55 protein-coding genes and 1 pseudogene (1 of these 56 cut by a window edge) are annotated in these 57,136 nt (G+C 64.9%); 29 read left to right on the forward strand and 27 right to left on the reverse strand.

Annotated elements, in window-relative coordinates:
• The 7 genes from WBG56_RS08540 to WBG56_RS08570 form a co-directional block, all read right to left on the reverse strand.
• Positions 1-562: class I SAM-dependent methyltransferase (locus tag WBG56_RS08540; protein WP_424267253.1), on the reverse strand; the 562-nt coding region annotated here is incomplete at its 3' end.
• The gene (locus tag WBG56_RS08545) at positions 559-1,125 is read right to left on the reverse strand and encodes a dTDP-4-dehydrorhamnose 3,5-epimerase family protein (RefSeq protein ID WP_424267255.1); all 567 of its coding nucleotides are present in this window, start codon (positions 1,123-1,125) and stop codon (positions 559-561) included. The genes WBG56_RS08540 and WBG56_RS08545, both read right to left, overlap by 4 nt.
• The gene (gene rfbG / locus WBG56_RS08550; RefSeq protein ID WP_424267257.1) at positions 1,122-2,225 is read right to left on the reverse strand and encodes a CDP-glucose 4,6-dehydratase; all 1,104 of its coding nucleotides are present in this window, start codon (positions 2,223-2,225) and stop codon (positions 1,122-1,124) included. Before rfbG ends, WBG56_RS08545 begins: the two co-directional genes overlap by 4 nt.
• Complete coding sequence (rfbF, locus tag WBG56_RS08555) at positions 2,207-2,980, reverse strand: glucose-1-phosphate cytidylyltransferase (protein WP_424267259.1); 774 nt, start codon at positions 2,978-2,980, stop codon at positions 2,207-2,209. Before rfbF ends, rfbG begins: the two co-directional genes overlap by 19 nt.
• Positions 2,977-4,785, reverse strand: a complete 1,809-nt coding sequence (locus WBG56_RS08560; protein ID WP_424267261.1) for an ABC transporter ATP-binding protein — start codon at positions 4,783-4,785, stop codon at positions 2,977-2,979. The genes rfbF and WBG56_RS08560 overlap by 4 nt, the downstream gene beginning before the upstream one ends.
• On the reverse strand, positions 4,782-5,114 hold the full coding sequence (locus WBG56_RS08565) for a MarR family EPS-associated transcriptional regulator (protein ID WP_424267263.1): 333 nt from the start codon (positions 5,112-5,114) through the stop codon (positions 4,782-4,784). Before WBG56_RS08565 ends, WBG56_RS08560 begins: the two co-directional genes overlap by 4 nt.
• A 195-nt stretch (positions 5,115-5,309) precedes the next feature.
• Positions 5,310-7,538, reverse strand: a complete 2,229-nt coding sequence (locus WBG56_RS08570) for an autotransporter domain-containing protein (RefSeq protein ID WP_424267265.1) — start codon at positions 7,536-7,538, stop codon at positions 5,310-5,312.
• Between the two features lie 254 nt (positions 7,539-7,792).
• Here WBG56_RS08570 and WBG56_RS08575 point away from each other — a divergent pair, with 254 nt between their 5' ends.
• Entirely contained in the window at positions 7,793-9,091 is a 1,299-nt protein-coding gene (locus WBG56_RS08575; RefSeq protein WP_424267267.1) for an O-antigen ligase family protein, read from the forward strand.
• A 168-nt stretch (positions 9,092-9,259) separates the two neighbouring features.
• On the opposite strand, the gene nusG is transcribed toward WBG56_RS08575, so the two are convergent.
• Positions 9,260-9,766 carry a transcription termination/antitermination protein NusG gene (gene nusG, locus WBG56_RS08580; protein ID WP_424267269.1) on the reverse strand — a complete coding sequence of 169 codons (507 nt, stop codon included), beginning with the start codon at positions 9,764-9,766 and terminating at the stop codon, positions 9,260-9,262.
• Positions 9,767-9,949: 183 nt separating this feature from the next.
• The gene (locus tag WBG56_RS08585) at positions 9,950-11,434 is read right to left on the reverse strand and encodes a nucleobase:cation symporter-2 family protein (protein WP_424267271.1); all 1,485 of its coding nucleotides are present in this window, start codon (positions 11,432-11,434) and stop codon (positions 9,950-9,952) included.
• A 276-nt stretch (positions 11,435-11,710) separates the two neighbouring features.
• Between WBG56_RS08585 and hutC the strand changes: the two genes are divergently transcribed.
• Positions 11,711-12,439, forward strand: coding sequence for a histidine utilization repressor (gene hutC / locus WBG56_RS08590; RefSeq protein ID WP_424267273.1), 729 nt, complete (start codon positions 11,711-11,713; stop codon positions 12,437-12,439).
• A gap of 18 nt (positions 12,440-12,457) precedes the next feature.
• Here the strand turns inward: hutC and hutG are convergent, their stop codons facing one another.
• Together hutG and WBG56_RS08600 are read right to left on the reverse strand one after the other, a co-directional pair.
• Positions 12,458-13,408, reverse strand: coding sequence for a formimidoylglutamase (hutG, locus tag WBG56_RS08595; protein WP_424267275.1), 951 nt, complete (start codon positions 13,406-13,408; stop codon positions 12,458-12,460).
• 89 nt (positions 13,409-13,497) lie between these two features.
• Entirely contained in the window at positions 13,498-14,409 is a 912-nt protein-coding gene (locus tag WBG56_RS08600; protein ID WP_424267277.1) for a LysR family transcriptional regulator, read from the reverse strand.
• 151 nt (positions 14,410-14,560) lie between these two features.
• Here WBG56_RS08600 and WBG56_RS08605 point away from each other — a divergent pair, with 151 nt between their 5' ends.
• Entirely contained in the window at positions 14,561-15,772 is a 1,212-nt protein-coding gene (locus tag WBG56_RS08605) for a CaiB/BaiF CoA transferase family protein (RefSeq protein WP_424267279.1), read from the forward strand.
• A gap of 28 nt (positions 15,773-15,800) precedes the next feature.
• Complete coding sequence (locus tag WBG56_RS08610) at positions 15,801-16,940, forward strand: acyl-CoA dehydrogenase family protein (RefSeq protein WP_424267281.1); 1,140 nt, start codon at positions 15,801-15,803, stop codon at positions 16,938-16,940.
• Positions 16,941-16,968: 28 nt separating this feature from the next.
• On the opposite strand, the gene WBG56_RS08615 is transcribed toward WBG56_RS08610, so the two are convergent.
• From WBG56_RS08615 to WBG56_RS08645, 7 genes are all read right to left on the reverse strand, one after another.
• Positions 16,969-17,538, reverse strand: a complete 570-nt coding sequence (locus WBG56_RS08615) for a TIGR02444 family protein (protein WP_424267283.1) — start codon at positions 17,536-17,538, stop codon at positions 16,969-16,971.
• A gap of 25 nt (positions 17,539-17,563) precedes the next feature.
• Complete coding sequence (locus tag WBG56_RS08620; RefSeq protein ID WP_424267285.1) at positions 17,564-18,358, reverse strand: IclR family transcriptional regulator; 795 nt, start codon at positions 18,356-18,358, stop codon at positions 17,564-17,566.
• Positions 18,348-19,100 (reverse strand): ABC transporter permease, encoded by a 753-nt coding sequence (locus WBG56_RS08625; RefSeq protein ID WP_424267287.1) that lies wholly within the window; start codon positions 19,098-19,100, stop codon positions 18,348-18,350. The genes WBG56_RS08620 and WBG56_RS08625 overlap by 11 nt, the downstream gene beginning before the upstream one ends.
• 12 nt (positions 19,101-19,112) lie before the next feature.
• Positions 19,113-19,871, reverse strand: coding sequence for an ABC transporter ATP-binding protein (locus tag WBG56_RS08630; RefSeq protein ID WP_424267289.1), 759 nt, complete (start codon positions 19,869-19,871; stop codon positions 19,113-19,115).
• 9 nt (positions 19,872-19,880) lie between these two features.
• Positions 19,881-20,888, reverse strand: a complete 1,008-nt coding sequence (locus WBG56_RS08635) for an ABC transporter substrate-binding protein (protein ID WP_424267291.1) — start codon at positions 20,886-20,888, stop codon at positions 19,881-19,883.
• A gap of 54 nt (positions 20,889-20,942) precedes the next feature.
• Positions 20,943-22,271, reverse strand: coding sequence for a UbiD family decarboxylase (locus tag WBG56_RS08640; RefSeq protein WP_424267840.1), 1,329 nt, complete (start codon positions 22,269-22,271; stop codon positions 20,943-20,945).
• 68 nt (positions 22,272-22,339) lie between these two features.
• Entirely contained in the window at positions 22,340-22,918 is a 579-nt protein-coding gene (locus WBG56_RS08645) for a UbiX family flavin prenyltransferase (protein WP_424267293.1), read from the reverse strand.
• Positions 22,919-23,295: 377 nt separating this feature from the next.
• Here WBG56_RS08645 and WBG56_RS08650 point away from each other — a divergent pair, with 377 nt between their 5' ends.
• The 8 genes from WBG56_RS08650 to hutH all read left to right on the forward strand — a co-directional run bounded on the left by WBG56_RS08650 (position 23,296) and on the right by hutH (position 32,585).
• Positions 23,296-24,126, forward strand: coding sequence for a transporter substrate-binding domain-containing protein (locus WBG56_RS08650; protein WP_424267295.1), 831 nt, complete (start codon positions 23,296-23,298; stop codon positions 24,124-24,126).
• An 89-nt stretch (positions 24,127-24,215) separates the two neighbouring features.
• Positions 24,216-24,866, forward strand: a complete 651-nt coding sequence (locus WBG56_RS08655) for an amino acid ABC transporter permease (RefSeq protein ID WP_424267297.1) — start codon at positions 24,216-24,218, stop codon at positions 24,864-24,866.
• On the forward strand, positions 24,863-25,528 hold the full coding sequence (locus WBG56_RS08660; RefSeq protein ID WP_424267842.1) for an amino acid ABC transporter permease: 666 nt from the start codon (positions 24,863-24,865) through the stop codon (positions 25,526-25,528). The genes WBG56_RS08655 and WBG56_RS08660 overlap by 4 nt, the downstream gene beginning before the upstream one ends.
• Before the next feature lie 15 nt (positions 25,529-25,543).
• A complete protein-coding gene (locus WBG56_RS08665) occupies positions 25,544-26,362 on the forward strand; it encodes an amino acid ABC transporter ATP-binding protein (protein WP_424267299.1) in 819 nt (272 codons plus the stop codon).
• Between the two features lie 41 nt (positions 26,363-26,403).
• Positions 26,404-27,621, forward strand: a complete 1,218-nt coding sequence (locus WBG56_RS08670; RefSeq protein WP_424267301.1) for an aromatic amino acid transaminase — start codon at positions 26,404-26,406, stop codon at positions 27,619-27,621.
• Positions 27,618-29,123 (forward strand): FAD-binding oxidoreductase, encoded by a 1,506-nt coding sequence (locus tag WBG56_RS08675; RefSeq protein WP_424267303.1) that lies wholly within the window; start codon positions 27,618-27,620, stop codon positions 29,121-29,123. The genes WBG56_RS08670 and WBG56_RS08675 overlap by 4 nt, the downstream gene beginning before the upstream one ends.
• A gap of 206 nt (positions 29,124-29,329) precedes the next feature.
• On the forward strand, positions 29,330-31,045 hold the full coding sequence (gene hutU, locus WBG56_RS08680) for a urocanate hydratase (protein ID WP_424267305.1): 1,716 nt from the start codon (positions 29,330-29,332) through the stop codon (positions 31,043-31,045).
• 1 nt (position 31,046) lies between these two features.
• Positions 31,047-32,585, forward strand: coding sequence for a histidine ammonia-lyase (hutH, locus tag WBG56_RS08685; protein ID WP_424267307.1), 1,539 nt, complete (start codon positions 31,047-31,049; stop codon positions 32,583-32,585).
• A gap of 16 nt (positions 32,586-32,601) precedes the next feature.
• On the opposite strand, the gene WBG56_RS08690 is transcribed toward hutH, so the two are convergent.
• The 3 genes and pseudogenes from WBG56_RS08690 to hutI all read right to left on the reverse strand — a co-directional run bounded on the left by WBG56_RS08690 (position 32,602) and on the right by hutI (position 34,651).
• On the reverse strand, positions 32,602-32,937 hold the full coding sequence (locus WBG56_RS08690; RefSeq protein WP_424267309.1) for a helix-turn-helix domain-containing protein: 336 nt from the start codon (positions 32,935-32,937) through the stop codon (positions 32,602-32,604).
• Positions 32,934-33,270: pseudogene (locus WBG56_RS08695) on the reverse strand (type II toxin-antitoxin system RelE/ParE family toxin). The gene WBG56_RS08690 and the pseudogene WBG56_RS08695 overlap by 4 nt, the downstream one beginning before the upstream one ends.
• 130 nt (positions 33,271-33,400) lie before the next feature.
• Positions 33,401-34,651, reverse strand: coding sequence for an imidazolonepropionase (hutI, locus tag WBG56_RS08700; RefSeq protein WP_424267311.1), 1,251 nt, complete (start codon positions 34,649-34,651; stop codon positions 33,401-33,403).
• 187 nt (positions 34,652-34,838) lie between these two features.
• On the opposite strand from hutI, the gene WBG56_RS08705 reads away from it, so the two are divergent.
• Together WBG56_RS08705 and WBG56_RS08710 are read left to right on the forward strand one after the other, a co-directional pair.
• The gene (locus tag WBG56_RS08705; RefSeq protein ID WP_424267313.1) at positions 34,839-35,198 is read left to right on the forward strand and encodes a BrnT family toxin; all 360 of its coding nucleotides are present in this window, start codon (positions 34,839-34,841) and stop codon (positions 35,196-35,198) included.
• Positions 35,185-35,463, forward strand: coding sequence for a BrnA antitoxin family protein (locus WBG56_RS08710; RefSeq protein ID WP_424267315.1), 279 nt, complete (start codon positions 35,185-35,187; stop codon positions 35,461-35,463). Before WBG56_RS08705 ends, WBG56_RS08710 begins: the two co-directional genes overlap by 14 nt.
• Positions 35,464-35,477: 14 nt before the next feature.
• Here WBG56_RS08710 and WBG56_RS08715 read toward each other — a convergent pair whose 3' ends face one another.
• The 5 genes from WBG56_RS08715 to WBG56_RS08735 form a co-directional block, all read right to left on the reverse strand.
• Positions 35,478-38,723, reverse strand: coding sequence for an error-prone DNA polymerase (locus tag WBG56_RS08715; protein ID WP_424267317.1), 3,246 nt, complete (start codon positions 38,721-38,723; stop codon positions 35,478-35,480).
• A 2-nt stretch (positions 38,724-38,725) separates the two neighbouring features.
• Positions 38,726-40,162 (reverse strand): Y-family DNA polymerase, encoded by a 1,437-nt coding sequence (locus tag WBG56_RS08720; protein ID WP_424267319.1) that lies wholly within the window; start codon positions 40,160-40,162, stop codon positions 38,726-38,728.
• The gene (locus tag WBG56_RS08725) at positions 40,083-40,916 is read right to left on the reverse strand and encodes a translesion DNA synthesis-associated protein ImuA (protein WP_424267844.1); all 834 of its coding nucleotides are present in this window, start codon (positions 40,914-40,916) and stop codon (positions 40,083-40,085) included. Before WBG56_RS08725 ends, WBG56_RS08720 begins: the two co-directional genes overlap by 80 nt.
• A 97-nt stretch (positions 40,917-41,013) precedes the next feature.
• Complete coding sequence (locus tag WBG56_RS08730) at positions 41,014-41,931, reverse strand: EamA family transporter (RefSeq protein WP_424267321.1); 918 nt, start codon at positions 41,929-41,931, stop codon at positions 41,014-41,016.
• Complete coding sequence (locus tag WBG56_RS08735; protein WP_424267323.1) at positions 41,924-42,883, reverse strand: LysR family transcriptional regulator; 960 nt, start codon at positions 42,881-42,883, stop codon at positions 41,924-41,926. Before WBG56_RS08735 ends, WBG56_RS08730 begins: the two co-directional genes overlap by 8 nt.
• Before the next feature lie 217 nt (positions 42,884-43,100).
• Here WBG56_RS08735 and WBG56_RS08740 point away from each other — a divergent pair, with 217 nt between their 5' ends.
• The 13 genes from WBG56_RS08740 (at position 43,101) to WBG56_RS08800 (ending at position 54,277) form a co-directional block, all read left to right on the forward strand.
• Entirely contained in the window at positions 43,101-44,318 is a 1,218-nt protein-coding gene (locus tag WBG56_RS08740) for a CaiB/BaiF CoA transferase family protein (RefSeq protein ID WP_424267325.1), read from the forward strand.
• The gene (locus WBG56_RS08745) at positions 44,315-45,535 is read left to right on the forward strand and encodes a CaiB/BaiF CoA transferase family protein (protein ID WP_424267327.1); all 1,221 of its coding nucleotides are present in this window, start codon (positions 44,315-44,317) and stop codon (positions 45,533-45,535) included. The genes WBG56_RS08740 and WBG56_RS08745 overlap by 4 nt, the downstream gene beginning before the upstream one ends.
• Before the next feature lie 37 nt (positions 45,536-45,572).
• The gene (locus WBG56_RS08750; RefSeq protein ID WP_424267329.1) at positions 45,573-46,739 is read left to right on the forward strand and encodes an acyl-CoA dehydrogenase family protein; all 1,167 of its coding nucleotides are present in this window, start codon (positions 45,573-45,575) and stop codon (positions 46,737-46,739) included.
• Positions 46,740-46,777: 38 nt separating this feature from the next.
• Complete coding sequence (locus tag WBG56_RS08755) at positions 46,778-47,188, forward strand: hypothetical protein (RefSeq protein ID WP_424267331.1); 411 nt, start codon at positions 46,778-46,780, stop codon at positions 47,186-47,188.
• 5 nt (positions 47,189-47,193) lie between these two features.
• The gene (locus WBG56_RS08760; protein ID WP_424267333.1) at positions 47,194-47,634 is read left to right on the forward strand and encodes a MaoC family dehydratase; all 441 of its coding nucleotides are present in this window, start codon (positions 47,194-47,196) and stop codon (positions 47,632-47,634) included.
• Between the two features lie 58 nt (positions 47,635-47,692).
• Positions 47,693-47,989 (forward strand): hypothetical protein, encoded by a 297-nt coding sequence (locus tag WBG56_RS08765; RefSeq protein WP_424267335.1) that lies wholly within the window; start codon positions 47,693-47,695, stop codon positions 47,987-47,989.
• A 63-nt stretch (positions 47,990-48,052) separates the two neighbouring features.
• On the forward strand, positions 48,053-48,856 hold the full coding sequence (locus tag WBG56_RS08770) for an enoyl-CoA hydratase/isomerase family protein (RefSeq protein WP_424267337.1): 804 nt from the start codon (positions 48,053-48,055) through the stop codon (positions 48,854-48,856).
• Between the two features lie 100 nt (positions 48,857-48,956).
• Complete coding sequence (locus WBG56_RS08775; protein ID WP_424267339.1) at positions 48,957-49,454, forward strand: TRAP transporter small permease; 498 nt, start codon at positions 48,957-48,959, stop codon at positions 49,452-49,454.
• A gap of 13 nt (positions 49,455-49,467) precedes the next feature.
• Positions 49,468-50,757: a TRAP transporter large permease gene (locus WBG56_RS08780; protein WP_424267341.1), complete on the forward strand. Its 1,290-nt coding sequence runs from the start codon at positions 49,468-49,470 to the stop codon at positions 50,755-50,757.
• A 67-nt stretch (positions 50,758-50,824) separates the two neighbouring features.
• Entirely contained in the window at positions 50,825-51,817 is a 993-nt protein-coding gene (locus WBG56_RS08785) for a TRAP transporter substrate-binding protein (protein WP_424267343.1), read from the forward strand.
• Between the two features lie 30 nt (positions 51,818-51,847).
• Positions 51,848-52,300 (forward strand): MaoC family dehydratase, encoded by a 453-nt coding sequence (locus WBG56_RS08790; protein WP_424267345.1) that lies wholly within the window; start codon positions 51,848-51,850, stop codon positions 52,298-52,300.
• Between the two features lie 100 nt (positions 52,301-52,400).
• Positions 52,401-53,318, forward strand: coding sequence for a dihydrodipicolinate synthase family protein (locus WBG56_RS08795; protein ID WP_424267347.1), 918 nt, complete (start codon positions 52,401-52,403; stop codon positions 53,316-53,318).
• A 14-nt stretch (positions 53,319-53,332) separates the two neighbouring features.
• On the forward strand, positions 53,333-54,277 hold the full coding sequence (locus WBG56_RS08800) for a dihydrodipicolinate synthase family protein (RefSeq protein WP_424267349.1): 945 nt from the start codon (positions 53,333-53,335) through the stop codon (positions 54,275-54,277).
• Between the two features lie 159 nt (positions 54,278-54,436).
• Here the strand turns inward: WBG56_RS08800 and ssb are convergent, their stop codons facing one another.
• Entirely contained in the window at positions 54,437-54,922 is a 486-nt protein-coding gene (ssb, locus tag WBG56_RS08805; protein WP_424267351.1) for a single-stranded DNA-binding protein, read from the reverse strand.
• A 340-nt stretch (positions 54,923-55,262) separates the two neighbouring features.
• Between ssb and WBG56_RS08810 the strand changes: the two genes are divergently transcribed.
• Together WBG56_RS08810 and dppB are read left to right on the forward strand one after the other, a co-directional pair.
• Complete coding sequence (locus tag WBG56_RS08810) at positions 55,263-56,858, forward strand: ABC transporter substrate-binding protein (protein ID WP_424267353.1); 1,596 nt, start codon at positions 55,263-55,265, stop codon at positions 56,856-56,858.
• 145 nt (positions 56,859-57,003) lie between these two features.
• On the forward strand, positions 57,004-57,136 hold the start of the coding sequence (gene dppB, locus WBG56_RS08815) for a dipeptide ABC transporter permease DppB (protein WP_424267356.1). 896 nt of this gene lie beyond the right edge of the window; 133 of the gene's 1,029 nt are visible here — the first part of the coding sequence; its start codon is at positions 57,004-57,006; its stop codon lies beyond the right edge, outside the window.

The raw sequence follows: 57,136 nt of genomic DNA on the forward strand, positions 1-57,136 counted from the left end.
AGGCCGCCGCCAGGCCGCGCGTGAAGTCATTGATGTCGGGCACGTGCGCATAGACGTTGTTGCCCGCGATCAGATCGGCCTGCCGGCCCTCGCCGGCCAACCGGCGGCCCAGCGCCTCGCCAAAGAACTCGCGCAGCACCGGCACGCCGATTGCTTCGGCCGCAGTCGCCGTGCTGGCCGTGGGCTCGATGCCCAGGCACGGGATGCCATCAGCGATGAAATTCTTCAGCAAATAGCCATCGTTAGAGGCAGCCTCAATCACGAAACTCTCGCTGCCTAGACCCAGGCGCTGCGTCATCGCCTGCGCGTAGCGTTGCGCATGGGCTAGCCACCCGCTGGAGGTGCTGGAAAAGTACGCATAGTCCGGGCTGAATAATTCATCGGCCTGGGCGTAGTCTTCGGTCTGCACCAGCCAGCACTGGTCGCAGACACGGATCTTCAGCGGGAAGTAGGTTTCGGGCCGATTGAGATCGCCGGCCTTCAGGTAAGCGTTCGACGGCGGCGCAAAACCCAGGTCCAGAAACGTATGGCGCAACGCGGCGCCGCAGTGACGGCAATTCATGAATTCAAATCCAGTCCAACAAAATCCGGGGCCAGTCCGGGATGGCGCAGATCGCGCTCGGATTGCAACGCAATGGGTAAAGGCCAATCGACTGCCAACAGCGGGTCGGTGGCCAGCAGGCCATCCTCGGCCTGAGCCGCATAAGGCGCGGTGTGCAGGTACAGCAGCTCGCAATCATCGGTCAGCGCCTGAAAGCCGTGCGCGAAGCCCTCCGGGAGCAGCAGGGCACGGCCATTATCGGCGGAGAGCTCCGCGGCGCGCCATTGCAAAAAGGTAGGCGATCCAGCCCGCAGATCCAAGCCCACATCCCACACCGTGCCGCGCAGGCAGGTGACCAGTTTCATCTCGGCATGCGGCGGACGCTGGAAATGCATGCCTCGCACCGTGCCCCGAGTCCGAGTCCAGGTGTGGTTGATCTGGGCGATGGGCTTGTGCCAGCCGACGGGCGCCAGTTCCTCGGCGCAGAACAGCCGCGACAGGAATCCTCGCTCATCGCCCAGGCGCTGGCGCTGGACAATACGCAAGCCCTCGATACCGGTTTCGGTGACTTTGAAGCGGCTCATGATTCCACTCCCACCGACTCGAAAGCCTGGATGTCGGCTTCGCACAGCGCGCGAGCGTCCGCACCGTCATGCTGATGACGATACCAATCCATCGTCCGTGTGACGGATTCCCGCAAAGCCCAGCGCGGCTGCACGCCCAACGTAGTGCGCGCCCGGGCAATCTCCAACGCCAACCAGCCGGCCTCGTGAGGCCCCTCGGTGCCGTCGCCCCATTGGATATCGCCACAGCCATAGGCCTGGCGCGCTTGCTCGACCACTTGGCGCACGGTGGCCGCCTCATGCGTCTGGGGGCCGAAGTTATAGGCGCCGGCCAGGGCTGGCTTGGCGCACAGACTTTCAGCCAGGCGCAGATACGCACTAAGCGGCTCCAACACATGCTGCCAAGGACGGATCGACTGAGGGCGGCGGATCGGTAATCTGTCGCCCGCCTGCCAGCAGCGCACAGCATCGGGGATCAGGCGGTCAATAGCCCAGTCTCCCCCTCCAATCACATTGCCCGCGCGCGCCGAGGCCACCGCCACGCCCTGCTCCGCCAGAAAAGCATCGCGGTAGCTGGCAATCACCAGCTCGCTGGCCGCCTTGCTGGCGCTGTAGGGGTCGTGCCCACCCAGCGCATCGTCCTCGCGGTAGGGATAAGGCTGTTCCAGATTGCGATAAACCTTGTCGGTTGTCACCATCACGGCGGCCCGCACGCTGTCCAGGCCGCGCAACGCATCGAGTACGTACGCCGTGCCCATGACATTGGTGGCGTAGGTCGCCAGCGGATCCTCGTAGCCCGCGCGCACCAAGGCTTGCGCTGCTAAGTGGAAAACGATTTCTGGCTCGGCCTGACGAATCTGATCGCTCACAGCCCCTGCGTCGCGGATATCGACGAACCGCGAATCGCATATTTCACCCACCCCCGCCAACGTATACAGGTTGGATTCGCCAGACGGAGGCAAGGCGATGCCTGTCACCCGTGCCCCTAGCCGATGCAGCCACAGGGCCAGCCAACTGCCTTTGAACCCAGTATGCCCGGTCAGCACCACCCGCCGCCCCCGCCAGAAGGCAGGATCAGGGGTATTTGTCGCCATGGTGCGCACTATGCCCAGGTCTTCCATGGCGCCTTGCCAGAATCCCAGAGATCTTCCAGCAGATTCTTTTCCCGCAGAGTATCCATGGGCTGCCAAAAGCCATTGTGCTCAAAAGCCATCAACTGGTCGTCACGCGCCAGAGACGTCAGAGGTTCGCCTTCCCAACTGATCTGATCACCCTGGATGCGATCCAGGCATTTGGGTGACAGCACGAAAAAACCGCCATTGATCAGCCCGCCGTCACCGCGAGGTTTTTCCGTAAAACCTGCCACCCGATCACCTTCAAGCTTGAGCGCACCATAGCGCCCGGGTGGCTGCACCGCCGTGACCGTCGCCAAACGGCCATGCTGATGGTGAAAACGGACCGACGCTCCGATATCCACATCGCTGACCCCATCCCCATAAGTAAAGCAGAAGGCGTCTTCCTCCTTTACGTAGTCACGCACTCGCTTCAAGCGCCCGCCCGTCAGTGTGCTCTCCCCCGTGTCCACCAAGGTTACCCTCCAGGGTTCGGCATGCTGCTGATGCACTTCCATACGGTTGGTGCTCATATCGAAGGTCACGTCCGACATATGTAGGAAGTAGTTAGCGAAATACTCCTTGATCACGTAGCCCTTATAACCACAGCAGATCACGAAGTCGTGAATGCCATGATGCGAGTACATCTTCAGGATGTGCCACAGGATAGGCTTGCCGCCGATCTCCACCATCGGTTTGGGCTTCAGATGCGTTTCTTCGGAAATCCGGGTGCCCAGCCCCCCAGCCAGGATGACTGCTTTCACGTGTTTGGTTCCTGTTGATTGATTGGCGATTGCGTGGGATGGATTGTATTACCGACCATCTCGTCATAAGTCCCTGCACGGATAACACGCCCATGACTCAACTCGACGATCCAGTCGGATCGCTGTAACGTGGACAACCGATGCGCAATCATCAGGATCGTCAGATCCTTTCCCAAGTCATCGATAGCATCCATCACAGCGCGTTCGGTCTCATTATCCAATGCGCTAGTAGCCTCATCCAAGATGATGGTCTCAGCTTGTTTATATAGTGCTCGAGCAATACCGATACGCTGGCGCTGCCCGCCAGATAGCCGCACACCCCGTTCGCCAACGTGGGAGTCATAGCCGTCCGCCAAGGATTCGATATAGTCCGCAATTTGCGCCCGTTGCGCAGCCTGCCGCACTCGATCCCTATCGATCCGATCAGGGGCCAAGCCAAAGGCAATATTCTCCGCAATAGAAGCATCGGCCAGATAGATAGACTGCGGCACATGGGCGATACGGCGCTGCCAGGCACGCTGCGTAGTCGGCCCTAAGGGGGTGTCATCGATCAACAAGTGCCCAGTTGTGGGGTTGAGCAGTCCCATCATGATATCCAATAGGGTGCTCTTGCCACTGCCGGTGGTACCGATAAAGCCGACTCGGCTACCACGCGAGATGGTCAAATTCAGATCATGCAAGACCATAGGGGATTGCGAACTGTAGCGGAATCCCAGATTTTCCAACCGGATGCTGCGGACGAATGGCAATTCACAAACGGCTTGGTCATGGACCTGTGCATCGATTGATTGATTCAATAGGCCCAGCGCATCCTGTAGAGAATGACGACCACTGCGTAGCTGGACGATGGACAAGTACCCCTGCTGCAAGACCGGCAACAACCGCTGAGCGCCCAGGGCCAAAATACCCAATAGAGTGATGGTACCGGTAATGCCACCATCTCGGCTGGCCATGGCATAGGCCAGAATAGCGATGAAAACCATCCCCATGGCTTCGGCCGCAAAGCGGGGGGATCCCCCTATGATGGTACTGCTAGCCTGAGCACGACGAAGTGGAATATCCGCCAATCGATACTGGCGACAATAGGTCTCCTGGGTGCCATCCAGCAAGACATCACGAATTCCACCGAGGCCTTCCTGCAAGACCTTGACCACTTGGTTGGATTCCAGAGAGATTTGCTGGCTACAAACAGCCAAGCGCCTACGAGTTAGCAGAATCACAATACCGTAGATTGAGCCAAACCCCAGGAAGGCTACCAAAGACATCAATGGATTCACTGCCAAAAGTGCAACTAAGATCGCAACAAGAATCACTGCGCTACTGATCAAGGTCAGGAGGGGCATCAAGAAATAATTGATGATCATGATGACCTTGGTTGTCACCCCACTAATCACTTCGCTACTATTGCGGGACACATGCACGGCATACGGCTGATACAGTGTTCTCCGATAGATCTGATAGCTGAAATCCGACCCGATCGCATAAGACAGTTTGGTTTGTACATACAGCAGCAGCAGACGCATGCCGCCAGCCAACAGCGCTGCAACGCTGAAACCCAGCGTGATCGGCAACAACAAGGCCTGCGCAGTATCGATACCCAGCCACCGCAGTGCCGACTGGATCGCGGAATAGGCAAAGACTTTCTCAGGCTGAGTCAGCACGCTCAGGAAGGGCAGCACGGCTCCCAGACTAAGCACCTCGGCAAGAGAAGCCAGGACCATCAGTGCCAATAAAACAGCCAGTTGGCGCTTACGACGTGTCGTCAGATGCGCCCAGAATCCACGGCTTAGTTCCAAAAAAGTCATAGCTCTTTGGTTTCCTGGCGCAGTTGATCGATTTCCTGCTTCAGGATTTCATATTCCCGCATTTTGATTTTCAGGAAATTTTTGGTTAATTCAGCTTTCGCAACCATACCCGCTGGTGTCAGCAGATAGGCGTACCCCAGCTTGCTGTCGCTGTTGCGAAAATTCTGCATCTTGATCAGCCCCTTGTCCAACAAGGCACGCATACAGTAGTTGGTCTTGCCCAGGCTAATTCCCAAGGCCTGCGATAGATCGCGCTGGCTAAGTGCAGGATTGGCTTCCAATAGCCGCAGCACTTTCAAGTGGCTTTCTTCGTAGATGCCGTCAATCATTTTTGCAGAGAAAACAACTATAAGAAGAGACCCTCAGACACGCTACCGCCGTGCTGTAATACGGTCAGCAAGCGCTTTTTAGTCGTTCAAGACATGAACGCGATAATACACCACGCTCAGTGCACCAGGGAAGACCAGGCCACGCCGTCTGTCACCCGGCGCAGCGCGGATTACACTAAGGTGCCTGCGACCCGCTTAGTACCGCCTCGCTGATTTCCCGCCCAGGGTGATGCTCACCCCCAGCCACACCCCATGCTGCATCTGCCCACCGCCATGCTGGCCGGTATAGGCCAGGGTGACGGCGGCCTGACGGCTGATGGGCGCATGCACGCCGAGATCCAGTTGCAGGGTATGACGGGCTATGGGCAGACCCGCGGCATCGAAGGACGCGCCAGGGTCGGCCCGATAGGCCTGCGGGCTGTGCAGGGCGCGGCCGCCCCACAGGCTGCGCACGCCAGCCTGGGCGAACAGCCGGGCCTCACCCTGCGGGGCGGGCCAGCGGCGCTCGGCCAGGATACCCAGGCGGGTCAGCCAACGCTGGTCGGTTTGCGCATCCAGGGCGACGGCGGCCATTCCGCCGTTTTCCCGGGTGGCGGGCCGATGCAGGCGCAGCCATGCGGCGCGGGCCCAAGGGGTGATGCCCCAGTCCCCCACGGGCAGGGGCTGCGCGGGCCGGATGTCCGCCCACAATTGGGTCAGGACGGCGCGAGCGCGGCTGGACAGGGCCGATTCCGCCGGGTCGGCCTGGCGGCTGATCCGCGCGCGGTGATGCGACTGGGCGGCGCCCAGGGCCAGCGTGGCGAACGGACCGCGATACTGGGCGCCCAGACCCAGGTGCGCGGCGCGGTCGCGCAGATGGTAGGCGCTGTGCTCATCCGCCGATCCCGCAGCCTGACTGGACTGCGACCGCTGGCGACTGTCCTGCCAGCCGGCAAAGGCGGCCACGTGCCAATCCCGCCCCACAGGCCGGCTGACTCCCAGTTGCAGGCCGCCGGTGTCGCGGTCATCCCCCGGCAAGCTGTGTTGGCCGCGCCGTTCGGTATTGGCGGCCCAGGTCTGCGCCCAGGCCCGGCCGCCGCCGGTGTGGGCCAGGGCCGAGTCCCGCAGGAAACGGCTGTCGTCCAGCAAGGCGCTGCGCCAGCTGGGGTCGGCGGTGTTCACGCCTCGGGCGTTATAGCGCAGGGTCAAGCCGACGGACTGCGGGCTGTAGTCCAGGACAGGGTCCAGGTAGCGCACGGGGCTGTGCACCCGGGAAAACCGCCCGGCGCCGCTGCTGATCCCCACCGGGGTCACCGCGACGGGATCGGAGGCGGCGATGGTGGTGTAATCCAGGCCGCCATCCGCCTGCACGATGCCGTAGCGGGTGTTGGGCGCCCATTGGCCGGGGATGGGATCCAGCCACAGTTCGCCTGCCAGGCGGATGGAACCCAGGGATTGCAAAGCGGGCTCGCCCAGGCCGACGGGCAGGCGAGTCTGGGCGCTGTCGGCCAGTTGCAGGCGGTTGCCGAACCACAGAGAGCCGGCGGCGCCGGGCGATCCCGGCCGCAGATGGCCGGCGACCAGGGCGTCCAGAACCAGGCCGGTGCCTGACAGGACCGTGTCCGGGCGGGCATGGATGGCGCCGAACCAGAACTGGTTCATGTCGATGCCGCCCTGCCCCACCTGCACGCCACCCTGGCGCAAGTCCAGAGCATGGTCCGGAGCGAAACCGGATCCCAACAGACGCAAGGTGCCGGCGCCATCCTTGATCAGCGGAACGTAAGCGGTGATGCGGCCCTGCCAGGTGGCCGTGCCCTGCTCCACCCGCAGTGTGGCAGCCGGGTCGCCGGACGCCGATAGCGCGACGCCCCAGCCCCCAGGCACCAGGGGCGCGATGGCGGCCAGGGGTTGAGCCTGCAGGTTCTGGTCGAGGGTAATGCCATCGGCCAGATCCAGGCGGGCGCCGCCAGCCATGTCCAGGGTGTTGGCGATGTGCCCCAGGGCCTGGCTGGACCGCAGCCCCAGGCTGCCTTGCAGCAGCAAGGTATTGCCGCGATAGCTGTTGGCGCCGGACAGGGCCAGATGGCCATCGCCCAGTTTCAGCAGCAGGGCCGGAGGCATGGCCGCGGGGGCGTCAGGGCTCAGGCAAGCATCCAGCCCCGGGCCGCTGCCCGAGGGTGCGCAGAGGGCGCCCTGGATATCCAGAGTCTGCCCGCCCTCCACGAGAAAGCCGCTGTTCTGTTCCAGCAGCAGCGGGCGGGTGACGGTCCGGTGGTCGGACGCTTGGACGAGATCCCCCTGCAAAGAAAAAGGCACCGGGGACGCATCCCACAGTGCCTGTGACGGGGCGGACAATGACTGCGCCGGCGGCGGCAGATCCTGCGCGGTGGCGGGCGGCGGCAGGCCCAGGCAGGCGAAGATAATGGCGGTATGCCGAATTGACATGCATGTCTCCTGTAAGAGCTGACAGTCACAAAATGTGACTTCGCTCTTTTGCCAGGGGCTCGCAATTGTTTCAATTAGCAATGTCCTGGGTCACGCGAGGGCAGCCCGGACGCCTCGGCCGTCCAGGTCGCGGGTCTTCAGCATCGGCAAACGAAACGCCCGCCGGCATGCCGGACGGCGTGCGACTGGAATCCAGCACAGGGGCTGGCGGATCGGTAAAATGGCGCGTCACTCTCTGTCACGTTTATTGATCTATGCCCCCCACTCCGGCCTCACGGCTGTCGGTCTGGATGTCCGCCAGCGCCGCGCTGTTTTTCCTGCTGACGCTGTCAGTGCCCAATGGCTATTCCTGGGGCGGCGGCCTGTTGCTGCTGGGCGGGCTGGCGGCGGCGTGGTCCTGTCGCGGATCGTCGCGGTCGCGGGCAGGCAGCCCGGACGACCGCCAGGCGGCACCCGGGTCCTGCCCGCCGTGGACCTTCCAGGACCGGACCTTGTGCGTCCTGCTGTTGGCCGTGTGCGCGATCAACGCGCTGGCGGTGGTCTGGCATGGCGATTCCGGCAAGTACCTGGACCAGGGCGTGCGCTATCTGCTGGCCATCCCGGTCCTGTGGGGGCTGCGACAGGTGCGGCTGCGACTGGATTGGATCTGGGCCGGGCTGGTGCTGGGCTGCCTGGGCACGGCCGCAGTAGCCTGGTGGCAGGTGCACGTGGTGGGCTACAACCGGGCCGAAGGCTTTGTCACCAGCGCGATCCCTTTCGGGGATATCGCGCTGATGATGGCATTCTGGTGCGTGCTGGGGGCGGCATTGTCCGCCATCCGGCATCGCATGGCATGGGCGGGGTTTTTGTTGATTGGAGCCCTGGCAGGCACCTATGCATTTATTGCTGCGGCAACACGCGGCGGGCTGGTGGCCGTTCCGGTGCTGCTCGTGCTGGCCGCCCTGGCGCTGGCGCGTCGCGGACACGGCCGCCGGCTACTGGCGGGCGCGGCGCTGCTGGCGGTGGCCGTGACGCTGGCGGTGACGCTGCTGTCCGCCGGCAAGATCACGGAACGCCGGTTCGACGAGGCTTTTGCCGAATGGCAGGCCTACAGCCAAGGGGGCGACGCGACCAATAACGTCGGGTCGCGCCTGGAAGCCTGGAGAGCCGCCCTGATCAGCATCCCCGACCGGCCGCTGCTGGGCTGGGGACACCCGGAATACAACGCGCACCTGGGCGAGCTGATCCAGGCAGGCCGCGCCAACCGCTTTGTGGCAACACTTTCCAACACCCACAACCAATTCATCGAAATCTGGCTGCACCAGGGCACGCTGGGCCTGGTGGCGTTCCTGGCGCTGCTGATCGCCAGTTTCTGGTATTTCGCCCAGCGCCTGCGCCATGCGGATGCGGCGACCCGCATCCTGGCCTGCTGCGGCGCCAGCCTGCCGGCCGCGTTCGCGGCATTCGGCCTGACACAGGTGATCCTGGGGCGCAATAACGGGGTGATGTTCTTTCTGGTGTCGCTGGCGGTGTGGTGGGCGCTGATGCGGGAAGCGGAAAGCAAGGCGGGCTAGGGCTTGTGCACCGGCAGCGTCGACCGGCGGGCAAACCCATGGCTCACCCTGCAGCCGGGTTGCCACTGCCAAGCGGCGTCACTGCCAGCGCCAGAAGACGACCGGACATGTGACAGATCTGGCACTAGCGGGGGACGCTCAGGCGGATCCAATAGAGCCGCTTCAGAATCACAGCGGCGCGATCTGCCCGAATTCGACCTGGACGGTCTGGGGGCGGCCCAGGATATCCAGCAGCAGGGTGACGCGGTCTTTGGAGACGGCCTGGACCAGGGCCTGGATGCCGGCCAGGGGGGAATCCTGGATCTGCACCGGCATGCCGGGCTGGAAGGGGCTGATCTGGTCCATCTGAGCGGATTCGCGCAGGGTTTCGGCCTGGCGGACCGCCTGCACGGCGGCATCGGCCAAGGTCGCGGGCTGGGGGCCGAACATCACCAGGCGGCTGACCCCGACGGTGGACCGGACAACCGACAGCGACTGCGTAGGCCGCGTGGGCCGCAGGAACAGGTAGCGGGGGAACATGGGTTCGTGGGCGGTCGCGCGCGGCTTCTTGAAGACCTTGAACAGCGGCAGGTAGACCTCGAAATCCTGGCGCAGCAGCTGTTCGCGCGCCATCGATTCCTGGCGCGGTTTGGTGTGGGCGACGTACCAGACGGTGGTGAGGGAAGCTGCGGGCATGGAAGAGCCACCGGGTTCAGGGAATCCAGATATTGTAGGCAAGTCCGCTCACGATTCCAGGCGCGTCCCGCCCGGCGACGAGATCCCGGCTGAAAGGACATCGGCCCGAGCGAATGCCGGGCCGATGCGATCGGGCGTTTCAGGACGGGGCCAGCCCAATGCGGGCGCAGCCCCGCCGCCGGATCAAGCCTCTGCGTGCTTGGCGGCCTCGACAGCGCCTTTGGTGTCGTGCGGGGCGCCATTGAAGAACACGTTCAGCAGCACGGCCGACAGGGATGTCAGCAGGATGCCGGATTCGATCAGGGGATGGATGGCGTGCGGCATCCACTGGCGGAAGTTCGGGGCGACCACGGGGATCATGCCCATGCCGATGGAAATGGCCACGATCATGGCATTGTGGCGGTTCTTGATGAAATCCACGCCGCCCAGGATGCGGATGCCGGTGGCCGTGACCATGCCGAACATGACGATGCCGGCGCCGCCCAGCACGACGGTGGGCAGGGATTCGACCAGCGCCGCCAGCTTCGGCAGCAGGCCCAGGATCAGCAGGATGACGCCGCTGGCCACGCAGACGAAGCGGCTGCGCACGCCGGTGACGGCCACCAGTCCGACGTTCTGCGAAAAGCTGGAATACGGGAAGGTATTGAAAATACCGCCGATCAGGGTGCCCAGACCATCGGTGCGCAGGCCGCGCGCCAGGTCTTTCTGGTCGATCTTCTTGCCGGTCATGTCGGACAGGGCCAGGAACATGCCGGTGGATTCGATCAGGATGACGATCATGACCAGGGTCATGGTCAGGATCATCCAGAAATCGAACTTGGGCATGCCGAAGTGAAAGGGCATGACGACGTCCACCCAAGCGGCCTTGGCGACCTTGTCGAAATTCATGATGCCCATGGCCGTGGCGATGATCGCCCCCACCACGATGCCCAGCAGCACGGCGATATTGCCCAGGAAGCCCTTGCAGAACTTGGCGATCAGCAGGATGGAGGCCAGCACGATGGCGGCCACGCCCACGCCCGTCAGGTCGGCATATTTGGGATTGGGCACGGTAGGCAGGATGGACAGGCCCTGCGGGACCGCGGCCAGCGGCGAGCCGGGCGCGGACGCCGCGACCTGGGCGCTTTTCAGCCAGGCGGCGTAGTTGGGATCGACCACGGACGGCGCAGTGGGGCCGAAGGGATTGCCGAAGATCCAGTTGATGCCCACGCGCATCAAAGTGATGCCGATGATGGCGATGATGGTGCCGGTGACGACCGGCGGGAAGAAGCGCAGCAGGCGGCTGATCCACGGGGCGATGATGATGGTGATGATCCCCGCCGCGATGATGGTGCCGAACAGCAACTGGGCGCCCTCGTGCCCGGGATTGCTGGCGGCGATGTGGATCATGGGGCCCACCGGGGCGAAGCTGACGCCCATGATGACGGGCAGCTTGATGCCGAACCACTGGGTGGCGCCCAGCGACTGGATGATGGTGGCCAGGCCGCAGGCGAACAGGTCGGCGGCGATCAGCAGGGATACCTCGTGGGCATCCAGGTTCAGGGCGCGACCGATGATCAGCGGCACGGCGACCGCGCCGGCATACATGACCAGCACGTGCTGCAGGCCCAGCGCGGTCAATTTGCCCATCGGCAGAATTTCATCGACCGGGGCGACGGAATTGCTCATGGTTGTCTCCAGATTTTGATAGACCCGCCGCATCCGGCATTCCCATGACCTTCGCGCGGATCAGGCGGTTTCAAGCAATGTACTGGACACCCATTCAGGTCGCTATAAGAAAAGCGCCATAAGGCGCTTTAAGATTGACGCATAATTCCGGGATAACCCTGGGGCTTTGTGTTCCAAACGCGGGCCGGCGCCCGCCAGGTCGGGAAAACACCTATTCGTGAACCCACGACACGGTCTCGCATAGAATAGCCCTATCCGACGAACAGGAAACACGACATGCGCCGCCAGGCCCAGACCGAGACCGCCGCGCGGGCAACGCCCGCCTATCAGCGCATCAAGGACTACGTCCTGCAACAGATTCGCGGCGGCACCTGGACGGAAGGCGAACTGATCCCCACCGAACTGGCGCTATGCAAACAATTCAGCGTGTCGCGCATGACGGTGCATCGCGCCCTGCGCGAACTGACGGCCGACCAGGTGCTGTTGCGCTACCAGGGTTCGGGCACCTATGTGGCGCCCGCGAAAATCCCGTCCACCCTGATCGAGATCCGCAGCATCGCCCAGGACATCCGCGACCGGGGGCACCAGCATTCCTGCCACGTCCTGCTGCTGGAAAAAGGCCAGGTATCCACGACGCAGTCGCAGCGCTTTCACCTGCCGGTGGGGGCGCCGCTGTTTCATTCGATCATCGTGCATTACGAAAACGCGGAACCGATCCAACTGGAAGACCGCGTGGTCGACGCCCGGCGCCTGCCCGATTACCTGCAGCAGGACTGGTCGCGGACGACCCCCAACGAATACCTGATGCACGCCGCCCCCGCGCCCACCGGGCGCTACACGATCGAGGTCAAGCTGCCGCCGCGCAACGTGGCGGAGCCGCTGGACATTGCGCTGGAACAGCCCTGCCTGGTGCTGGACCGCACGACGTTTTCGGGCGGTGCGTTCGCCTCGCAGGCAGTGATGTGGTACCCCGGCAACCGCTACAAACTGGCGGGGCAGACCTAAGGATTCAACGGCGGCGCGCTAGGGTTGCAACAGCACCCAGGCCAGCCGGGCCGCCACCCGGGCGGTATGGTTGTCGATGTCGAATGCCGGATTGAATTCGGCCATGTCGGCCAGGCGCAGCTTGCCGGATGCCTTGACCCGCCGGGCGCAGGCCTCGACCACCGACAATGGCACCCCCAACGGCGCGGGGGCGGACACCCCGGGGGCGACGGCGGCCGGCAGCACGTCCAGATCGATGGTCAGGTAAACGTGGTCGGCGCCGGCCAGCAGGCTGTCCAATTCAGCCATGCGCCGGTCCAGGTGGCGTTCCTGCATCCGGCGATCTTCCACATAATGCACGCCCAGCTCCCGGGCATGGTCATACAGGCCGGCGGTATTGCCCAAGGGCGAAATGCCCAGCACGGCGTAGCGCACCGGCAGGCCGCGCCTGCGGCTGTCTTCCAGGATCTGGTCGAACGGTGTGCCGGAGCTGCCGGGACGGCTGCTGCGCAGGTCGAAATGGGCGTCCAGGTTCAGGATCAACAGCGACCCGCCGGGGCCTTGCGGGCCATACAGATGATCGCGCAGCCCCTGGAAATCGCCCCAGGCGATTTCATGCCCGCCGCCGACGACCACCAGGCGCGCCCCGGCATTCAGGATGGCGGCGACCCGCGCGCCCAGCGCCGCCTGGGCGGGTTCCAGGTCGTCGCCCTCGCAGGCGATGTCGCCCGCATCCCACAGCGCCGTCAGGGCGTGGGCCGGCAAGCCGGCCAGCAGGCGGCGCACCTGCGGCGGGCCGCCCGCCGCCCCGGGCCGCCCGTGATTGCGCCGCACCCCGGCATCGCTGGCAAAGCCCAGCAGCACGCCATCGCCGCTCCGCCAGGCATCGTCGTGGCGCACGACCTGGAACAGGCGCCGGGTGTCGCCCTGCTCGGCGGAATCATCGCGGCCCTGCCAGATGGGATGCGGTTCGGTGTGCTGTGGAGTCATGTCTGCCCTGGAAGGTGCGCGAAATGAAGGGGTTGCGGGATGGATACGGCCATCCGGGAAAAGTATAGACTTTTGCACGGCATCAGGCACTAGCCGCCATGCATGCCCTGGCCGGCCAGATACGCGCGCGCCAGGTCCAGGAAGGCCTGCGCGATGGCCCCCAGCGGCAGATCGGCCGCGCTGGCCAGGACGATTTTCTGGGGCGTCGGCGCATCCCGCAAAGGCAGGCACACCAAGGGGCTGCCATCGTAGGCCAGATCGCCCGCCGGACGGGTCACCAGGATCGACACCCCGTGCCCGTTGGCCACCAGGGCGCGGACCATTTCGAAGGAGCCGACTTCCGCCACGACATGCGGCCGCACCCCGGCATGGCTGAACAAGGAAAGAAAATATTCGCGGCTATGGGGCGGGTTGATCAGGATGAAGGGATACCGCGCCAGATCCGCCACCGACACATCGGTGCGCAGGGCCAGAGGGTGCCCCGCCGGCAGCACGGCATAGGGCAGGCTGGCGCCGATGTCGTGCAGCCGGATCCGGTCGCCCGCCAGGCTGGTGTCGTAGACCAGGGCCAATTCCATCGCGCCGTCGGCCACCTGGCTCAGCAAGTCGGCGATATGCCCCTCGTGGGGCCGCAGCCGCACGTCCGGGTAATGCTGCTGGAACGTTCTCATCAGGGCTGGAAACACCAAAGGCCCCAGCGTCTCGAAGCAGCCCACGGTCAGGTCCCCGCGAATGTTCTTTTCGCCCTGCTGCGCCAGGGAGTCGGCCTCGCGCAGCAGACGCAGGGTCTGGCGGAAGCGCTGTTCGCCTTCCGCGGTCAGTTGCAGGCCGCGCGCATGCTGGCGCACGAACAGCGAGACCCCCCAACTGGCTTCCAGCCCGCGGATGGCATGGGAGATCGACGGTTGCGACACGCTCAGGGCGCGCGCGGCCTGCAGCGTGCCGCCGTGCCTGGCGACCGCGACGAAGTATTCCAGCTGCCGGATGGAGAATTGAATCATTAAATCCTATTCAATCAATTCATTTTTAATGTTTTAAATTATACAAAGACGCTCTTACCATAGCTCCGAAGCCAAGCGACAGAGATCGCCGCCCGATGACCGCCGCCCGGCGGCCCGGACATGCGGCGCATCATCACGACGGAGACACGACATGGCGCAACACACCGATTCCGGCGCAGGCCCCCTGGCCGGCCTGCGCGTGCTGGATTTCACGCGGGTGCTGTCCGGCCCGTTCTGCACCGCGCTGCTGGGCGACCTGGGCGCGCACATCATCAAAGTGGAACCCCCCCAGGGCGACGACTACCGCGCGATCGGCCCGATGCGCGACGGGCACAGCGCCTTGTTCAGCGTCGTCAACCGCAACAAGCAAAGCCTAGTGCTGGACTTGAAGCAGCCCGACGCAGTGGCGCTGGTGCACCGGCTGGCGGCGGAAGTCGACATCGTGGTCGAGAACTTCCGGCCCGGGGTGGCGGACAAGCTGGGCATCGGCTATAGCCAGTTGAGCGCGCTGAACCCCAGACTGGTCTACACCAGCATTTCCGGCTTCGGGCAAAACGGCCCCGCCGCGCGCCGCCCCGCCTACGACATCGTCATCCAGGCCATGAGCGGCATCATGGAATCCACAGGCTTCCCGGATGGCCCGCCGACGCTGGTCGGGGAAGCCATCACCGACGTGCTCAGCGGCCTGTTCGCGTCCTGGGGCACCCTGGCGGCGCTGATCGGCCGGGATCGCAGCGGCCGCGGCACCCATGTGGACGCGGCCATGTTCGATGCCACGCTGTCGTTCACCGTCACCGCCGTCGCCCGCCACCTGTTCACCGGCCTGGATGCCCGGCGGGTGGGCAACCGGCACCCGCTGTCGGCCCCCTTTGGCGCCTACCAGGCCAGGGACGGCCACTTCGTCCTGGCGATCCTGAACAACAAACTGTTTGCGCAATTCGCCCAGGTCATCGGCCGCGAGGATCTGGCGCAAGATCCCCGTTTCGCCAGCGACGAACAGCGCTCGCTGCACGAGCCGCTGCTGCGCGAGGCCATCGAATCCTGGGCCGCTGCGCTGACCGTGGCCGACGTGGTCGGGCGATTCGAGGCGGGCGCCATCCCCGCCGCGCCGATCTGGACGGTGCGCCAGGCGCTGGACAGCGATCAGGCGCGGCACCGCAAGCTGCTGCAGGATATGGACGATCCACGCCTGCCGGGCCTGCGGCTGCCCCATCAGCCCATCCAATTTTCCGCCTGGAACACCCGGCCGACACGTCCGGCCCCGGACCTGGGCGCCGATACCGACACGATCCTGCACAGCCTGCTGGGCCTGAGCCTGGACAAGATCGCCGCGCTGCGCGATCTGGGCGTCTTCGGACACTGAATCCATCTTGAACACACAGGAGACCACGATGAATCCGCGTTTGGGCGTCAGTGAAGACGATCTGGAGATCGCCGCCGCCATTGGCCGCTATGCGGCCGCCGAACTCGCCCCCCGGGCCGCCGAGCTGGACGAGCAGGCCCGATCGGCCACCTGCCACGTACCGGGGCTGTCGGCCCTGGGCGTCATGGGCATGAATCTGCCGGAACGCTGGGACGGCCCCGGCGTCAGCCCCACCGCGCTGGTGCTGGCGCTGGCCGAGATATCCCGCCACTGCGCCGCGACCTCGTCCATGATCGGCGCCCATTATCTGGCCACCGACTCGATCCTGATCGGAGCGGACGACACCGTGCGCGCGCAGTATCTGCCCCGGGCCGCCCGGGGAGAGATCCTGGGAGCCTTCGCGCTGACCGAACCCCGCGCCGGGTCCAACCCCGCGGACATGAGCACCCGGGCGCAACGCGACGGCGACCAGTACCACCTGAGCGGGGTCAAGCACTTCATCTCGAACGCCGGCGAGGCCGACTTCATCGTGGTCTACGCCAAGACCGACCCGCAAGCGGGCAGCCGGGGCATCAGCGCTTTCGTCGTCGATAAAGACACCCCCGGCCTGCAGATTTCCCAACCCGAGAAGCTGATGGGCATCCGCGGCGGCCATGCCTTCGAGGTGGCGCTGGACTGCCGGGTGCCGGCAAGCCGGCGCCTGGGCGAGGAAGGCAGCGGCTTTCGCACCGCCATGAAGGTGCTGGACAACAGCCGCCTGGACGTGGCCGCCACCAGCCTGGGCATTTCGGAAGCGGCGCTGGCGGCCGCCGTGTCCTGGGCGCAGGAACGCCTGATCGGCGGCCGGCCGCTGGCCGACAAACAGGGCATTCAATGGATGCTGGCCGATATGAAACTGCGCCTGGAAGCGGCCTGGGCGCTGACGCTGCAAGCCACCCACAAGCGCGGACTGGGGGAACGGTTTTCCATGGAGTCCGCCATGGCAAAGCTCTATGCCTCGGAGGCCGTCGGCTTCATCACCGACTGCGCCCTGCAGATCCACGGCGGCTACGGCTACACCCGCGACATGCCGCTGGAACGCTACGTGCGCGATGCCAGGATCCTGCGCATCTACGAGGGGTCTTCGGAAATCCAGCGCACCATCATCGCGCGCACGTTGCTGGGATAGGACTGCCGGAGCAGCCCTGGCAGGCCCGCTATCCGCCGCGCGGATCGGTCAGGCATGCGTCGCGGAAACCGGCGCATGCGCGGGCTACGACGCACGCCCAGCCCCGCAGTTCAGCCTCGGCGTCGCATGCCGGCGCCCGGGCCAGGTAAAGCTCGACCACCCGATCCGCCGTGTCCAGGCAATCCTCGACGCGCGCGATCCGCTGCCCGATGGCGGGCGCCAGGGCGTCGATCCAGGCGGCCAGCGCCTGCTGCTCGATCCGCTCGGCCCGCAGTTCGGCCGCCTTGACCTCGTTGCGCAGCGCATCGGTATGCGGATCGGGCGCAGGCGGCGGCCCGGACTTGAGACGACTGCGAACCGCGCGCAAAGGCGCGACCACATCCCGGCGCCATGCCTGCACGCGCGCGTCAGCCTGCTCGATCTCGTCGCGAAGGATAGGTCGCCGATGCCACCTTGCCGCCAGCAGCGACATCAGAAGCACGTTGACGTCCAGGCCAACCTCCGCCTGCAGCGCCAGGCAGCTCCGCGCCACACCCTCGTCCCGATAGACGGCCAGGGAAAATCGCCAGTACAGATCCTCGTCCAGTACGGATTCCAAGCCTCTCGCCCTCCGCCAGCGATCGCTACATCGCGCTGAGTTGCTTGCTCAGGAACTCGGCCATCGTCGTGAGCGGTTTCTGCAGAAACAGGATTTTTTCCTCGGTGAATCGGTACATCGGCACAGTGATGCCGACTGCGCCGATGAGTCGGTCGCCCTTGCCCCTGACCGCCGACGCTACTGCGCCGACATCGGGGTAGAACTCGCCCCGATTGACCGCAAAATTCAGCGTCCGCACGGTCCGCAGCTCGGCTCGAATGGCGTCGATGTCGGTCAGCGTCGCCTCGGTGTACTTGACCAGCGGCGCAGCCACGACCCGCTCCATGACCTTGTCCGGCGCAAATGCCAGCAACACCTTGCCGGTGGCGGTGCACCAGGCCGGCTTGGTCAAGCCCAGCGGCGCGTAATGCGAGACCGGATGCGAGCCGCGCACGTGCTCGATCGACACTGCGGCCTCGCCATCCCAGATATTGAAACTGCAGGTCTCCTGGGTCGTCGCAGCCAGCTCCTGCAGGCCGTTGCGCACCAGCTCGGACAAGCCGAAATTTTCCATCACCGGCGCGGCCAACGCGACCAGGCCGCCCCCCAGCCTGATCATGCCGCTGGCAGGATCGCGCTCGACGAATTGCGCTTCCTCGAGCGTGGCCACGATCCGCGAGACGGAGCTCTTGTGCAGGCCGACCCGACGCGCCAGTTCGGTGACGCTCAGCAGCGGCTCGGCGCCGGAGAAGCAGCCCAGCACCATGAGGGCCTTCTTGACGGCGCCGACCCCGCCGGGCGGGTCGGCGCGCTCTACTGGTTTTTCTGTACTATCGGACACGTCGCGAAGGCTGCCATTTCAGAAAGATGTTTTCAAAGATGCCGATGGCCGAGATTCCCAGCGTCGTGAACAGGGTGATGGACAGGAGCGCTGCGAATACCAGGGGAATGTCCATATTGAACTGCCCCGTCAGCACCAGGTATCCGATTCCCATGTTACCCCCGATGAACTCGCCGACGATGGATCCGACCAGCGCCAGGGGGAAAGCCACCTTCAGGGCATCGGCAATATAAGGCAAAGCGTGCATCAGGCGCACCTTGATGAAGATCCTGAGCGCGTTGCCCCCGGCAAGCATCGAGAGATCGATGATGTCGCTTTCTATTTCGCCCAGGCCGGTCAGCGAATTCACGAAAATCGGGAACAAGGCCAGCATGAACGCCAGCAATATCTTCGATTCCGCGCCAAGCCCGAACCAGACGACGAGCAGTGGCGCGATCGCGATCTTCGGGATGCTGTTGAAGGCAGCCAGAAACGGCAGGACGATGGACTTGAGGCTCTCGACGTAGACGACGAGCAGGGCGAGCACGATGCCCACCACAGTACCCAGCGCCAGGCCGGCCACCGTCGTCCCTGCGGTGACGGCCAGGTGATAGACCTGGAGATCGAAGGTCCCCAGGAATCGCTGCCATATCGTCGTCGGCAGGGGCAATATGTAGTCGGGGACGCCTGTGAGCGGCACGCCGAACTGCCAAAGCAGGATGAGGATCACCACCGCCAACGAGGTCTTGGATGCATTTAACATTTCTGGGTTCTCCTAGCCTTCCCACTGAGTGCCGATGCTTTCCCGGACATAGGCGGACAGTTCAAGAAACCGCGGTGTCCGGAGCGTCTCCGGCGTTCTGGGGCGAGGCAGGTCGACCTCGACGATGTCCTGGATGCGCCCCGGTCTGGCCGTCATGACAATGATCGTGTCCGACAGCAGCACCGCTTCGGTAATGCTGTGCGTGACGAAAACCACGGTATTCTTGCTGGCGCTCCATATTCCCTGCAGCTCGAAACCCAGGCGCTCGCGAGTCATGACGTCCAGCGCCCCGAACGGCTCGTCCATCAGGATCAGCGAAGGATTCAGCAGCAGCGCCCGGCAAATCGACGCGCGCTGCTGCATCCCGCCCGACAACTGGTGCGGATAGCTGTTCTCGAAGCCCTTGAGGCCGGCCAGCTCGATCAGCGCCAGCGCGCGGGCCCGGTGCTCCCTGGGGTTTTTGCCGCCGATCTCGGCGACGAACAGGATGTTCTCCAGCACGGTGCGCCATTGAAGCAGCACCGGCCCCTGGAACACCATGCTCACATCCGATATCGGCCCATTGACCGTTTTGCCGCCCACCGCGATCCGGCCGCTGGTCGCCGACACCAGCCCCGAGATGATGCGCAGCAGGGTCGATTTTCCGCAACCGCTGGGCCCGACGATGGAGACAAAAGAATTTGCCTTGATCTCGCAGGAGACCCCGTCGATCGCAGTGACGTTCGCGCCGAATTTCTTGCTGACATTCGCGACTGTGACTGTTGTAGACATCGGCGCGACCTATGGTTTGCCCACGACGTGCTGGAACACGTCGCCCGGCCCGATGCCGTCGGTATTGAGCTTCAGCGCTTCGCCGATGATGCTGATGGTGTTCGCCAGGCGGTCATCGGTCGCCGCGCCATAGCCGTTCTTCTTCGTATAGTCGGTGTCGATGGCCTTCACCGACTGCCCCCACTGGCTGAGCACGGTGTCATAGTCCAGGGTGGTGTTGTGCTTGACCATGATGCGCGCCGTCTCCTCGGGATGCTCGATCGAGTACCGTACGGCCTTGCGGGTCGCATCGGCGAACCGGCTCACCTCGGCGGGATCGTCCTTGAGCTTGGCCCGGCTGGCGATCATCCAGTATCCGTAGACGTCATAACCCCAGTCGGCGAACGAGGAGAAGTAGACGCTCTTGCCGCGCGGCGCGGCCAGCTTCTGCAGGGCCGGCACGTCGCCGTCGATCGACGCGGTGAAAAGATCGACGCGTCCGCTCAGGAGCAGGGACGAATACACGCCCGAATCGGCAGTCTGCCAGTCGACGGGCATGTCGGCCAGGTTGTTCCTGCCAAGAATGATGGGAAATATCACGCGGGCGCTGTCGGCCTGAGACGCAGCGACTTTCTTGCCCCTGATCGAAGCGGGGTCGGGATAGGGCTCGAGCGAAGCGAAGCCCATGGTCGTCTTGTCCATGAAGACGAAAAAGCCCTTCACCTTGGCGCCCTTGGCCACGGCCTGGACCACCGGCCCCGCATCGGCCATGCCGTAGTCCGCCTTGCCGCTTTCGATGGCGGAGATGACGAAGCCGCTGCCCGCCGCCGGCAGGATCTTGATATCGAAACCGGCGTCGCGATAGAAGCCCTTTTCAAGCCCCACGAAAAAGGGGGAATGCCTTCCGTGGAAGGTGTAGTTGGTCAGAACCGTGATTTCCTTGAGCTTGGCGTCCTGTGCGGCGGCGGGCGCCGACAGGGCGCCAAAGCCCAGGGTCGCGGAAACCAGTAAAGCAGATAGGAATTGCAGTTTTTTCATGTCGTCCTCGGCCCAATCGATTGGTGCTCGTTGATGGAATGTATTGCTGCTCGTTCAAGATCGTGAAAAGTACTCCCCAAGATTGACCCGGTCGGCGCCGGGCACCTTCTTGCGCTCGAATTCGGCCCTGCGATGAAACGGCACGGTCGCATCGATACCCATCCGTCCCCAGTGATCCTTTTCCTCATCCCGGTAGAAGGAGGGGGTCTCGGGGATGATCATGACGTCCTTGTCGGGGCGCGAGCGCGTCAGCGTCGCCCAGGTGACGTCATCCATGTCGTAGATGTCCACATCCTCGTCGACCACGGTGCACATCTTCGCCCAGGTCGGCTCGGCGCCGAACACCGCGAGAAGGACCTGACGGGCATGGCCCTCGTATTGCTGCCGGATCTTGACCACGGTGTGAAGCACGAACGGGTGGCACGTCACATCGACGATCCCGGGCAGCACAGCGCTGATCCGTTGGTAGATGTTCGCGGCAACGGAAAGCTCCAGCGTCAGGACCTCTTCGGAAGAACCGCAGAGAATGCTGTGGAAGATCGCGTCGCTGCGGCGCGTGACCCCCAGGACCTCGAAGACCGCATTATTGCCTTCGGGCGTGTAATAGCCCATGAATTCTCCGAATGGGCCCTCGGGACGGCGGATGTTGGGCAGAAAACGGCCCTCGATGACGATCTCGGTGCTTGCCGGAACCATCAGATCGATATGCTTGCAGGGACGCATCTCGATCGACTCGCCCGACAACTGCGCCGCCACCAGAAGCTCGTCCGAATCGTAAGGAAGGGGCGCCGCGGCCGTCAGGAAGCTGGCGGGCGGCGGACCGATCAGCATGGCGGCCTCGAGCGGCTGGCCCGCCTTTTCGGCCTTTTCGTGATAGATCGTCAAGTGGTGCTTCGGCGCAAGACGGCAACGCAATTCCTGGTCGCTGACGTACATCGAACGGTGAAACGATAAGTTCCTCACACCGGTCTCGGGGTCCTTGGCCAGGAACATGGCGGATGTGAAGTACGGCCCGACATCCTTTTCGGAATAGGTGATCAGCGGCAGGTCGCTGAGCTTGCAGTCGACCAGGGCGGGTGTCTCGTCCGGTTTCGACGGAATGAGTTCGCTTTCCCTCGTGCTGGCGATATTGGCGAGTTCGTTCCATTCCTTGCAGAAATTCTCGGGGCTGATCCCCAGGATATCGGCGAGGCGCTGGCGCGACCCGTAGATGTTCGTCAGCACCGGCAGCGTCGTGCCTTTGACCTTGTGGAACAGGATCGGCTTGCCCCACGCTTTGTGGGCCGCCGAAGTGACCGCCGCCAGTTCATGCCGCGGGTCGACCTCCCGGTGCACCTCCATCAATTCATTCTTGTCGCGAAGACGATTCATATAACTGCGCATGACGATCCTATGTGTTTGCAAGCTGAATTGACACGCGGACGGCTCGGCGTCCGCCCCTTTTACCCGGTTTACCGGCCGCCGCCCCAACGCTTGACGAGTCCGGCGTCGATATCGAACAGATCCAGCGCCCGGCCTACGGTGTGGTCGACCATGTCCTCGATCGTCCCGGGCCGCGCATAGAACGCGGGCACGGGCGGCATCACGATGGCCCCGGCCTCGGTCACCTGCGTCAGACTGCGCAGGTGGCCCAGGTGAAGCGGCGTCTCGCGCACCAGCAGCACCAGGCGGCGACGCTCTTTCAGGACGACGTCGGCGGCGCGCGTCAAGAGATTCGACGTCACGCCCGTGGCGATTTCCGACAGGCTGCGGATCGAGCAGGGCGCCACGACCATCCCTGCCGTCTTGAACGATCCGCTTGAGATGGACGCGCCGATGTCCTCGATCGGATGGACATGGTCGGCCAGACTTTCTATGTCGGCGACTTTGAGCGCAAGTTCGTGCGCAAGCGTGACTTTGGCCGAACGCGTCATGACCAGATGAGTCTCTACCGCGCATTCGCGCAGCGCACGCAACATGCGCACCCCCAGCACGATGCCCGACGCGCCGCTAATGCCGACGATCAACCTGCGTGTGCCTGTGCCGCTCATGGGAAGGTCTCCGTTGACTGGTTCTGGTCCAGTTCAGTTGTTGCGTATTACGCAACTAAGTTTCTTATAATGCAACTGCGGCAAGTCTACGGGCTGCCTCGAAATCTTGTCAAGAAGAAATTCGGACGGCGCATGCATTTCAAGATGCCGCGCCGCGACGTCGTTCGAAGCAGTGCGGCGTAGCCGTCGCCAGCCTGGGATTTACCCTTAATCAAGCGATCATGCGGGCGCGCGCGCCACTCTGGAATTGACAGTTCATTGTCAATGTATATACTTTTCCAAAGGGCCGGAACGAGCCAGGATGCGGTGCAGATCCACTATGATTTCCCGCATCGGGGGCACCTCCGCGATGTCCCGCCAACCAAGGAGACAACACCATGCGCATCACCCCGACGTTCAAATGGCTGCTGGCCAGCAGTTGCCTGGCCGCCGCATCGTTCACGCTGCCCGCCCAGGCCGACCAACTGGCCGATGTGCACAAAGCCGGCGAACTGGTCATCGGCACTGAAATGCAGTTCGCGCCGTTCGACTTCCTGAAAGACGGCAAGCAGGAAGGCTTCAACAAGGAATTCTTCGCTGAAGTCGGCAAAGCCCTGGGCGTGAAGATCCGCTTCATCGATCTGCCCTGGGCCAGCGTGCTGCCGGGCCTGGACGCGAAGAAATTCGACATGGTGGGCGGCCCGCTGAACGTCACCAAGGCGCGCAAGGAACGCTACCACTTCACCCTGCCCATCGCCGACGGCACGGTCGCGTTCCTGAAGAGCGCCAAGAACAAGGACTTCACCAAACCCGAACAGGTGGCGGGCAAGATCATCGGCAGCCAGCGCGGCTCGTCGCAGTTGGCGCAGACCAAGGCCTATGCCGAAACCCTGAAGCCGGTGCCCGAAATCCGTGAATACGTGGACTTCAACCAGGCCTACGCGGACCTGGCCAATGGCCGCATCATGGCAGTCGGTCATTCGATCACCAATATCGCCGTGGCTGCGAAGGAACGCCCCGACACGTTCGCGGTGGTCCAGCCCAGCATCGGGAAGAAAGTCTATTTCGCCTTCATGGGCCATAAGGGCGCCGACAGCGATTCGCTGATCGCCGCTGTCGATAAGGTCATCCTGGACATGCACAAGGACGGCCGCCTGAAGGCGCTGCAGATGAAATGGTTCGGCATGGAAATGCCGGTGCCTACCGAAGACTTCGTCCCGAACGTCTGACCGCTCTGCCCGGCGGGTTCGCGCATGAACCCGCCTGCCGCCCGCCCACGACGGCGGGGCCACGCCCAGTCTTTTCCCGAAGCGCGACCATGTTCGATGCCAGCACCTTCACGCAAGCCCTGCCCCTGATCCTGAAGGCCTCGCAGATGACGATCTTCGTCTCTGTGATCGGGCTGATGCTGGGCTTCGTCATTGCCATCCTGGTCGTCACCGCCTGCCTGTCGCCATCGGCATGGGTCAGGCGCTGCGGCAATTTCTACACCTTTCTGTTTCGCGGGGTGCCGCTGCTGGTGCAGCTGATGCTGGCCTATTATTTCCTGCCCACCCTGGGCATCAACGTATCGCCGCTGACGGCGGCCATCGCCGCCATTTCATTGTGCGAGGGCGCCTACCTGGGCGAAATCCTGCGCGGCGGTTTCCTGGGCATCCCGCGCGGCCAGATCGAGGCCGCGCAGATGGTGGGGCTGTCGTCCACGCACACGCTGATCCGCATCGAGATCCCGCAGGCGCTGAAACTGACCACCCCATCGCTGATCAATGAAATGATCCTGCTGATCAAGGCGTCCGCCCTGATTTCGGTGGTGGGGGTCGCGGAAATCACCCGCACCGCGCAAAACGTCGCGGCCAGCACGTTCCGGCCGCTGGAGGCCTACCTGATCGCCGGCCTGGCCTACATGCTGATCAACGGGGTGCTGTCGGTGCTGGGTCACTACGCGGAACAACGCTTCGGGAGAGCCTGATGTCGGTGGACTTTTCCCTGATTTCGCAATATGGCAGCCAGATCCTGGACGGATTCGGCATCACGATCATCAGCTGGATCGGCGCCGTGGCCCTGGGCATGGCGGTGGGTTTCGTCATCGCCGTTCTGCAATTGTTCACGGGCCGCTGGATCCGGGCGGTGCTGCGGGTCTACATCGAAGTCTTGCGCACCACGCCATTCCTGGTGCAACTGTTCATCCTGTATTACGGCGGGCCGAATTTCGGCGTATCGCTGTCGGCGATGGATGCGGGCGTCGTGTCGCTGGCGCTATACGGCAGCGCCTATTTCGCCGAGATCTTCCGCTCGGGCTTTCTGTCGGTGCCCCAGGGCCAGCTCGAAGCCGCCGACTGCCTGGGCCTGTCGCGCCTCAACACCATCTGGCGCGTGCAGCTGCCGCAGATGCTGGTGATCATCACCCCGGCCCTGATCAACATGATCATCATCCTCAGCAAGGAAACGTCCGTGCTGTCGATCATCACGGTGCCCGAACTGACGGCCGTGCTGACGCAGATCGGATCGGAACAATTCATCTACGTCGAAACCACCCTGGTGCTGTGCGTGTGCTACCTGATCCTGGTCGCCATCACCCAGAAACTGGGGGGCTGGGCCGAACTGAAGGCCAGCCGTTACCTGCAGCGCTGATTGACGGAATCCCGCATGACGACACCCCACACGAATCCCCCGGCCGGCAGCGACCTGCTGATCGAGACCCGCGACATCACCAAACACTATGGCGACAACCAGGTGCTCAATGGCATTTCCCTGGGGGTGCGCAAATCCGAAGTCATCTGCATCATCGGGCCGTCGGGGTCCGGCAAGAGCACGCTGCTGCGCTCGCTGGCCTTTCTGGAACAGTACGATTCCGGCGACGTCCTGATCGAAGGCCGGCTGCTGGGCTATGTGGACCAGGATTCGGGCCGGCGCAAGGCGACGTCCGCCGAGATCAAGGATGTGCGCCGCCACGTGGGCATGGTGTTCCAGCACTTCAACCTGTGGCCGCACATGACGGCCCTGGGCAATGTGGCCGAGGCCCTGATCCGCGTGAAGAAGCTGCCGCGCAGCCAGGCGCGCGACAAGGCCCGCGCCATGCTGACCAAGGTCGGCCTGGCGGACAAGGCCGACAGCTATCCGATCCGGCTGTCCGGAGGCCAGCAGCAGCGCGTGGCCATTGCCCGCGCCCTGGCGATGGAACCGCACATCATGCTGTTCGACGAGCCGACGTCCGCCCTGGACCCCGAACTGGTGGGCGAAGTGCTGCAGGTGATGAAAGACCTGGCGCGCGACGGCATGACCATGGTGGTCGTGACCCACGAAATGGGGTTTGCCGCCCAGGTGGCCGACCGGGTGCTGTTCATCGACCAGGGCAAGATCGCCGCCAGCGGGCCGCCCAAGGAACTGTTCCGCCACGTGCAGCACGAACGGCTGAAGCAATTCCTGCAGAATTACCTGGACCGCAATGCGTTCTGGGAACAATAGGCCGTCAGCGCGGCCCGCCGATCACACAGGACACCGATCCCATGTTTGCCCATATCCCCCCATTCGCCGGCGACCCGATCTTTGAATTGGGCAACGCCTGCCGCCGCGACCCCCGCGCCGACAAGGTCAACCTGACGGTCGGCCTGTACTACGACGAGGACGGCCGCATCCCAGTGCTGCAGTGTGTGCAGCAGGCCGAAGCCCGGCTCGCGCAGCAGGCGCGGCCGCGCACCTATCTGCCCATCGAGGGCCTGGAACCCTACCGCCTGGCCGTGCAGCGGCTGGTGTTCGGCGCCGACAGCCCCGCCTTGCGCGACCAGCGGGTCGCAACGATCCAGAGCGTGGGCGGCACGGGGGCGCTGAAGGTCGGCGCGGATTTCCTGCACGCCGCCTATCCCGACAGCGCGGTCTGGATCAGCGACCCGGCCTGGGACAATCATTTCGCCATTTTTTCCGGCGCGGGCATCGCCACGCACCGCTATCCCTACTACGATCCCGCCACCCACGGCGTGCGCTTCGACGCGATGATGGACACGCTGGCGGCGCTGCCGGCCCGCAGCATCGTGCTGCTGCACCCCTGCTGCCACAACCCCAGCGGGGCCGACCTGACGGCCGATCAGTGGCGCGATTTGATCGCGCTGATGCAGCGCCAGAACCTGATTCCCTTTCTAGATCTGGCCTACCAGGGCTTCGGCAGCGGACTGGACGAAGACGCGCTGGCAGTGCGCCTGCTGGCGGAATCGGGCATGGCGTACCTGACGGCCAATTCCTTTTCCAAGAATTTTTCCTTTTATGGCGAACGCTGCGGCGGGCTGTCGGTGGTGTGCGAACAGGCGGCTCACGTGCCGTCCGTGCTGGGCCAGTTGGTCGCCATCGTGCGGCGCATCTATTCCAACCCGCCCGTGCATGGCGCCCAGGTGATCGCGCAGGTGCTGGGCGACCCTGCGTTGAACCGCTTATGGCAGGACGAAGTCACCGCCATGCGCGCCCGCATCCAGTCCATGCGCAGCCAGGCGGTGGAGCAATTGGCGCGCAAGGCGCCCGATTACCCCGCCCGCTATCTGCTGGCGCACCAGGGCATGTTCAGCCTGACGGGCCTGCGGCCCGAACAGATCCTGATGCTGCGCGAGCGCCATGCCGTCTATCTGCTGGATTCCGGACGCATCTGCCTGCCGGGCTTGAACACCCGGAACGTGGGGCTGTTCACTGACGCGCTGGCCGACGTGCTGGCGCGGACCGCATCGGCGGCCCACGCATGAGCGATACCCCCATGGATCCCCGCCCCTGCGCCCGACCCGCCGCGGCCGAAGCGCCGGACACGCCCGCTACGCTGGAGGCGCTGATGCGCACCCTGTCGTGCCTGCGGCCGGGCGCCGACGACATCGCCCGCTATCTGCAGGACGACAGCGGTCTGCAAGCCGACGCCCCGCCCTACTGCATCCTGCGTCCACGCAGCACGGACGAGGTCGCCGCCATCGTGCGGGCCTGCCTGCGCGAGCGCCGCGCCCTGACGATCCAGGGCGGGCGCACCGGACTGGCGGGCGGCGCCGTGCCGGATGCGGGCGACGTCGTGCTGTCGCTGGAACTGATGGACCAGATCGAGCATCTGGATGCCGTCAGCGGCACGGTGACGGTGCAGGCCGGCGCCGTGCTGGAAAACCTGTGCGCCGCCGTGGAGGCCCGGGGCTGGTATTTCCCCATGGATTGCGGGGCGCGGGCGTCCTGCCAGATCGGCGGCAACGTCGCCACCAATGTGGGCGGCAATCGGGTGCTGCGCTACGGCACGATGCGCGAACTGGTGCTGGGGCTGGAAGTCGTGCTGGCCGACGGGACGGTGCTGACCATGATGAATCAGGGCCTGAAGAACAATACCGGCCTGGACCTGAAGCACCTGTTCATCGGCACGGAAGGCACGCTGGGCATCGTCACTCGGGCGGTGCTGCGCCTGTTCCCCAAACCCGAACGGCGCCACAGCGCCTTGGTGGGGCTGGCGGATTTCGATCAGTTGACGGCGCTGCTGAAAGCCGCGCGCGGGCAGCTGGCGACCCTCTCATCGTTTGAGGTGATGTGGCGCGAATATCTGCAGGCGGCGGCCACGGTCACGCAGCGAACCGAGCCCTTTGACGGGGCCTATCCGATCTGCGTGCTGCTGGAAGTGGAATCGTTCGCGGGCGACGCGGCGGCCGCGGACGATTCGCGTCCCGGCACCGCCCGGACACCGGACAGCGCCGAAGCGGCCGGGGATCGCGCCCAGGCCGACCTGCACCGCTTTCTGGAAACCTGCCTGGACCAGGGCCTGGCGCTGGACGCCATCCTGCCGCACAGCCAGGAACAGGCCGCCCAGTTGTGGCGGCTGCGCGACGCGATCGGCGAGATCCTGCACACGATGGCCCCCTACGTGGCCTTCGACATCGGCATCCCGCTGGCGCTGCTGCCGGACTTCATCGCCCGCGCGCAGCAGGCCCTGGCGGCCCGCTGGCCGACAGCGCGACGGCTGTTGTTCGGCCACCTGGGCGACGGCAATCTGCACCTGTCCACCGGCCCCTACGCGCCCGACGATCTGGCGGCGGTCGAATCCCTGGTCTACCAGGAAGTCGAACGGGTCGGCGGCAGCATTTCGGCCGAACACGGGATCGGGCGCATCAAGAAGCCTTTTCTGCACCACAGCCGCAGTGCGCCGGAACGCGAACTGATGGTCGAGATCCGGCGATTGCTGGACCCGCAGGAAGGGCTGAACCCTGGCCGGATCGTGGACGCCTGAGACCGGACGATCCGGCCAGGGCCCGCGGCCGCGCCCGGACGGAGCCCGGGCGCGCCTCGTCAGGGCTCCAGCGCCGACAGGCTCCGGCCTCACCGCGCGCCCCCCGCCTCATGTCCGTCCGGGCGATATGACGAGTCAATTTGTATAGACATTTTGTTGAAACAGATATACATTCAAGCTTGATATTTTCCGTACAGGAGCAGACCGTGTCCCATTCCCAAGCCGACGATCCGCGTTACGACGCCAGCCGTGAAATCCACGCCCCTACCGGGTCGCAATTGCATTGCCGCAACTGGACGATCGAGGCGGCCTACCGCATGATCCAGAACAACCTGGACCCGGCCGTGGCGGAAAACCCCAAGCATCTGGTGGTGTACGGCGGCATCGGCCGCGCGGCGCGCAACTGGGCCTGCTACGACGCCATCCTGGACAGCCTGCGCAAACTGGGTGAAGACGAGACCCTGCTGGTGCAGTCCGGCAAGCCGGTGGGGGTCTTCAAGACCCACGCGGATGCGCCGCGCGTGCTGCTGGCCAACTCCAACCTGGTGCCCAAATGGGCCACCTGGGAAAAGTTCAATGAACTGGATCAGGCGGGCCTCTTCATGTACGGCCAGATGACGGCCGGCAGCTGGATCTACATCGGCAGCCAAGGCATCGTGCAGGGCACCTACGAAACCTTCGTCGAAGCCGGCCGCCAGCATTTCGGCGGCTCGTTCGCCGGACGCTGGATCGTGACGGCGGGCCTGGGCGGCATGGGTGGCGCGCAGCCGCTGGCGGCGACCTTCGCCGGGGCCTGCTCGCTGACCATCGAATGCCAGCAGTCGCACATCGACTTCCGCCTGCGCACGCGCTACCTGGACAAGCAGGCCCGCGACCTGGACGAGGCCCTGTCCATGATCGCCGAGCACACGAGCCGCAAGGAAGCCGTGTCCATCGGCCTGCTGGGCAATGCGGCCGACGTCCTGCCGGAACTGGCCCGCCGCGCCCAGACGGGCGGCCCGCGCCCCGATCTGGTCACGGACCAGACCTCCGCCCACGACCTGATCCACGGCTACCTGCCCTCGGGCTGGACGGTGGAACAATGGCAGGCCGCCCAGCGCGACCCCGCCCAGCACACGCGCCTGCGGGCCGAGGCCGCGCACTCCTGCGCCCGCCACGTGCAGGCCATGCTGGACCTGCACGCCATGGGCATCCCCACCGTGGATTACGGCAACAACATCCGTCAGGTGGCCCACGACGAAGGCATCACCGACGCCTTCGACTTCCCGGGTTTCGTGCCGGCCTACATCCGGCCGCTGTTCTGCGAAGGCAAGGGGCCGTTCCGCTGGGTGGCGCTGTCGGGCGATCCCGAAGACATCTACGCGACGGACCGCAAGCTGAAAGAACTGTTCCCGGACAACCACCACATGATCCAGTGGCTGGACATGGCGCGCGACCGCATCGCCTTCCAGGGCCTGCCGGCGCGCATCTGCTGGCTGGGCCTGGGCGAACGCCATCGCGCCGGGCTGGCCTTCAATGAAATGGTGCGCACGGGCGAACTGAAAGCCCCCATCGTGATCGGCCGCGACCACCTGGATACCGGATCGGTGGCCAGCCCCAACCGCGAAACTGAAGCCATGCGCGACGGCACGGACGCCGTGTCCGACTGGCCGCTGCTGAACGCCCTGCTGAACACGGCGGGCGGCGCGAGCTGGGTGTCGCTGCACCACGGCGGCGGAGTCGGCATGGGCTACAGCCAGCATGCCGGCATGGTGATCGTGGCCGACGGCACGGACGCCGCCGCCCGCCGCCTGGAACGCGTGCTGATCAACGACTGCGGCAGCGGCGTGATGCGCCATGCCGATGCGGGCTACGATCTGGCCATCCAGACCGCGCAGGACTTCGGCCTGGACCTGCCGATGATCACCGCCAAGGGACAATGAGATGAACCCGACCTTGACCCTGAATCCCGGGGCGTTGAGCCTGGACGAATTGCGCCGGATCTGGCTGGGCGACGTGCAACTGGCGCTGCCCGAACAGGCGGTGCGCGACATGGACGCCTCGGCGGCCGTCGTGCAGGCCATCATCGACCGGGGCGACCCGGCCTATGGCATCAACACCGGCTTCGGCAAGCTGGCGCAAACGCGCATCCCCGACGACCAGCTGCAGGCCCTGCAGCGCAACCTGATCCTGTCGCATTCCGTGGGCGTGGGCGATCCTCTGGACGCACGCGTGGCGCGCCTGCTGATGGCGATGAAAGTCGCCAGCCTGGCGCGCGGCTACTCCGGCATCCGCTCCAGCGTGGTGCGCACGCTGATGCAGGTCTTCAATGCCGGTCTGATCCCCCACATCCCCGAAAAGGGCTCGGTGGGCGCCTCGGGCGATCTGGCGCCCTTGTCGCACATGACTCTGGCGCTGTTCGGCGAGGGCCGCATCCTGTGCGAAGGCCAGTGGCTGCCGGCCGGCGAGGCCTTGGCCCGGGCGGGTATCGCGCCCATCCACCTGGCCGCCAAAGAAGGCCTGGCCCTGATCAACGGCACACAGGTCTCCACCGCCCTGGCGCTGCACGGGCTGTTCCTGACGGAACACCTGTTCGACAGCGCGGTGCTGGCGGGGGCGCTCAGCGTGGACGCCGCCAAGGGCAGCGATGCGCCCTTCGACCCGCGCGTGCACGAAATCCGCGGCCAGCCGGGGCAGATCGAGGTCGCCCGCCGCTACCGCGCCCTGCTGGCGGGCAGCGCGATCCGGGCCTCGCATCTGGTGTCGGACAACAAGGTCCAGGACCCCTACAGCCTGCGCTGCCAGCCCCAGGTGATGGGCGCCATCCACGACCTGATGGAACAGGCCTCACGCACGCTGCTGACCGAAGCCAATGCGGTGACGGACAACCCGCTGGTCTTCCCGGGACGCGACGGACAGCCGGATCAGGTGATCTCGGGCGGCAATTTCCATGCCGAGCCCGTGGCCTTCGCTGCCGACATTCTGGCGCTGGCGATCGCGGAGATCGGCGGCCTGGCCGAACGCCGCGTGGCGCTGCTGATCGATGCCAGCATTTCCGGCCTGCCGCCGTTCCTGGTGCCGGAACCGGGGCTGAATTCCGGCTTCATGATCGCGCACGTGACGGCCGCCGCCCTGGCCTCGGAAAACAAGTCGCTGGCGCACCCCGGCAGCGTGGACAGCCTGCCCACGTCGGCGAACCAGGAAGACCATGTCAGCATGGCGACGTTCGCCGCCCGGAGGCTGGCCGACATGGCCCGCAACACGGCGCATATCGTCGGCATCGAACTGCTGTGCGCAGCCCAGGGCATCGATTTCCACGCCCCGCTGACGACGTCGGCCCCGCTGCAGGCGCTGCACCGGCAGATCAGGCGGGACGTGCCGTTCTACGACCGCGACCGCCTGCTGGCCCCCGACCTGGACATCGTTGGACGCCGGGTGCTGGAAGGCAGCTACCGGGTGGACTGGAAGGCGATGCGGCCCTGACGCACGGACATCCCGTCTACTGGCCAACCGCCAGACGGACGGGCTTGCCGATGCGGCTCAGCATCTCGACCAGCGTGTCTATGGTGAACTTGGCCGTCTTCTTGTTCACCACATCCGACACGCGCGGGCGGGACACCATCAGGATTTCTGCCGCTTCGGCCTGCTTCAGGTGATGCTGCTCGATCCATGCCGCCAATTCACCCATGAGCTGTTCCTTGAGCAGTTTGGTGTCATTGATCTGCTGCTGCGATGCCATGAGCAATCGCTGGGCTTCCTCTGGAGGGAATCCCAGTTCCAAAAACAGGTTTGCACCGGGTTTGGTCACATGCCGGATTTCAGTGTCGATTTTCATGGCTTTCCTTTCCTGGCGTTGACGATGGCCCGGTAGCGCGCTTCGGCTATACGCTTGTCCTGCGGGCTGGTCGCCTGCGTCTTTTTCTGGAAGCAATGCAGGACATACAAGGCTTCCTCGAACTTGGCGACGTACATCACCCGGAACGCACCGCCAGCTTCCCGGATGCGGATTTCACGAGTGCCTGCACCCACCTCACCCAAGGATTTCCAGTCATCCGGTTCCAAACCAGCCTGAACCTTGCCCAACTGGAAGCCCGCTTCGACGGGCTTCGATGGGAAAGCCCAGGAGGTCGTCATACGCGGATCCGACCCAGCGAACCTCTTTATCCATGACGCGCTGCCTGTATAAAATTTTATACCGAAACGGGCGCCAATGTCAGATCAGGGTCAAATTTCGGAAAGCATCGGCATATGTTGCCCTCGCTTATGGGATTGATGAACCTGCTATATCGAACGGGCAGCTACCGGGTGGACTGGAAGGCGATGCGGCCCTGACGCACGGACATCCGGCAGCGCGGCAGGCCCATCCAGTAGGCCAGTTCCGCCGGGCTGTCGATGTCCCAGACGGCGAAATCCGCGGGATGGCCGACGGCCAGGCGCCCGCTGACGCCCGCGCACCCCAGTGCATCGGCGGCATGGCGAGTGACGCCGTCCAGGGCCTCGGCCACTGTCATCCGGAACAGGGTGCAGGCCATATTCATCATCAGCAGCAGCGACGTGGCCGGCGAGGTGCCGGGATTGCAGTCGGTCGCCAACGCCATGGGCACGTCATGACGGCGCAGCAGATCGATGGGCGGCTGATGCGTGTCCCGCAGGAAGTAATAGGCGCCCGGCAACAGCACGGCCACCATGCCGGCCCGACGCATGGCGCGCGCGCCGGCATCGTCCAGCCACTCCAGGTGGTCGGCCGACAGCGCCCCGTAGCGGGCGGCCAGGGCCGCTCCCCCCATCAGGGATAGCTGCTCGGCATGCATCTTGACCGCCAGGCCGCGTTGCGTGGCGGCCTGCAGGACGCGTTCGGACTGCGCCAGGCTGAAGCCGATGTTCTCGCAGAACACATCCACCGCATCGACCAGACCCTCGTCGTGCAGGGCCGGCAGCATGACCTCGCACACCTGGTCGATGTAGTCGTCGGCGCGGCCCGCGTATTCCGGTGGCAGGGCATGCGCTCCCAGAAACGTGGTGCGCACCGTGACGGGACGGGCATCCCCCAGGCGCCGGGCGACACGCAGCATTTTGCGTTCGGAGTCCAGGTCCAGGCCGTAGCCGGACTTGATCTCGATGGCGGTCACGCCTTCGGCCCGCAAGGCGTCCAGCCGTATCAGCGCCTGCTGGAACAGCGTGTCTTCATCGGCCGCCCGCGTGGCGCGCACGCTGGACACGATGCCCCCGCCCCGGCGGGCGATGTCCTCGTAGCTGGCGCCCGCCAGGCGCAGCGCGAATTCATCGGCCCGCTGGCCGCCGTGGACCAGGTGGGTGTGGCAATCGATCAGGCCCGGGGTGACCAGGGCGCCGCCCAGGTCATGCTGCGGCGCAGCCTGGAAATCGGCGGGCGCCCGACCGGCGTCGCCCAGCCAGGCGATGCGCGAACCCTCGACCGCCAGATCGCACATCGCCACCGGCCCGGACCGCCAGCCGGGCGGCACCACGCGCAGGTTCCTCCACAAGACACGCTCGGCCGGCCGGGCGCCGGACTCCTGGATGTGCGGCATACGGGATCCTCTGGGATTTGCATTTGTATAGACAACACCAAGGATTATGCCTGCGAGGAGCGGGCATCACAAGGGAGCGAACTATCGCTGCGATGCGGGATTCCGGCACAGCGACCAGCACGGCGGCCACTCTGACAGAGATAACACAGGTCTCTGACAGACAAGACAGCTAGGTTCGGCGAAGCAGATGCGCAAACATGCGACGGGACAGCGTTTTACCCATCGGCGACAAGCGGACACCTTCAGGGCCTTGTCATTGATTATTTTTGTAGCTACATTTATGATAATCATCTTCGACCCTGTCAAGGACATCGGCAACAGGCGCAAACACGGCGTGTCGCTGACAGCAGTCCACGATTTCGAGTGGGACGAAGCATTGTCCACCCGGGATACACGTCAAGACTATGGCGAAGATCGGATGATCGCCATCGGCTACATCGGTTTGCGCCTGCACGTTGTGGTGTACGTGGATCGGCAAGATGTCCGCAGGATCATCAGCTTGCGCAAAGCCAACGCCCGGGAGGTCAGCCGCTATGCCGAAACTTAAACCAGGGCACATATCGCCCACCCTCGCTGAAGACGCCAGGATCAACGCAGGCATCCAGGCCGACCCGGACACGCACGAGCTGTCGACCCACGAATTCAAGCAGCTCCGGCGCGTCGGGCGACCGCGCAGCGATTCGCCCAAGGCGCAGGTGACGGTGCGCTACGACGCCGACATCATCGATGCATTCAAGGCCGGCGGCCCGGGATGGCAGACCCGGATGAACAGTGCTCTGCGCGAATGGCTGCGGGGGCGGCAGAAGGCATGATCGGCAATGCTGGCTCAGCAGAAATCCCGGGATGGGGTTTCCAGCCCGGACAGCGCCTGGGCCAGCAGCGCGCTGCGATCCGCCAGGCGTTTGGCGATCAGGTGATGGACCCGGCCGTCGGTCTGCCAGATGCCGTAGACAGCCAGCAAGGGCGCGTCCAGGGCTTCGCGGCGGTACTTTTTGAAGATGTCCGGCCACAGGATGACGTTGATGGGCCCGGTTTCGTCTTCCAGGGTCATGAAGACCACGCCTTTGGCGGTCTGCGGGCGCTGGCGCACGGTGACCAGGCCGCAGGCGCGGGCCAGCTGGCGGTCGCGCAGGTCCGCCAGCTGGGCGGCGGAGAGCAGGCGATCGGCCTGCAGGCGATCGCGCAGCAAGGCGACCGGGTGGCGGCCCAGGGTCAGGCCCAGGGCGCGGTAATCGGCAGCGATGGCCTGCCCTTCCGAGGGCGGCGGCAGCTCGGGATCGGCGTCATCCCGGGCGGTGCCGCGCAGCAGATCGCGGTCCGGCACGGCGGCCGCCGCCTGCCACAGGGCGGCGCGACGATTGCGGCCGGCCAGCGGACGCAAGGCGCCGGCCCGCGCCAGCGCCTGCAGGTCGTGGCGATCCAGTTGCGCCCGATGCGCCAGGTCGGCCACGTCGGCAAAGGCCTGCCGCGCCCGGGCCTGCGCGATGCGATCGCCGGCCTCCGGCCGCATGCCCGCGATGCGGGAAAAGCCCAGGCGGACGGCAGGGGCAGTCTGCTCGCTTTGCCGCGCCCCGCTCTGCGGGCCCGCGTCTTCCAGCGTGCTGTCCCACTGGCTGACGGTCACGTCCACCGGCAAAACCCGCACGCCGCGTCGTTGCGCATCCTGCACCAGTTGCGCCGGTGTGTAGAAGCCCATGGGCTGGCTGTTGAGCAAGGCCGCCAGAAACACGGCCGGCTCGTGGCAGCGCAGCCAGGCGCTGGCATAAGCCAGCAGCGCGAAGCTGGCGGCATGACTTTCGGGGAAACCGTATTCGCCAAAGCCCCGGATCTGGGCAAAGATGTCCTCGGCAAACTCCCGGTCGTAACCGCGCGCCAGCATGCCGCTGACCAACCGGTCGTGGTGGATCTCCATATTGCCGTGGCGTTTCCAGGCGGCCATGGCGCGGCGCAACGCGTCGGCTTCGCCCGCGGAATAGCCGGCGGCCAGCATGGCGACCTGCATGACCTGTTCCTGGAAGATCGGCACCCCCAAGGTGCGCGCCAGCGCCTGCTTCAACGCATCCGACGGAAACGTCACGGGCTCTTTCTTTTCCCGGCGGCGCAGGTAGGGATGCACCATCCCGCCTTGCATCGGGCCGGGTCGCACGATGGCGATCTGAACGACCAGGTCGTAGAAATTCCGCGGGCGCAGGCGCGGCAGCATGGCCATCTGGGCGCGGGATTCGACCTGGAACACGCCGATCGTGTCGCCCCGCGACAGCATGGCATAGGTCAACGGATCTTCGGGCGGGATGTCCTGCAGGGCGAATGGCCGTCCGTACCGATCGGACATCAGGCCCAGGGCGCGGCGCAGCATGGACAGCATGCCCAGGGCCAGGATATCGATCTTCAGGATGCCCAGGGCCTCGATATCGTCCTTGTCCCATTGAACGACGGTGCGTCCATCCATGGCGGCGTTCTCCACGGGGACCAGCCGGGTCAGCGGCCCCCGGCTGATGACGAAGCCGCCGGAATGCTGGGACAGGTGGCGCGGATACCCCTGCATGCTGTCGGCCAGCGCCGCCCATTGGCGGTTCCGGCGGGCCTCGGCGGACAGGCTGGCGGCGTCTTCTCCCATGTCCAGGCCGACATCGGCCAGGCGCTGCAGCAGGTCGACGCGGCCGTCGAAACGACGGTAATGGCGGGCCACGCGGTCGATCTCATCCGCCGGCGCCCCCAGCGCCTTGCCCACGTCGCGCAAGGCGCCGCGCGCGCGATACGTGGCGACCGCCGCCGTCAGGGCGGCGCGGTGCCGCCCGTACTTCCGGTAGAGATACTGCATGACCTCTTCGCGGCGCTGATGTTCGAAATCCACGTCGATGTCGGGCGGCTCGTTGCGTTCCTTGCTGATGAAGCGTTCGAACAGCAGGCTGGAGCGGGCCGGGTCGACCTCGGTGATGCCCAGGCAGTAGCAGACGGCCGAATTGGCGGCCGACCCCCGCCCCTGGCACAGGATGTCGCGGGATCGCGCATATTGGACGACGTCGTAGACCGTCAGGAAATAGGCTTCGTAGCGCAGGTCCGCGATCAACTGCAGCTCGTGCTCGATCTGGTTGCGCACGGGCGGCGGCAGGCCTTGGGGAAACCGGCGCCGGGCGCCCTTCAGGGTTTCCTGGCGCAGCCAGGTGGCGGGACTGACGCCGGCGGGCACGAGTTCCTCGGGGTACTCATAGCGCAACTGGTCCAGGGAAAAATGACAGCCGCGCGCCATGCGCACGGTTTCGGCCAGCGCCTCGGCCGGATACAGGCGGGCCAGGCGCAGCCGGCTGCGCAGGTGGCGTTCTGCATTGGGCTGCAAGGCATAGCCGCATTCATGCACGGTCTTGCCCAGGCGGATGGCGGTCATCACATCCTGCAGAGGCTTGCGGGAACGCGCATGCATCACCGGCCAGCCGGTGGCCGCCAGCGGCACGCCGTGGCCGGCCGCCACGCGTGTGACCCGCCCGCGATGGATGTCGTCCAGCGCCCGGGCGTGCAGGGTCAGCGCGACCCGCAGCCGCGCGCCGAACACGGCCTTGGCCCAGCGGATCTGTTCATCCAGAGCGGTCTCGTCGGCGGGATAATCGGGCGACAGGATGATCCAGCAGCCGGGCAGGCCGCGCAGATGGCGAGGCGACTCAGAGTCAGGATGGGGGCTCGGCCCGGCGCACTGCTGACATGCCAACTGCGGATCCGGCTGCGCCAGGTCCTGACACGTCAAGTGATAACTGCCCTTGGGGCTGCGCATGCGGGCCAGTGAGATCAGCTCGCACAGATTGCCGTAGCCGTCGCGATCCCGGGCCAGCGCGGTGAGCGTCAGCGCGCCCGGCCCCGTCAGACGGAACGTAGCGCCGACGATCAGCGGCAGGCGGGCCTGCCGGGCCGCCACATGCGCGCGCACGACGCCGGCCAGAGAACACTCGTCGGTGATCGCCAAGGCCGAATAGCCCAGCCGCGCGGCGCGACCGACCAGCTCCTCCGCCGTGGACGCGCCCTCCAGGAAGGAGAAATTGCTGGCGCATTGCAGCTCCGCATAGTCGGGCAGAATCGCCATGATCAGCCAAACAGCCCGTGCAGGAACCAGCCCGGGGCATCGTCGGCCTGCGTCCGGAAGATCCAGTAGCAGATGCCGGACTCGTCTTCGGCGACGAAATAGTCGCGCGTCACGGGGCCGCCGTCCTGCCAGCCGCAATCCAGCCGCTCGGCAGGCGAGGCCAGGCGCAGCGGCGTGCCGTAGCACGGGCGAGGCCCCTGCATGGACAGGGGAATGGGGGAGTCCAGCAACCAGACCGGACGCGGCAGCGCGGCCGCAAGGCGGTCCCGGACACAGGGAATGCCCGGCTGGGCGGCAAGGGACTGGCCCCGGGGGGCATCGGAGCCGCCCCGCGCCGACGCCGGACGGCGGCCCGATGAAACCTGATCCAAAGGCGTCCAGCAGGCGGCCCGCTCGGGCCGGTGATCGGCCACGGGCGCCGACACCAGCAGGTTCTCGGCCCCCAGGCGGGCGCCCAGCAATGCCAGCAACTGAGCATGGTCCTGCGGCGTGCCGCCGGGCTCCGGGAACAGATCCAGGCTGGGGGTCCGCGCGTCCTGGAACCGGGTGGCCTTCAGGCGCACGGAAATCACGGAGGCCGGCAGAATCAAGCGGGCCAGATGTTCCTGCGCCAGACGGGTCAGGATCACGGGATCGTGCGAAGGCGCGCCCAGGGTGATCGGCAAGGCGGTCGGCTCGTCCACGAGCAGGCGGCCGGCGGATGAGGCCTGTTTCCGGCGGCGCTCGTGCGCCAGCAGCACCGTGAACGCCGTGACATCCTGCTGCCGGCCCGCCAGCCAGCCGCACAACTGCAGGATCAGGCGCTGCGCCGCCCATTGCAGGGCGGGAGCGTGTTCGATGTGATCAGGCAGTTCGAACGCGACATCGAATTCCGGCGGCAATTCCAGCCGGCGATAAGGCATGGCGCCGACGGTTCCAGCACCGCGGTCAGAGGACACGCCAAGGTCCAGCTGATCCAGCCAATCCAGCAGCGCCGGCCCGCAGCGCTTCTTCAGTCCGACGCGCGGCAGCCGCCGCAGATCGGCCAGGGTCTCGCATCCCAGATCGCGGAACCAGTCCACAAAGGGCCGCGCAGGCGGCGCCACGGACAGGGGCGCCCGGGCCATGGCCCGCAGCCAGGATCGCTGCGTCAGGGCGCTGCCCCCCTGTCCGCTGCGCGCCAGCATCCAGGCCGCAGGCCCGGACGCCGCCGCCGACACGACGGCAAATGCGACGGCCCCGGCTCGCGTGACCGCCGGTGCAACATCGAACGCCGCCAGAACCTGGCGCACCTGCGCCCTCAACCGGCGAATCCCTCCGAACAGGCGCAGGCTGGCCGTGACATCCATCAGGATGATGGATTCCGGCGCCAGCGCCAGGTCAGGCGTGAAGCGCAGGAGCGCGCAGGCGATGGGCTGCAACAGGGTCGAGGGCGGGGATACGCCGATCCAGACGGACATGATGATCGAGCAAAACAGGAGAGGGAGCCAAGGACACGAACAGGGGGTCATCGCGCCGGGGCCCCCGGCGTTTGATGAAAGCCACCTGCACGCCGCCGCATGCGGGCGTCAGGGCCAGGCGCAAGGGCGCGGGCGAAGGTTGATCCGCATCGCAGGACGGCCGGAACATGAAGAACAGGGCGGACCCGGCCTGGGCGGCCAGATTCAGGCGCCGCAGCGCCCCCGGGCGAATGGCGGCCCCGGCATCCGACCGGGCATTCCCCCGCCGGGCGCCGGCCCCTGCGTCCAGAGAACACCGCCGCCCCTTGGCGGCCGATGGCAAACCAACGTCCGACCAGAGCAGCACCAGCCGGCAGGTACCCGCCTGCAGCGCCTGCTCCGCAGCCCAGCAAGCATCAGCCTGGCATACCGCGCGCAGCACAACGATCCCGCCCGGATCCACCCCCCACCAGTTCAAGGCCAAGGGCTGCAGCACATGCGGCGGCCGGATCAGCAACACGGAGCGACGGGCAGCCCTTGCCTGACCGGAGGGCGTCAACTGCCGCAGCACCGGCAACAGGAGCCGCAATTCACCCAGACCCGGCTGAGGCAGCAGCAGTTCGGTCAGGCTGCCGACGGGCCAGCCCCCGCCCGGCAATTCCGCCGACAGCGCCGCATGCCCGGTATCGACGCACGCCGCCCCGCCCCGCGCCAACTGCGCGGCGCGCCATAGGGACGGGTGGATCGTTTCGGGACGAATGGGGCAGGCTGGCATGGCGGGCAAGATGATCTTGAACACTGTTTAAATATACAGTAAAACCATCTGCGCGGCTCGGATCGCGCAACCCGGCCGCTGCACGGCCGGCGCGCCCCTAATTTCTCGAATACGCCAGCAGCACGATACAGCCCAGCACGATGGCGCCGCCCAGCAGTTGCAGCTCGTTGAAGGTCTGATTCAGCACCAACCAGCCGAAAAGCAAGCTGGCGACGGGCTCGCTGTTCATCACGGGCGCATTGCGCGGCATGTCCAGGCGCGGGATCGTGATGAACAGAATCGAGAAGGTCGTAGCGTAGAGCACGGAGAGCACCCCCAAGCCCAGCCACCCGGTCGAGGTCAACGGCATGTTCAACCCCCCGGGCACAAAGTCCGCCACGCCGACCGCCAGCATGCTGCCGAAGACGATGGCGATCGTGTACAGGCTGCGCACGGGGCCGATGAGATGCGACAAACGGTGATCGCTGATCCACAGTCCCACCGTGAAGAAGCTGGCCGAGCAGAAAGCGAACAGCACGCCGATGGTCCATTCGGAACCCATACGTCCATGCGCCGATAAGACACCGGGCAGATCGAGGACAAAAACCAGGCCCAGCAAAATACAGGCCATCAAGATCCCGGCGCGGCGCGTGGGCCGGGCGCCGCCCAATGCCCAGGTGAGCAAGGCGAGCAGGATGGGAAACAGGCTGCCCAGCAAGAGCGCCAAGGCAACCGGAATGCGCGCCACGGCGGAATACAGGCACAGGCTTTGCAGGGCGACCATCAGGCCCAGCAAGAGCTGCCAGGGGCCGCAGTTTCCGGGCAGCCGCAGGGAATGCCCTTGCCACAGCACAACCGCCAGCAGCGCGAGGCCACTGAACGCGGCGCGGCAGATGACGGCCAGCATGACGCCCGCGCCGTCATCGAAAGCGATCCGCGCCGCGACGTGGTTCAAGGCCGACAAGGTGCCGATCAGCAATAACAAGCCGATGGCCACATGCTGCGGGAACAAGCGCGTTGCGCCGGAATCAGCCATGGCCGGAAACGGAGTCGTCCGCACGCGCCGCATCATGACCTGGAGCCGAAGCGCCGGGCCGGTCAGACAGCATCAAATCGATGTCCTCGTAAATGTAATCGAGCAACTTGCGAGTGATTCTCTGCATGGGTTGCGTGCTGGACACGACGGCGTTGATTTTGACCCGGATACGCGGCCGGAAGGGAATGATGCAGACGTCGCGGTAACGCGGCGAGGACGCGGTCAGGGCGTCCATGATGGAGACGCCGAGACCTTCCTGCACGAACAGGCCCGCCAAGTTCATGAAGCGCACGTTCATGATGGGGGAATAAGCGACCTTGCTGCGCCTGAAGGCTTCTTGAACCGCGCTGTGCAAGCGGCTGCGCGTGCTGGCATTGATCAGCGGCACGTCTTTCAGGTGATTGGGCGTGACATACGCCAACTGGCTCAGCGGATTGTCCGCGGGACACAGGCAGACCATGTCGAGGTCGGAGAGCGGGATGTACTTCAGCGTGGGACGCTCGTAGGGCTCGATGGCGAATCCGATATCGGCGGCGCCGGTCTCGACATATTCGAGCACGTCATCCAGCCGCAGCGTTTCCACCGACACGTGAACGTCCGGGTGCTGTTTGACGAAGCGCGTCAAGACCTGCGGCAACAAGCTGTCCGACGGCTCGGCGGTCGCGACGATGTTGATATGGCCCATGGCGCCGTCGCGCAGGTGGCGGGCGGTCTGCTCGACCATTTCCTGGATCGTGAACATGGGCTCGGCCTGGCGCAGCAGCAGCGTGGCTTCCTGGGTGGGCACCAGTCGGTTGTGCACGCGGTTGAACAAGGCAAAACCCAGGGAAAGCTCCATCGCCTTGATCGCGTTGGAGATCGCCGGCTGCGACATGTGCAAGGTGCTGGCCGCCCCCACCGTGGTCCCTGCATGGATCACCGCCCGCAGGATTTCGAGTTGTCGCAAATTCATGTTTTTAAACCGCCGCCGAGGACGAAGTGCCTCAGTCTAGCACCGATGCCGGAAATTTCATGTATTCATATTACCTATACAACACCGCTAAAACATAATTGGAAATGATATTGTATTAGTGCTTTGATGCCCCTACGATGATCTCTGTCCCAATGATTGGCGACCCGGTCGGCCGCAGCAGCGCGACACGGTGAAAAGACAAGGATGGAGGCATTTCATGAAGCTCCTTGATGGCGTCAAGGTCCTCAGTTTCAATCACTTTCTGGCCGGTCCGCTGGGGGCGCAGATCCTCGCGGACCTGGGCGCCGACGTGATTGCGGTCGAACCGCTGACCGGCGCGTTCCAGCGCCACTGGGCGGTGGCCAATCACTTCGTCGGCCGGACCAGCGTGAACCATCTGACCTGCGGCCGCAATAAGCGCAGCGTGGCGGTCGACCTGAAAAATCCCGAGGGTCTGGAAATCGTGAAGAAGCTGGTCCTGGACGCGGACGTCGTGATGGAAAACTTCCGCCCGGGGACGATGGACAAGCTCGGGCTGGGGTACGAGGATCTGCGCGCGCTCAACCCCGGATTGATTTACGCCGTCTGCACGGGCTACGGTTTTCGCGGGCCGTACAAGGACCGTCCGGGGCAGGACATGCTGCTGCAGGCCATGTCCGGCTTGATGATGCGCACCGGCCACGCCGACGGCCCGCCGATTCCGACCGGCTCCCCGATCATCGACCACCATGCCGCGGCGCTGTATGCCAACGGCATTCTGGCGGCCCTGTACGCCAAGGCCAGAACCGGCAAGGGCCGCATGGTGGAGGTCAGCCTGCTGCAGGCCGCGATCGACCTGCAGATCGAGCCGCTGACGGCATGGCTCAACGGCGCCGAATCGCCGCAACCGCGCGCCGAGGAAGGCATCGCGTCATGGTGCAGCGCCGGCCCTTACGGGCCCCTCGCGACCGCCGACGGTCACCTGGTCATTTCGATGTCGACGCCCGACGCGCTGGGCAAGGCGTTGGGCATCGATGCCCTGGTCGGGCGGCCCGACAGCGACAGCTTCGCCCGCCGCGAGGAAGTCACGCGCGCCGTCGCAGCGCGCTTGCGCGAAAAGCCGACGGACGACTGGCTGCCCATACTGACCGCGCACCGCATCTGGCACGCTCCCGTGGTCGATTACGACACCGTCAAAACCGACCCTCAGCTCGCCCACCTGGGCGCATTCGAAACCATGGCCGGCATCGAGGGCGAAGACATCACGCTGGTCATGCACCCTGCGCTTTTCGACGGCGCCGCGCCGCCCGTGCGCATCCTGCCCCAGGCTCTGGGCGCCCAGACACGCGAGGTGCTGCGGCAACTGGGTTACGACGAAACCCGCATCCAGGATCTGCTGCTTCGCGACGTGGTCAGAGACACCCGGGAAGCAGCGAACGGAGGCGCACAGTCATGACGGGCCCCCTTTCTTCCAAAACACGCGTGCTGAGTTTCTGCCACTATCTGCAGGGCCCCGCGTGCACGCAATATCTCGCCGACATGGGCGCCGACGTCATCAAGATCGAGCCCTTATCGGGCGCCTTCGAGCGCCACTGGTCGGGCGGCAATTCCTGGGTCACCGACGTCAGCGCGTTTTCGCTGGCGATGAACCGCAACAAGCGCAGCCTGGCAGTCAACCTGAAAACCCCTGAAGGTCTCGCGCTGGTACGCAAGCTTGCGGCCCAGGCGGACATCCTGGTCGAAAACTACCGACCCGGCGTCATGGCCAGGCTGGGGTTGGGCTACGAAGACGTGCGCGCATTGAACCCCGGCATCATTTACGCCTCGGCGTCGGCGTTTGGCGCGACCGGGCCGGCGGCCTCGCGGCCGGGACAAGACCTGCTCATGCAGGCGCGCTCGGGACTGATCGCGGCCACCGGCGGCGCGCGGCACACCGTGGTGGGCGCCGCCGTCATCGATCAACACGGCGCCGCTTTATTGGCCCTGGGCGTGCTGGGCGCGTATATCAGGCGCTTGCAGGGCGGGCCCGGCACCCGCGTCGAATCCAGCCTGTTCGGGGCCGGGATCGATTTGCAGATCGAAGCCCTGACCAAGTTCTATTCCGCTCCGGGCGGGCGCGACCTGTTGCCGCGCAACGAACACGTCGGCAGCTGGTATCACGACGCCCCCTACGGCTTGTACGGCTTGCAGGATGCGGAAATCGTGCTGTCCATGAACGACCCTGCGCGGCTGGCCGAGGCCTTGGACAGCGATGCCCTGCGGGACCTGGTCGCCATCGACCGCTATCAGGAGCGGGACCGCTACGCGGAGGTCACGGCCCAGGTCCTGGCCGGCCACCGCTTCGATACGCTCAGCACGCGACTGGACGAGCACCAGATCTGGTACGAACGTGTCCAGGACTATCAAGACCTGCGCGCCGATGCGCAGGCGCAGCACCTGGGCCTGTTCCAGTCGATCGACGTCAACGGCCGGACTGCCACGCTGATCGGCCATCCGCTGACCTACGACGGCGCGCGCCCCGCGCTACGCGCCATGCCGCTGTATCCGGGCGCCCACAGCCGCGAGATCCTGCAGGAAATGGGCGTGCCGCCCGCGCAGCAAGACCTGTTGATCAGAGACGGCGTGATCGGCGAGCCGTCGGCCTCGCGACGCCCGCCCGCCGCTGCCGATTGAATCTACCTACTTCATTGTTGAAAGGGCAAACCCGCACATGATTGATTTTTCCATCCCCGGCGAAAGCCAGTTGCTGATCGACACGGTCAGGCGCTTTATCAAGGAAGAAGTCCACCCCCTGGAGCAGCCGACCGAGGAAAGCGGGGTGATCCCGCCCGAGGCGCTCGCGCGCGTCAAACAAAAAGCCCAGTCGCTGGGCCTGTTCGCCATGAATATGCCCGAATCCGTCGGCGGTGGCGGACTGAGCTGCGTCGATCAGTGTCTGGTCGAGCAAGAGTTCGGCCAGACGTCGGACGCGTTGATTCGCCGGGTGTTCGGCCAAGTCTATCCGATGCTGATGGCGTGCGCGGGCGAGCAAATCGAAAAATACCTGAAACCGACGGTCCAAGGCGATCGGATCTGCGCCATGGCCATCACCGAGCCGGGCGCCGGCTCGGATGCCGCATCGATCTCGACGACCGCGCGGCTCGAATCGGGCGAATGGGTGCTGAACGGCACCAAGCACTTCATCAGCGACGGCGACATTGCCGACTACGTGATCGTCATGGCGCTGACGGACGCTGAAAAGCGCGGCCGGGGCGGCATCACGCTGTTTCTGGTGGACAAGGGCACGCCGGGTTTCCGGGTCAGCCGAGTGCAGCCCATGATGGGCCACCGGGGCTACGGCCACGCCGAACTGGTTTTTGAAGACTGCCGCATCCCGGAACACGCCGTGCTGGGCGAAATCGGCCAGGGCTTTCCCCTCATCATGGGCAGCGTGTCGCAGATCCGCCTGGCGCATATCGGCGCGCGCGCCGTTGGCATGGCGAGCAAAGCGCTGGAACTGATGCGCGGATACGCGGCGGACCGCAAGCAGTTCGGCCGGCCCATCGGCGAGTTCCAGATGGTGCAGAAGCTCATCGCCGACAGCGCGACGGAGATCTTCGGCGTCAAGATGATGGTGCTCAATGCCGCCTGGGAAGTCGACCAGGGTTTCGATCCGCGCGCCAAGGTATCCATGGTCAAGGTCGCCGCCTCGGAAATGCAGGGCCGCGTCGTGGACCGGGCGATCCAGGTGTTCGGCGGCATGGGCTTTACCAAAGAAATGCCGCTCGAGCGCATGTACCGCGATGCCCGGGTCACGCGCATTTATGACGGCACCTCGGAAATCCACCGGATGCTGATCGCCCGCGACATCATCAAACGCGGCCTGCCCGCGTTCTGATCCTCCGGACCACGTACCTTGAACACAGGAAAAAGACCATGACAAATCACGAAACGTCGCCCACGGCGGGCGAGTTCAAATTCTCCAAGACCCTGACGGTGGCCGAGCAGGCCCTGTTTACGGGGATCAGCGGCAATATGGGCGCGCAATACGTGGACGCCACCCGCGGGCAGAAAAACGGCGTCGGCGGGTTGACGGTGTTCGAACTCGCGCTCGCGTCGCTCGCGACCACAGGCCTGTCCAAGCTGGGCGGTCCCGGGCGGCGCATCGCGGCCATGAACGTCGAATTCGCACGGGCCGTGGCCGTGGGCACCACCGTCCACGCGCAAGCGCGCGTCGAACAGGCGCAGGGCGATGCGCTGCTCTGCCGCGTCCACTGCACGGACGCGCAAACCGGCGACACGCTGGTCGAGGGCACGGCGCAGCTCGTCCCCATGGCGCAAGGATGACGGCCATGTACGACGATAAGCCTTTTGAGGCGTTGAACGTGGGCGACCGCGTGCGCCTGTCGAAAACCGTCACCGAAGCGGATGCCGCGCTCTACATTGCCAGCACCGGGGATTTCGGCCCGGTGCACGTGAACGACGCGTATGCATCGACCACTCGATTCGGCCAGCGCCTCGCGCCGGGCATCATGGTCGCCGGACTGTGCACGAGCGTCCTGACCAGCGAGCTGGTGGGCGTCGCCGGGGTATCCATAGAAGACCAGTTCTGGTTCACCGGCCCCGTTTTCTATGGCGACACGATCCAGTTCGAAGTCTGGATCGACGCGCTGGAGCCCGAAAAGCGAACAGTGCACTGGAAAGCCAGCGCACGCAACGAAGACGGACTCGAAGTCCTCAAAGCGCGGGCGACCCTGAAATTTCCGCGCCCTAAAAAGAAGGAAACCCCATAAGCAGCGCCGCCGGCATCGGCGGCCCGAACAAATCGATACAAGGGAGTCAAGTGTTTTTATGACAATGAACGACGAAGAATTCACGCACATCGTGATGGTGGATATAGAACCCGAGCACGAGCCCGCATTCAACAAATGGTATGTGCAACAGCATTTCCCGGATCTGTTGTCCTGCCCCGGCTGGCTATCGGCCAGCCGCTACGTCAACCTGGGCGACGGTCCGAAATATGTCGCCATGTATTCGGTGGCCGGCCAATGGGCGTTCGAAACCGAGGATTTCATCAAGGTAAAAGGATTCGGCCCCTTCGAAGGCCACGTGCACAATTTCAAACGGATCCAACTGAGGGCCATTTGAGCGAAGACCCACGTGCTCCCCCCTTCCTGCCTGAGCACGTGGAGACAAGAAAGGAGACAAACCGTGGACACCCTATTACTGCAGCAGCGGCCCGCGCCAGGCGTGCTCCTGCTGATACTGAACCGGCCGGACAAGCGCAACGCCCTGAATCAGGCCCTGGTGCGCGCCCTGGACGAGGCCCTGGCCACCGCCGCCGCGGATGAAGACGTGGCCTGTGTCGTGTTGACCGGCGACCAGCGCGCGTTTTCGGCGGGCGCCGACATCCACGACCAGCACGCGCACGGCGCGGACGTGGCGCTGTCCGGGGAGCGTTTGGCCGCATGGCAGCGCATCGCTGATTTTGAAAAACCTTATATCGCCGCCGTGAACGGCTATTGCCTGGGCGGCGGCAACGAGCTCGCGATGATGACCGATTTCATCATTGCCGGAGAAAACGCCATTTTCGGGCAACCGGAAATCAATCTGGGGATTTTCCCCGGCGACGGCGGCACCCAGCGCTTGCCGCGCCTGATCGGCGCCAAGAATGCCGCGCGCATGATTCTCACCGGCGAGCGGGTGTCGGCGGAGCGCGCCTGGCGCATGGGCCTGGTCTCCGAGGTCGTCGCCAATGACGACACGGTCACGCATGCCGTACGGCTCGCGGCCGGCATTGCGGGCAAAAGCCGGCAAGCGGCGCGCCTGGCCAAAGCGACCATCCGGGACGGCCTGGACCTGACGCTGGCCGACGGGCTCAAGCTGGAGCACGACAACCTGCGTCCGCTGTTCGGCACGGATGCGCAAAAAGACAATATGGCCCGGTTTGCCGCAGGCGAGCGATCGCACAGCGGCGGCGAGCCCGCGCGGCATCGCACAAGCGCATCTGCGTAGACCGCAAAGCCACTTGACCCAGGGGCCCGTATTTTTCAAAGACATCGAGGGACACCCCAACGCCCGAAGCGGCACAGGAGGAACAGTGAAAGAGATCAGCTTGAAAATTATCCACGGACTACGCGCAATCGTGGACGTGTTTCTGGTGACGGCCTTCATTTTGATGTTCGGCGCCGTGCTGGCGCAGGTCGCCGTGCGCACCTTCACCCCGTTTTCCATCGTCGGCACCGAGGAAATCGCCAATTACAGCCAGCTCTGGCTGGTCATGATGGGCGCCGGCGTGGCCTTGCGCTTCGGGCGCCACGTGGCTGTGGACGTTCTGGTCACCTTGATTCCCAAACGCGTCCGTTCCTGGATCCAGATCATCAACGCCATGTTCATCTTCTGGTTTCTCGCGCTCGTTTTCAAAGGCTCCCTACCCCTGATCGACATGGGCGCATTTCAGAAATCCCCCGCGCTGGGCCTGCCCATGTGGGCCGTCTACGCCAGTCTGGCGGCCGGCGCCGTCTACATGATGATCGAACTCGTGCTGTCTCTATTCTGCCCCGAACAGGGCGCAGAACCCGTCGACCAGCAAACCATCCCCGAACAGGTATAGGGAGCGCCGACACATGTTCATTTCCGTCACTCTTTTCGTGCTGTTCCTGTTGTTCGGCATGCCGGTCGTCTTCGTGCTGGGACTGGCCGGCGCAGGGTTCGTGGTGTTCGGCACCGATGTCCCCGTCGCCCTCGTCAGCGAGCGTATCTTTTCCGGCCTGAATTCATTCACCATCATGGCGATCCCGTTTTTCATTTTTGCGGGCGCCGTGATGGAGGGCGGCGGGCTGTCGCGCCGTATCGTGGATTTCGCCACCGCCTTGATCGGCTGGATCACGGGCAGCCTGTACCTTGTGTCGGTGGCCACGGCCACGGCCCTGGCCGCCATTTCGGGGTCCGGCTCGGCCGATGCGGCCGCGGTGTCCTCCATCATGCAGCCCGAGCTCAAGCGGCGCCGGTATGACACCGACTTCGCCGCCGCCCTGATCGCCGCCTCATCGTCGCTGGCGCAGATCATTCCGCCCAGCCTGCTGCTGGTCGTGGTCGCGGCCGTCTCGTCGCAGTCCACGGGCGCGCTGTTCATCGCCGGCGTGGCGCCCGGCCTGCTCGCCGCCCTGGGGTTGCTGCTGGTGGCATACCTGTACGCGCGCAAGGGGCGCGCCCAATACGAGAGCGATACGCGCCGGTTTTCGATGGTGTACCTCGCGCGCACTTTCTGGTCGGCCATCCCCGCTTTGTTCATGCCGGTCATCATCGTGGGGGGCATCGTCAGCGGGATGTTCACGGCCACCGAAGCGGCGGCGGTGGCGGCCTTCTACAGTTTGCTGATCGGGATATTCGTCTACAAGGAACTGCGGTTCAAGCAACTGCACGATGCCATCCTGCGCACCGCGATCCTGTCGGCCGCCGTCATGCTGATCATCGGCACCGCCAATATATTCGCCTGGCTGATCGCGTCCGAAGGCGTCGCCGACCGGCTGGCCGATTTCCTGGAGGCCGTCACGGACGATCCCTTCGTATTCCTGCTGATCCTGAACGGCATCTTGCTCATCGTGGGCATGTTCATGGAAAGCATCGCCGCGATCCTGATCCTGATGCCCATCTTTCTGCCGATTGCCGAAGCCTTCGGGGTGCATCCCATCCATTTCGGCGTGATGTTCGTATTCAACCTGGCCATCGGCATGTTCACACCGCCTTACGGAATCACCCTGTTCGTGTGCTCGAGCATCGCCGAGCGCACCGTCATCCAGGTGGCGCGCCGCATCCTGATGCCCCTATGCGTCATGGTGCTGGTTCTGCTGGCGGTGACCTACTTCCCCGAGATCACCTTGTTCTTACCCACGCATTACGGCTTGATCAAGTAGCCGCATGCATTTTCGCCACGACGGTGCTTTTTATAACGACCGCATTATCAATACAGGAGACACGACCATGAAAAAACTATCCATCTGCATTCTGTCCGCGCTGGGCTGCCTGGCCGTATCCAGCAGCATGGCCGCCGAGTTCAACTTCAAGGCTGGCACCGACCAGCCCAAGGGCAGCTCGTACGCCACGTTGCTGGAAGACTTCGCCAAAACGGTGCAAGCCAATAGCGACGGGCGCATCCGCATCAAGGTCTATCCCGCCGCCCAACTGGGCAGCGAGCTGGAGCTGGCCCAGGGCTTGCGCCTGGGCACCGTGGATTTCACGGCGACCTCGGTGGGCAACATTTCCTCGCTGCTGCCCAAGGTCGCGATCCTCGGGGCGCCCTACATCTTCGAGAACATCGAACACCGGCAAAAAGTGATTTCGGACGACACCGCCTTTTATGCCGCGCTGGAAGACTACGTGAATCACTCCAACGTGGGTGTCAAGCTGCTGGGCGTGACCACGGCGGGGATTCGCAGCCTGTACAACTCCAAGCATCCGGTCAAGACGCTGGACGATCTCAAGGGCATGAAGGTGCGCACGCTGACATCCGAGGAACAGGTGGAGGGCTGGGAAAACCTGGGCGCCCGTCCCACGCCCATCGCGTTCTCCGAGCTGTATTCCGCCCTGCAGACCGGCGTCGTGGACGCCGCTGAAAATTCGCCGGAGTTCTACTACTCGATGAAGCACTACGAGCAGGCCCCGTATTACACGCTCACGGACCACATGATGGCGACCGGCCTGTTCATGGTCAGCGACCTGGCATGGAACAAGCTGCCCGACGATCTCAAGAAGATCGTGCTGGAGGCCGGGCACGCGGCCAGCCGCCGCGAACAGCAGTTCGATATGGACATGTCGGCCAAATACATGGAGAAGCTCAAGGCCGAAGGCGTCAAGGTCAATGAAATCGACAAAGGCCCGTGGATCGAACGATCCCTGCCCTTGCAGGACAAGCTGGCCAAGAACGTCGATGCCGAAAAAATGCTCGGCCTGATCCGCCAGGCCGGCAGCCGCTAAGCCCTTCCCCGTCACCCTCAGGAGGACGAATTGAAACAGCTGTATTTTGAAGACCTGGTGGTCGGCGCCGAATACACCAGCCGCGGGCGCACGATCACCGACGCCGATATCCGTCTGTTCATCGGCGCCACGGGCGACGACCACCCGCACCACACGGATGCCGAATACTGCAAGAACCACCCGGTGTTCGAGAGGCCCTGCGCCCAAGGCGTGCTGGTATTGAGCGTGAGCGACACCTTTTTCGCATACGAAATCGGCTTCAACCTGGCCCATAGCCTGAACTACGGCCACGACAAGATCCGCTATCTCTTGCCGGTCTATGACGGGGACACCGTGCACTCGGTCATGCGCATCGCCGCCTGCGAACCCAAGGATGCGACCTGGGGACGCGTCGTCGTGGAATGCAATGTGCACAACCAGAAGGGCCAATTGGTCCTGGTGAACCACCAAGTCATTCTCGCGGGGCGCCGGCCAGCGGCCTGACCGTCCATCCGTTCCCGGGCGCGCGGCCGGGTTCCCGGTGCCGCGTCCCGCCAACCAGACCCCGGGCGATTCGCCCGGGCGTCGCATTGGATTTCCAGAAATGCATCCGAGCTTCGAAGGTATTTTCGCGTCAACCGTCGTCCCCATGCAGGCGGACGAGCGGATCGATTTCGACGCACTGGCCCGGCACCACCAGGCCGTGACCAGCCGCCCCGGGATACGCGGCCTGCTGATCAATGGGCACGCCGGCGAAAATTTCACACTGACCGCCCAGGAGAAACAGGACGTCGTCCGCTGCGCGCGCGAGGCCGTGGGGCCGAAAGCCCAGCTGATCTGCGGCGTTTACGCCGAATCCAGCGCCGAAGCGGCCGACCAGGCCCGCCAGGCGCAGGCTGCGGGCGCCGACGCGCTGCTGGTCTTCCCGCCCTTTTCCTGGGCGCTGGGACACACCACCGACAGCGCGCTCGCGCACCATCGCGCCATCCGGGCGCAGACCCGCCTGCCGCTGATGCTGTACCAGGCCTCGGTGCACGCGGGGCGGATGGCGTACAGCCCCGACACACTGGCTGCGCTCGCGCGGCTGGAGGGCGTCGTCGCCATCAAGGAAGGCAGCTGGGAAACCGCCCGCTACGAAGCTAACCTGCGCCACGTCCAGGCGGCCGCGCCGCACGTGGGCGTCATGCCCTCGGGCGACGAACATTTGTTGAGCACATTCCTGCTGGGCGGCAGCGGCTCGCAAGTCAGCATCGCCGCCCTGGACCCTGACGCCGTCGTCCAGCTCTGGGATTCCGTCCGGCAAGGGGATATCGCCCAGGCCCGTAAAGCCCATGCACGGCTGTACCCCCTGGTCAAGGCCATTTATGGCGCCGCGCCCGGGACACGCGCCACCGCGCGCCTGAAAACCTGTCTTCATCTGCGGGGACTGATCCCGACGCCGGCGATGCGCGCCCCCATGACGGCATCCGATCCCGCCGAAACGCAATGGCTTCAATCCGTGCTCAATGAAGCCGATCTTTAATCCAAGGAGTTCTCATGACAAGCAAACACGATTTGATCGGGGTCACCGTGGCCCCTGTCCTGCCCTTTCATGAAAAGGACTTGAGCATCGACTGGGACAGCTATGAACGCCTGATGGCCTACTGCATGAAGCCCAAGGGGATGGTCTCGGCCTTCGTCAACGGCCACGCCGGCGACGGCGCCATGCTGTCGCCGGCCGAGCGATCCGAAGTCATACAGCGCACCCGTGCGCTGATCGGCCGGGACACGCCCCTGATGGCCGGCATCATCCCCTACAGCACCGAGGATGCCGTGACCCAGGCCATCCAGGCAGAGCAGGCCGGCGCGGATGTGCTGGTGCTGTTCCCCATGCCGCAATTCGGCGCGGGCGCGTCCGATGACGCCCGCTACGCCATGCACTACCTGGAATCCATCCTGGCGGCCAGCAAACTGCCGTTGTCCATTTTCCAGCAGGATGTGCGCGCGGGCTACGGCTACAGCACCGCAGTGCTGGCGGAACTGGTGCAATGCGAGCAAGTCATCGCCGTCAAGGAAGGCAGCGGCAGCATCCAGCTGTACGAAGACAACCTGCGCATGATCCGGGCGCGCGCGCCGCACGTCGCCATGCTGCCGTCCAATTACAACTGGATGTTCGCCCAGGCCGCCACCGGCGCCGACGGCCTGCTGTCCGGCATGGCCAGCCTGGTGCCGCAAGAACTGTGCGACCTATGGGCCGCCACCGAAGCCTGCGACCTGAAAGCGATGCGCGCCGCCAACGACAAACTGTACGGATTCGTCCGCTCCGTCTACGGCGCCGCCCCGCTCATGGATATGCACACCCGCCTTAAAGTCGGGCTCGCGCACCTGGGAATCATCGATTCGGCCATCCCCCGTCCCCCGCTGCGGCCCATCCCCGACGCCCACGCGAAGCGCGTCGTGGCGGAGCTGGACAAGCTGATGCGGACCGGTCGGACGCTCTGATGTTTAGCACGTGCGGGGCATCCGCCGCGATGCCCTTCCGCCCGGAATAGGCAGGGGTCGCCCAGGCTGAAAAATACCGCCCCCGACGCTCAAACGCCAAAAGCCTCCTGCTCGCTGGAAACGGGCAGGAGGCTTTTACGAAGCTGAGTGAACCCAGCGTCAGAACGGGATGTCGTCGTCCATGTCCGCCAGATTGCTGGCAGGCGCCGCCGCCGGGGCGGCCGGGCGCTGTTGCTGCGGAGCGCGGCGGGGGGCCGGGGCCTGCGAGAACCCGCCCGCATCGCCGCCGGAGGGCGCGTCGCCGCCTTCGCGTCCGCCCAGCATCTGCATCTGGTCGGCGACGATTTCGGTGCTGTAGCGATCGGCGCCGGTTTCCTTGTCCTGCCATTTGCGGGTCTTCAGGCGGCCTTCCACATAGACGGACCGGCCCTTGCGCAGGTATTCGCCGGCGATTTCAGCCAGGCGGTTGTAGAACACCACGCGGTGCCATTCGGTTTCCTCGCGGCGTTCGCCGGACGCCTTGTCCTTCCAGTTGCTGGTGGTGGCGATGGATACATTGCAGATGGCGGCGCCGTCGGGGCTGTAGCGGACCTCCGGGTCGCGCCCCAGGTTGCCGACGAGAATGACTTTGTTGACTGAGGCCATGGTGGGAATCCTGTGAGAGAACGATGTGGCTGCCATTATCGGGGATCTACCGCCCCGGCACGCCATCGAATCGGGTCAAAAGGACATTATCGCCCAGCCGGGTTTCCACCGACAAGGCGTGCGATCCACCCGGCCGGCGCGCGACCGCGCGGCCTTGCCCGGCGCCCGCCTCCGGCGTCGCGTCCCGTCACGAAAACGGCCCGGTCGCCAATCGCCGCGCCGTTTTCGGAAAGTTGCGCCGTTGCGCATTCGGGTAATCCTTGATGCCTGAGCACTACGGTTCAAACAGTGTTTCATGCTATGTTCTCGCAGATTCACGCATTCATGCGAGGTGATAATCATGATTTCCAAACGCTCCCTGGGTCTGTCCCTGATTTCCATGGCCCTGGCAGTCGGCTCGGCACAAGCCGCCTCCACCTACGTCTACTGTTCCGAAGGCTCGCCCGAAGGCTTCAACGCTGCATTCTTCACGTCCGGGACGACCAACGACGCCACGCACCCGATCTTCGATCGCCTGGTCGAATTCAAGGCCGGCTCCACCGAAGTCATCCCGGGCCTGGCGCAATCATGGGACGTCAGCGAAGACGGCAAGACCTACACCTTTCACCTGCGCAAGGGCGTGAAGTTCCATTCCAACAAGCTGTTCAAGCCCACCCGCGACTTCAACGCGGACGACGTGCTGTTTTCCTTCCTGCGCCAGAAAGACGCCAGCCATCCGTATCACAAAGTCTCCAACGGCTCGTACCAGTACTTCGCCGGCATGGGCCTGGACAAGCTGATCGACAAGATCGAAAAGGTCGACGATCACACGGTGCGCTTCGTGCTGATGCACCCCGAGGCCCCCTTCGTCGCCGATCTGGGCATGGATTTCGCATCTATCCAGTCGGCTGAATACGCCGATGCCATGATGAAGGCCAACACCCCGACCAAGGTCGACACCGACCCCATCGGCACGGGGCCGTTCGAATTCGTCACCTATCAGAAAGACGCCCGCATCCTGTACAAGGCCAACACGGCATACTGGGGCGACAAGCCCAAGATCGACCGCCTGGTCTTCGCCATCACGCCGGATGCGTCCGTGCGCTATGCCAAGCTGCAGAAAGACGAATGCCAGTCCATGCCCTACCCCAACCCGGCCGACCTGGAATCCATCCGCAAGAACAAAGACGTCCAGCTGCTGGAACAGGCCGGCCTGAACGTGGGCTATCTCTCGTTCAATACCCAGAAGAAGCCCTTCACCGACGTGAAGGTGCGCCAGGCCCTGTCCATGGCCATCGACAAGCCCGCCATCATCAAGGCGGTCTTCCAGGGCGCCGGCCAGCCGGCGAAAAACCTGCTGCCGCCCACCATGTGGGGCTACAACGACGATGTGAAGGATTGGCCGCACGACGTCGCCAAAGCCAAGGCCCTGCTGGCCGAAGCCGGCTACCCCGACGGCTTTGAGACCGACCTGTGGGCCATGCCCGTGCAGCGCCCCTACAACCCGAACGCCCGCCGCATGGCCGAAATGATCCAGTCCGACTGGGCGAAGATCGGCGTCAAGGCGAAAATCGTGTCCTACGAATGGGGCGAATACCTGAAGCGCACCAAAAACGGCGAACACCAGACCATGCTGATCGGCTGGACGGGCGACAACGGCGACCCGGACAACTTCCTGGCCACGCTGTTCAGCTGCGCCGCCGTGCAAAACGGGTCGAACTATTCCCGCTGGTGCTACAAGCCCTTCGAGGACCTGATCCAGCCGGCGCGCACCACGTCCGACCACGCCAAACGCGTCGAACTGTACAAGCAGGCCCAGGTCATCATGCACGAGCAGGCGCCCGCCGTCATGATTGCGCACTCCACGGTGTTCGAACCGCTGCGCAAGAACGTCAAGGGTTATACCGTGTCCCCCGTGGGCCGGCACATCTTCGACCACGTCAGTCTCGGCAAATAAGCCCCCGGCCCGCCCCCGGCGCCCTGCGCCGGGGGCGGGCAGACAAAATCCCCTGCTCTCCGCGCCAACGCCGCCGCATCCCGGCACCCGGGTCGGTCCGACAAGGCCTTCGCGACCGGCAGGACACTAGCGGGCTTTCTGCACCATGCTTTCTTTCATCTTCAAACGCGTCGGGCTGGCGATTCCGACGTTCATCGGCATCACTCTGCTGACGTTCGCCTTCATCCACCTGATCCCCGGCGACCCCGTGCTGATCATGGCCGGAGAACGGGGGCTGT

This window comes from Castellaniella sp., assembly GCF_049671645.1.
Taxonomy (GTDB): Bacteria; Pseudomonadota; Gammaproteobacteria; order Burkholderiales; family Burkholderiaceae_B; genus Castellaniella.

Excerpts from the sequence above, each read along its gene's own strand:
- WBG56_RS08545 (WP_424267255.1), bottom strand. The coding sequence starts at position 1,125 with ATGAGCCGCTTCAAAGTCACCGAAACCGGTATCGAGGGCTTGCGTATT.
- rfbG (WP_424267257.1), bottom strand. The coding sequence starts at position 2,225 with ATGGAAGACCTGGGCATAGTGCGCACCATGGCGACAAATACCCCTGAT.
- WBG56_RS08560 (WP_424267261.1), bottom strand. The coding sequence starts at position 4,785 with ATGACTTTTTTGGAACTAAGCCGTGGATTCTGGGCGCATCTGACGACA.
- WBG56_RS08565 (WP_424267263.1), bottom strand. The coding sequence starts at position 5,114 with ATGATTGACGGCATCTACGAAGAAAGCCACTTGAAAGTGCTGCGGCTA.
- WBG56_RS08570 (WP_424267265.1), bottom strand. The coding sequence starts at position 7,538 with ATGTCAATTCGGCATACCGCCATTATCTTCGCCTGCCTGGGCCTGCCG.
- WBG56_RS08575 (WP_424267267.1), top strand. The coding sequence starts at position 7,793 with ATGCCCCCCACTCCGGCCTCACGGCTGTCGGTCTGGATGTCCGCCAGC.
- nusG (WP_424267269.1), bottom strand. The coding sequence starts at position 9,766 with ATGCCCGCAGCTTCCCTCACCACCGTCTGGTACGTCGCCCACACCAAA.
- WBG56_RS08585 (WP_424267271.1), bottom strand. The coding sequence starts at position 11,434 with ATGAGCAATTCCGTCGCCCCGGTCGATGAAATTCTGCCGATGGGCAAA.
- hutC (WP_424267273.1), top strand. The coding sequence starts at position 11,711 with ATGCGCCGCCAGGCCCAGACCGAGACCGCCGCGCGGGCAACGCCCGCC.
- hutG (WP_424267275.1), bottom strand. The coding sequence starts at position 13,408 with ATGACTCCACAGCACACCGAACCGCATCCCATCTGGCAGGGCCGCGAT.
- WBG56_RS08600 (WP_424267277.1), bottom strand. The coding sequence starts at position 14,409 with ATGATTCAATTCTCCATCCGGCAGCTGGAATACTTCGTCGCGGTCGCC.
- WBG56_RS08605 (WP_424267279.1), top strand. The coding sequence starts at position 14,561 with ATGGCGCAACACACCGATTCCGGCGCAGGCCCCCTGGCCGGCCTGCGC.
- WBG56_RS08610 (WP_424267281.1), top strand. The coding sequence starts at position 15,801 with ATGAATCCGCGTTTGGGCGTCAGTGAAGACGATCTGGAGATCGCCGCC.
- WBG56_RS08625 (WP_424267287.1), bottom strand. The coding sequence starts at position 19,100 with ATGTTAAATGCATCCAAGACCTCGTTGGCGGTGGTGATCCTCATCCTG.
- WBG56_RS08630 (WP_424267289.1), bottom strand. The coding sequence starts at position 19,871 with ATGTCTACAACAGTCACAGTCGCGAATGTCAGCAAGAAATTCGGCGCG.
- WBG56_RS08635 (WP_424267291.1), bottom strand. The coding sequence starts at position 20,888 with ATGAAAAAACTGCAATTCCTATCTGCTTTACTGGTTTCCGCGACCCTG.
- WBG56_RS08640 (WP_424267840.1), bottom strand. The coding sequence starts at position 22,271 with ATGCGCAGTTATATGAATCGTCTTCGCGACAAGAATGAATTGATGGAG.
- WBG56_RS08645 (WP_424267293.1), bottom strand. The coding sequence starts at position 22,918 with ATGAGCGGCACAGGCACACGCAGGTTGATCGTCGGCATTAGCGGCGCG.
- WBG56_RS08650 (WP_424267295.1), top strand. The coding sequence starts at position 23,296 with ATGCGCATCACCCCGACGTTCAAATGGCTGCTGGCCAGCAGTTGCCTG.
- WBG56_RS08655 (WP_424267297.1), top strand. The coding sequence starts at position 24,216 with ATGTTCGATGCCAGCACCTTCACGCAAGCCCTGCCCCTGATCCTGAAG.
- WBG56_RS08665 (WP_424267299.1), top strand. The coding sequence starts at position 25,544 with ATGACGACACCCCACACGAATCCCCCGGCCGGCAGCGACCTGCTGATC.
- WBG56_RS08670 (WP_424267301.1), top strand. The coding sequence starts at position 26,404 with ATGTTTGCCCATATCCCCCCATTCGCCGGCGACCCGATCTTTGAATTG.
- WBG56_RS08675 (WP_424267303.1), top strand. The coding sequence starts at position 27,618 with ATGAGCGATACCCCCATGGATCCCCGCCCCTGCGCCCGACCCGCCGCG.
- hutH (WP_424267307.1), top strand. The coding sequence starts at position 31,047 with ATGAACCCGACCTTGACCCTGAATCCCGGGGCGTTGAGCCTGGACGAA.
- WBG56_RS08690 (WP_424267309.1), bottom strand. The coding sequence starts at position 32,937 with ATGAAAATCGACACTGAAATCCGGCATGTGACCAAACCCGGTGCAAAC.
- hutI (WP_424267311.1), bottom strand. The coding sequence starts at position 34,651 with ATGCCGCACATCCAGGAGTCCGGCGCCCGGCCGGCCGAGCGTGTCTTG.
- WBG56_RS08705 (WP_424267313.1), top strand. The coding sequence starts at position 34,839 with ATGCGCAAACATGCGACGGGACAGCGTTTTACCCATCGGCGACAAGCG.
- WBG56_RS08710 (WP_424267315.1), top strand. The coding sequence starts at position 35,185 with ATGCCGAAACTTAAACCAGGGCACATATCGCCCACCCTCGCTGAAGAC.
- WBG56_RS08715 (WP_424267317.1), bottom strand. The coding sequence starts at position 38,723 with ATGGCGATTCTGCCCGACTATGCGGAGCTGCAATGCGCCAGCAATTTC.
- WBG56_RS08720 (WP_424267319.1), bottom strand. The coding sequence starts at position 40,162 with ATGTCCGTCTGGATCGGCGTATCCCCGCCCTCGACCCTGTTGCAGCCC.
- WBG56_RS08725 (WP_424267844.1), bottom strand. The coding sequence starts at position 40,916 with ATGCCAGCCTGCCCCATTCGTCCCGAAACGATCCACCCGTCCCTATGG.
- WBG56_RS08730 (WP_424267321.1), bottom strand. The coding sequence starts at position 41,931 with ATGGCTGATTCCGGCGCAACGCGCTTGTTCCCGCAGCATGTGGCCATC.
- WBG56_RS08735 (WP_424267323.1), bottom strand. The coding sequence starts at position 42,883 with ATGAATTTGCGACAACTCGAAATCCTGCGGGCGGTGATCCATGCAGGG.
- WBG56_RS08740 (WP_424267325.1), top strand. The coding sequence starts at position 43,101 with ATGAAGCTCCTTGATGGCGTCAAGGTCCTCAGTTTCAATCACTTTCTG.
- WBG56_RS08745 (WP_424267327.1), top strand. The coding sequence starts at position 44,315 with ATGACGGGCCCCCTTTCTTCCAAAACACGCGTGCTGAGTTTCTGCCAC.
- WBG56_RS08750 (WP_424267329.1), top strand. The coding sequence starts at position 45,573 with ATGATTGATTTTTCCATCCCCGGCGAAAGCCAGTTGCTGATCGACACG.
- WBG56_RS08755 (WP_424267331.1), top strand. The coding sequence starts at position 46,778 with ATGACAAATCACGAAACGTCGCCCACGGCGGGCGAGTTCAAATTCTCC.
- WBG56_RS08760 (WP_424267333.1), top strand. The coding sequence starts at position 47,194 with ATGTACGACGATAAGCCTTTTGAGGCGTTGAACGTGGGCGACCGCGTG.
- WBG56_RS08765 (WP_424267335.1), top strand. The coding sequence starts at position 47,693 with ATGACAATGAACGACGAAGAATTCACGCACATCGTGATGGTGGATATA.
- WBG56_RS08780 (WP_424267341.1), top strand. The coding sequence starts at position 49,468 with ATGTTCATTTCCGTCACTCTTTTCGTGCTGTTCCTGTTGTTCGGCATG.
- WBG56_RS08785 (WP_424267343.1), top strand. The coding sequence starts at position 50,825 with ATGAAAAAACTATCCATCTGCATTCTGTCCGCGCTGGGCTGCCTGGCC.
- WBG56_RS08795 (WP_424267347.1), top strand. The coding sequence starts at position 52,401 with ATGCATCCGAGCTTCGAAGGTATTTTCGCGTCAACCGTCGTCCCCATG.
- WBG56_RS08800 (WP_424267349.1), top strand. The coding sequence starts at position 53,333 with ATGACAAGCAAACACGATTTGATCGGGGTCACCGTGGCCCCTGTCCTG.
- ssb (WP_424267351.1), bottom strand. The coding sequence starts at position 54,922 with ATGGCCTCAGTCAACAAAGTCATTCTCGTCGGCAACCTGGGGCGCGAC.
- WBG56_RS08810 (WP_424267353.1), top strand. The coding sequence starts at position 55,263 with ATGATTTCCAAACGCTCCCTGGGTCTGTCCCTGATTTCCATGGCCCTG.